Raw genomic sequence first — 57,671 nt, forward strand, 5'->3', positions numbered from 1 at the left:
AGGTCTTATCGAGCTTAGTACGTAGCCTGGATGATCACTTGGTGAGGTATTTCCGAACCTAGTGAGGCAGCCGGAGCTAGAGTCTGCACCGCTACTAATTTAGTAGAGTGGGCAGAGCGAAAAGCACAAAGCACCGTAGCACGGTTGCAAAGCATATGGCTCCGTGGTCAAGCGGTCAAGACATCGCCCTTTCACGGCGGTAACACGAGTTCGATTCTCGTCGGAGTCATTTAGGAGATTTAGCTCAGTTGGTTAGAGCAACCGGCTCATAACCGGTCGGTCCCGGGTTCAAGTCCCTGAATCTCCATTAGTTCATTAGAACTTAAACCAGTATATGGGGTCTTAGCTCAGCTGGGAGAGCATCTGCCTTACAAGCAGAGGGTCACAGGTTCGAGCCCTGTAGGCCCCATTCGCGATATGTTGTATATAGCATATCGCGTATTTTTTACCAGAACTTAATATGGTAAATGCCGGCGTGGCGGAATAGGCAGACGCCCGGGACTTAAAATCCCGTGGGTAGTGATACCCGTACCGGTTCGACCCCGGTCGCCGGCAGTAATGTGTGTGGCTGTAAGCTTAGAGATTATCTGAGTTTGCGGCCTCTTTCTTTATTTTATACATTTGGTACAAATCAGTACAATTTTGGTACAAGTCAGAAGATATCAGCATTTGAATGACTTGAATTGCATACAATGATATACATAAAACGTGTATATTTATTTAGCAGATGCTTAATGCATTCATGAGCTGATCTTCAATATTCTTAGGCTCTTCCACTGTTTCGTTGATATAATGCTCCGTCATAGCCCTATTTGAGTGTCCCAAAGTTTTCTGCAAATATGCAGTTTCTACACCGGCAGCCTTCAAGGTTGATGCAACAGTGAAACGTAATTTGTGGCTGGACTTGTAAGGAACACCTGCATCATTACAGTATTTCCTAAGACGTTCATTAAAGGTATCATTGTTGATGGTTCTACCATGGCACATAAAGAGATATTCCCCATCAGGGTTAATCTCGTGAGCTTTCTTAATGATTTCTACAGCCTCAGGGACAAGATAGATATCTCTTACAGAGTAGTGAGCATTACCTTTGGGAAGTTTTTCATTAATATGCCTGGGAGTCTTCTTTACCTTTAGATGTGTCATATCAACAGAAAACAATGATTCTTCTACAAGCTGATGTTTGATAGTCAGGATATTTCCGTTTACATCTTCATACCTGATTGCCCTAAGTTCACCAACTCTGAAAGTAGAATATAAGGCAAGCTGAATGGCTAGTGAGTAACCATCAGGCTCGACTGTTTTTAGATGATTTAGAAGCTTTTCACGCTCATCTAAGTGCAGAGCCTTATTATAATGATTGGGTTCCTTAAACTTAAGTTCAGATGTTCCTATAGATGGAATGAAGTTGAATGGGATATACTCATTTTCAGCTGCATAGATAAAAACTCCATTTAAGGCTGATTTACGATTCACAAAGGCCTTTCTGGTTATAAGTCCCTGACCGGTCCAACGCTCGTACATATACTTGATGTCCTTTTTCTTAATCTCTGCTATCTGCATATCAAAGATTGGCTCGTTCTTGAAGACATTTCTTAGCATAGACAGATCTTCCTGGATGGTTTTATTGGACTTTACACCATGGCTGATACGCATATCAACCCACTCCAGATATACTTCTTCGAAAGTATGAGAGAAGAAGTAGTCATAAAGTTTTTCTACAAGTTCTTCACGACTGTTAGCAACAAAAGTTGGATTGTTGCTTTTCCATCTGCCATCTGACAGTTTATAAAACAATTCCTCCTTTGCTCTGGGATGTGCTGTTCTGTAGATTTTTTCTACAAGTATCGTTTTCTTTTTTGAGATCATTTTACCTAATTCGCCGACCTCGCCTGAATCGAGACTATCAGATTTAGCAAGATTTTTCAATTGAGTGATTTTTCTTGATTCTTCTTTTTCAATGTCAGTGATATTACATGTGAGTTTTCTGGTGCTTATTTTTTTCATAGTTCCTCCAAATGAAAAAGGCACCTGATACGGAAATGTTCCGCACCAAGTGCCTTGTGAATGATTCTGTTTAGTTGTAATACCTGTTTGCAGGCAATAAAAAAGAGCAGTTGAACTGCCCGATAAGGTAAGCAAAGTAAACTGTAAACATCGCGTTTAAAACGAATTATTTTCTATAGCTCAAAATCTACTTTAAATATTTTGTGTTTATCCGTTTACACTGTTTACAATCTATTAGGTTTTAGTAAGAAATGGGATTTCTGACTCCATTCCTATAGGGATATCCCGGAATACTGGTTCATTAACACGCTTCCAGGCTCTCTGAGTGCCATACTCTTTGAATCTATGGGAAGATATCTTTTTGTAATCTGTCATTTTATGATCCATGATTTCTGATATGACATTGCACTCCCAGGCACTTGGATTTTCGTACCCTATATGCCCAAGAGCTTCTTTGAAGAGCATCTTCGTACATACATAGTCAGGAGAATGGTCATCCAGAAAGTTTCTTATAGAAGTTTCAATTGGATCCTCGGGAGAGTGTTTGTCTTGTACTGCAAGGAGCTCATCTTGTAAATCGTCGGGAAGTACGAGAGAATAATCACCTGCAAGGTAAATCTCCATAACTTCCGCCCAAAGTTGTTCGATATATGCTCGTGATGCCTTTTCATCATCAAGAATGTGACAGTCAGCATCTTCAGGATGGACCTCTACGGGAAGAAATCTTCTGTTACCGGATTTGTCCATTGGAAGAAATTGGATTTTGTTTGATGTTCCTGCAAAGACACACTGCCTGGGATGATCCATGGCAGTAGTTTCATAGGGGACTCTATAGATATCGCTTTGAGTGCTTAAGAATTTCTTGGTTTCTTCTACTGCTTTAGCACTGCTTACAGCAAGCATTTCAGGGATTTCATTTATCCAGTGACCTTGTAACCTTGCATAAATCTTGTCATCATCAAGTTTTTTAATGTCATCGGAAAAATAGCGGTCTTCCATGGCGAGTAATCTGAGGAATGTTGATTTACCAGCTCCTTGGCCGCCAACAAGGACAGGCATATACTCAAACTTGTGTCCCGGATCAAATATTCTTACTATAGCGCCAAGCATGAATACTTTTAGTATTTCAGTGTTAAGTCTGCTCTTTGCTGCACCAAGAAAATGATGAAGTGCATCTGGTAATCTGCTTATACCATCCCATTTGAGTGATAAAAGCTTTTCTTTTATCGGATTGTAGCTGTTGTCGTAAGCTGCGATATTTATGGCGGTTGCAATGTCACCATCCTTCTTGAGACCATATTCTGATTCAAGATAAAGGATTATATGGCGTAGATCATTATCGCAATAAGTTATGCTATATCTTTTCCAAGGGAAGTCACCGCATATATCAAGCTTATCGCTAAACTCGTTATACTTGATCTTCCCTGCAAAAAGAGGATCATGATTTAAGACAAGTAGGCAGTTATTCTTGCTTTGCAGTATTTTTCCCTTCTCGTCTCTTGTAAATAGTTCAGAAAGCGGTGGTTCTTTAAGGGAAATCTCTTCGGTTACTGAAGATGGTTGGAGTTCTCCTAGCAGTATTTGTAATTTCTCCATTTGTTCTTTAGTTAAGTTCTGAAAGTCTTGCTTTGACATATTCAATTTCTCCTTTGTAATTAGTTAAAAATGTGAGTTGCTCATCTCTGAATCCGAAGGTTAGTTCTTCAATCATCCAATCAGTTTTGCTAAGGTTCATTAGGGCTTCTTCAAAAAGAGGATTGCAGGTATCAAGCCCATCAATTGATGCTGGAGCATAATCTCTTTTGAAAGCCATTAACTTTTCTTTGTATTGGTGCAAAGAAAAAAGAACATCGAGGACATAAGTGTCGAATGTTCTTATCAGCTGATATTCATTGTTTCTTTGGATAATGATATTGTCTGTGTTTACAGGAGTAGATCTTTTGTTAATACTTGGGTTGTTTAGATTCGTAGTGCTGATGTTAAAATCCATTGCGATCTTCTTAGCAGCATCAAGTGGTGACAATCCAAACAGCTTACACACAAAATCAATTACATCCCCGGTTGCTCCACAACCAAAGCAGTAATATCGGATATCAACTTTCATGCTTGGAGTTTTGTCATTGTGGAACAGGCAATTACATAGCCCGCTCCGATTGATTTTGATTCCATAAAAAGAAGCTGCGTCTATAACAGACACAGCCCCCTTGACTGACTTAAAGATATTCATTTTGTTATAACCTCCTTATCGTTCCATGTCGTGGGAACGCTTTTTGCCAGGAGTACGTTCCTGTACTTTCTGATGTTCCTTGACCTGGACTTCTTCAAGAGACGCCTCAGTGATGCATCTGATCTTATAGGCTTTTGAAGCTATTGCTTCGAGATCCTTGCATGTGAGCTTCATGGTATCGAGCTCAGTGCTAAGCTGTTTCTGCTCCTCACGCAATCTTTTCCAGTCATGTTCTGCATCGCCCCAAAACTCAGCAATCTTTCTTTTGGAGAGATGATACTGATTGATCTCTTTGGAGTGCTCAGACTTGAACTTGTCTTTGCTGGCGTTGAAAAATTTTTTGTTAAGTTCTTCATAGATGGGAAGAGTCTTCTGATACATTTCAAGATAGTGGAAGGCCTCATTGATATCGTTAACTCGTGATGATTTAGCTTTGATATCTTTTTCTAGGCTGTTGACCTTTGAATAGGAGTTTTTTACAAAAGCTTCCAATTCTTCAAAAGAACTGATGTGGTGCTGTTCAAGAAAAAGAATTACATTAGAACGTTCCTTGATGTTTGCAATCTTTGCTTTTTTACTCCAGGCATTGTGATAACGTTTGTCATAATAATCATTGAGTAGTCTGTCGAGACCGGGAGCATAGACTTTTTTCTCTTTGCATTCCTTCAGAAATGCAGAAAGCCAATCAAAGACATTACAAAACTTGTCAGCAAGCTTAATAAGAAGTTTGTTAAGCTGTTTGATCTGTCTGTTGTGATCTCCTATTTCTGTTCGGACACCTTTAGCTTCCATTGCCCTTACATGAGGTCCTTCATGAATGGTGGGGAGGATATCAAGACCAAGCTCTGCAAAGGAGCGATGATCAATCCTGCAATCGAGACCTTTCTTTTCAAAGGCCTCATTGAAGATGTCTGCATAATTCTTTCTCCATTCATTCAATGTTTCAGGAGAACCCCAGTCTGTGGTTGGAACAGCATTAAACTTCTGCTTGCCTTTATCATCAAGAACAGGATTGTTGTACTCATCAAAGATATATTCACGACGCTGCTTCTGTCCCCAGGTGCCATCCTTGTTGAGTGGTCTAATCGGAATAAGCATGTGAACGTGTGGATTAGGAACGTTGTCATTTCTTGACGGGTTATGAATTGCGTAATCCACAATCATTCCTCTGGACAGGAAGTTCTCTTTGATAAAACGCTTAGCGATCTCTTCATTTTCTTCATAGGACAGTTCATTCTGAAGAGCAAAATTGAAACTGTAGCAGAGCTGTGCCTTGGGATGCTTTTCTACTTCTTCAACTTCATTCCAAAGAGTTTCTCTGTCCTTTAGTCTTTCCGGAGCATACGCTGGAAGGAGAACCTCTGAGTAGAGGACTCCTTCCTTGTAGGTGTAATCATGAGTCTTGCCATAATACTTGTCATAGAGCTTTTCACCGGAAATATAAGAAGCAGAGGCAACACTGCTCTGCCCTTTGCCTCTGCTAACCTGGGTGACATTAAAATGATAAAGTGCCATATTAGGTTTCTTCCTCCTTTGCTTTTCTTAGGCATCCCTGAATGTGTGCATTGATTCCGGGAAAAGAAAAAAGAGCATCACAAAATTTCATGAACTGCTCTTTGTTAAGATCCGCTGTTTCCGGAATCAGATATTCAATGTGAGCGCCTTTGAAACATATACGGCTGTTTCTGGCGGTACGTGCTTTTTTCTTGTCGGTTTCGATTTCATTTTCTACCTGAGTCACTCGGTGTTCTGACTGAGTTAATTTGACTTCAGCCTTTTCTTTCTGCGTAGTGATTTTGATTTTCTCATTTCTGAGTTTCTCAAGCTTTGGATTGGGATGAAGCTGTGCTAATAAACTTGGTTTGTCTGCCATAATAATTTACCTCTCTTTCTTTTGGCGATTTTTTGGGGTCACGTACTTCGGCTCCTCAAATTTGAGGAGCAGCTTTGTTGATAGTTACTTATGCCTTCTCTTCTTGATTACCTGCAATCCCGGAGCGGTAGCGAACGCAATTTGGCGAAGCCGGGTAGACTTTTGCAGAGCAAAACGCACATACCTCTGAAAGAGGTATAGAAGTGCGCCTTTGCATAAAGCAAGGGAAAAACGGATTGAAGCTTCTTTTCTTTTTATGCTTCTGAGGGATAATACGGAGAAAAGTTTAAAAATAGGCAAATTGTAAAAATCCTGCACACATTACCTGGAATGTGATTCAATTTTGTGGTTTTGATTTCAAATCTGAAATTCAGATGGATAAGATAGCTGTGGTGATTACGCTAAAAATGATGGGGAGCCTATTCACAGAATAGTGATTTTTTCCAAAGAGGTAATATGGTAGAATAAGTGCATTGGTGTTGTATGGAGGGAGCAATATGTCAGAGCACTTACCAGGGAATCTGTGTGAAAGACTCAGAGAGCTTCGTGAAGCAAGACATCTTGATCAATATGAGATTGCTGATGTGATTCATGTAAGCAGGAGTACTTATAGCAGAATTGAAAATGGAACAGCTGCATTAAACTGTGATGCACTGATCGAGCTTGCAAAATTCTATGACGTTCCTTCAGATTATATCCTTGGAATCATGGACAGTGATGATAAGACATACTATGAACTTAAGGAGTTGGGAATATCCGTGGATGCAGCAAAGAATCTTTATTCCGGTAAGGTGGATCCCAGAGTGATTAATGAGCTGCTTGTGAATGAAAAGTTTATCTCCGCTGTTTCCATGATGTCCATCTACTTTTCCGGAGTCATGTCAGAGGCAACGAGGGTCAACAATAATGTAAAGGACTTCACTTATTCGCTTTTAGGTGAACTTGTCAGAAGTGGCGATCTTCCTGCGGACAAAGAAATGGCAGAGCTTCGTGATGGGATACGCCTGTCAAAAGAACCTGCAACACAATATGAGATTGACCGCATAAGAAATGCTGTAATTGCTGCTATAAAAGAAATAAGGGAAAAGATTGACGGCGAGGCTGTTGATATTCGAAAAGAAAGAGACATCCTCGACAAGCAGATCGCTGACAAGGTAAAACTTGAAGTAAAGAAGGTTGATTGGGGAAGGAAACTTCCGGAAAAACAGCGTCAGAAGAAAATCGTTGAAGCAATCAAAATGGGAATGTCATTAGATCCCAATATGACTCCTGAAATGATAGAGGAATATACTCCTGCAATTGAGCAGATAATAATGACATATGCAAAATATGGAAAGTAAGACGCATGGGCTCCGACAGGATAAAAGAAACAGGGAGTTGTGCAAAAAGATAAAACAGAATAATCTGGATGCAGAGACAAGACTTCTTATTGAAAACGAAGGCCTCGTAAGAAAGCTGACAAGTACTTCTGAAATGGTTCAGGCAATGGAGGATGCTAAGTACGGCGGAATTGAGCTTGATGATATCCTTCAGGAAGGCAGAATCGCAATGCTGCGTGCAGCCAAGAACTATGATGAAGATGCAGGTGCAGAGTTTTCATCTTATGCCTATGCGGCAATGAAGAATGCCATGACTGATCTTTGCAGGAAAGGTTTGTCAGCTTTTGAAAAGAGAATGATAGACAGCGGCCTTACAAGGGTATTCCTTGATGACAAGCCTCTTGATAAGGATGATGTTAAAATCTCTGACAGGAACAGCCTTGAGTGGCATGATCCGACAGGAAACCTTGCTGTACTTCATGTAATGCTTGAGAAAATGCGCAACAGGATAAAAGATCTTCCTGCCAGACAGAGAAGACTTATCATGTATCGCTATGGGCTGAGTGTACTGGAATGCAAAACCATAAGTGAAACCGCTGCGTTTTTTAACCTCACTGAGAAATATGCCGAGGAGATTGAAAAAAAGACATTGAAGACGCTTAGAGATGGCATGAATGATGGAAAAATACTTTGAACATCAAATCCTTCAAAGTGCCAATTTGGTACCTGAAAAGATTTGATGTTGCATTAGAAATAAAATGATATACTATATCGGTATTCCAATCTGAAATACCGGTAAAATGGATTATAATTCAAGATTCCAAATTGGAATCTTGAATTGAAAGGATAAATATGAGTAAAGAAGAAATAGGAATCTTTAAACAGATTGATAAAGAAGAAATAAAAAGACAGATATACGAAATAAGAGGCAAAAAGGTGATGTTTGATAAAGACATCGCAGACTATTTTGAAGTAACCACTGGTAATTTGAACAAGGCTATGAAAAGAAATATTAAAAGATTTCCAGATAGTTTTTGTTTTCAGTTGTCTAAGGAAGAGTATTCAAGGTTCCAAAATGGAAGTTTGAAACAGGGACAAAATATTAAGTATCCTCCATATGTATATACGGAGCAAGGGGTTGCGATGCTTACATCGGCACTTCATACCGACAGAGCAATTGATGCAAGCATACAAATAATGGAAGCTTTTGTTGAAATGTCTCATTACATAAGACAGAATGAGCAGCTGCTCCCTTATCAGGAACTCCAAAGATTAGAGAATAACCAGTATCATATGGCAGAGCGTATACAGAATATCGAAGATAACATGGTTACGAAATCTGATCTTTCAGATTTTATGAAGCTTTTTGATGATGGGTTACAGAATGAAGAAATCCTAATTCTTGATGGTGAGCCATTTAAAGCTGATATTGCGTATCAGAAGATATACGGTAAGGCAAAAAAGAGTGTTATCATCGTTGATGATTATGTGGGACCTAAGACATTAAGACATCTTGCTGCTACAAAAACAAAAGTTACAGTCACAGTAATCAGTGATAATAAGGGTGGTAATGCCCTGAAGCTCTCGGACTACAATGACTTTTTGACAGAATATCCTGGAAGAACTATCAACTTCTTGAAATCTCTGAACCGAGCTCATGATAGATATATTGTTATTGATAATGGCTCAAAGGATATGAAGCTCTATCACTGTGGAGCATCTAGTAAGGACGCTGGAAAACGCATAACTACCATTACAAGAATTATCGAGATGAGCACGTATAAAGCTACTATTTCACAGTTGTTGTCAAATCCTGCGTTGGTTCTGAAATAATAGTATATTAGTGGCTTGTACTGATAAAAATATAGTCAGGAGCAGAAATGCATAGAACAGAAAATGTTGAACTGACAGTGCTTTGTCTTATTACAGATGGGGCAAAGTGCTGCTTCAAAATAGATTTGGGAAGTGACTATGATTTAACTTGCAAGGATAAATTGCCAATAGCTTTTACAATAAGATAAATCAAGAAAATCATGAGAATATAATGTTGCGTGCATGGGATTTAACTTGCAGTAACTTGCAGATTCTTTGAAATATGACTTTTCGGTGCCATGAGTACGCCATAATTACTTAGTTTGTAGGGCATATTTAGGAACTAATTAACTTGCGCCACGAGGAGAAGCTTTTTATGAGAAGTTTTGATTTGTAAAAAGCTGTGAGATTAACGATAAACCCAACATGGTTTTGGGAGGTGAGAAGATGTCTGAAATAATGACAAAGAGAGCTTTGGAACAGGCACTTAAGAGCGTATTAAAGACCAAAAATCTAAAAAAGGTGACAATCCAAGACATCGCTGATGAATGTGGAATTAACAGAAATACCTTTTATTATCACTTTAAGGACATATATGATCTGGTTGAGTGGATATGTATTGAGGATGGTAAAAAGGCTCTTTCGCAATACAGACAGTATGATAACTGGGAAAATGGAACTATCGGATTGCTTAATATGATGCTGGAAAACAAGGCATTCGTGGAAAATGTATATAGAAACGTGGGACGTGAGCGCATTGAATCGTTTCTTTTTCCACAGATAAAGCAGGTTATAGCTTCTATTGTCTACGAGGAGGCGGAAGGAATCAGTGTTACTGATGAAGAAAAGGAGTTTGCTGCTGAAATGTATCAGTATATATTTGTCGGTGTTATATTGCGCTGGATTCATGAAGGGATGAAGGACAATCCTGACGAACTGGTAGGAAAGCTTGCTGTGGCACTTAACGGAAGTATGAAACTCTGCCTTAAGAATATTGCAAATGCACATTAAACAAACTGAGGAATTTGCCCAGTTTTTGAACAGTTATGCGGCGATGGTGAATATTTCATCATCGCCATCTTTTTGTCTATTGTTAACCCTTTTTTTCCGGATTAAGATTTGCGTAAGCAGGTAAATAAAAATATCAAGCAGCGTAAATGTATTATTTAAGTGATGATCATGAGCCTTTGATGCCTAATACCGACAGATTATGATTGACAAAGAATTTATAAAAAAAGCGGTGCGAGCGTTTCCTCTTATTACATGTCTGATATTTACAATCATAGCAGTTTGGAAGAGAGATGAATTGAGTGTTCTGAATATTTGTCGACTTGTCACTGAAAATGCGGCATTATCAGCCTTTATTCTGCTTCTGTTATATGCGTTAAAGAGTCTAAGTGTTGCGTTCCCTATTGCTGCACTTGAAGTAGTGACCGGTATAGTGTTTCCGTTACCGATCGCACTGTTACTCAATTTCATTGGGATAGTTATTGTTCTGACAATTCCGTATTATATAGGGAGGTTTTCAGGGCATGATCTGGCAGATCAGATCATCGTACGAAATAAATGGCTTGGACGGATAAACGAATATCAATCTAAGAACGCCTTTTTTGTTTCTTTTCTATTGAGGGTTGTAGCGATACTTCCTGGCGATATTGTAAGCATGTATCTGGGGGCCTCGGGAATACGGTTTCCTCAATTTCTGGCAGGATGTTTTTTGGGAGCACTCCCGAGAATGATAGCATTCACAATAGCAGGAGCCAGCATTATGAATCCAAATTCTCCCGTATTCATTATCTCTGCTGTGTTATCTGTTTTGCTTGCAGTGATCTCATTTGTGATTCATTATCATGTGAACAGACCGCAATAGAGAGTCAGAGAGGGGATTAAGTGGGTATGGTGACAAATACAGAAGCAAAAACATATGTAAGTTTAGTTGCAAAGATAGTTCGTATCATAACCATTCCACCGTTCATGATTTTAGTACTCCTTATCGTACTTTACTTTTCGGAAAAAGAGTCATTTGCTGGTAGATACGATATGATCATCGCAGTTATTGGGCTTGTGTTAATACCACTTGCTGCATATCCGGTTCACAGAATTATTCCTGTATTATTTAACGGAGGGAGAAAGAAGCAGCGAAAGCTTGCCTTCATATTCAGTCTTGTGGGATATGTAATATGTTTTGCTTATGCGCTCTCTCACGGAACAGTCAGAATAAAGCAGATATTTTTTACATATTTCATAACTGTAGTCATGCTCACCATATTTAACAGATTGCTGGGGATAAGAGCTAGCGGTCATGCAGCCAGTTCCATAGCTCCCTGTTTTTTTGCTTTTTCTTTTGGGTATGTATTTGTCGGAATTATTTTTGCAATTCTTCTTTGCATAAGCGTGTGGGCATCCCTGCACATGAAACGACACAAGCCTGTGGATATAGTGATGGGAGTGGTGTCCTTTTTAATTTCATATGCTTTGGCGCTTGTTAATACAAGGCTTTTGATATGATATTTGAAAATATGAAAAGCACATTAGGTGAATAAAAATATCAAACAGGAAAGAGAGGTTCTCAAATGTATTATTCAAGTGGTAACTATGAGGCTTTTGCAAGACCAAGAAAGCCAATAAATGTTGAAGAAAAATCTGCGTACATTATCGGATCAGGACTTGCTGCCCTATCTGCTGCTTGCTTTCTTGTGAGGGATGGGCAGATGGATGGCAAACATATCCATATTTTAGAAAAGGATCCTGTTGCCGGCGGAGCATGTGATGGTATGTATATCAATGATATTGGATATGTGATGCGTGGTGGAAGGGAAATGGATAATCACTTTGAGTGCATGTGGGATCTGTTCAGATCAATTCCCTCGATAGAAACAGAAGGAGCCAGTGTGCTTGATGAATATTACTGGCTAAACAAAGATGATCCTAACTATTCCCTTTGCAGAGCTACGGAGAACAGAGGAAAGGATGCTCATACTGATAAGAAATTTGGACTATCAGACAAGGGAGCTTCACAGCTCATGAAGTTGTATCTGACTCCTGATGAGGATCTGTACAATAAGAAGATAACGGATGTTTTTGATGACGAAGTACTTGACTCAAATTTCTGGATGTACTGGAGAACCATGTTTGCTTTTGAAAACTGGCATAGTGCATTGGAAATGAAGCTGTATATGCACAGATTTGTTCATCATATAGGAGGGCTTCCTGATTTCACAGCACTTCGTTTTACAAGATACAACCAATATGAATCAATGATCCTTCCCATGGTGAGGTATCTGGAAAGCTTTGATGTACAGTTTCATTTTGGAACAAAGGTAAACAATGTAATCTTTGAGAAAAACGGCGAGAAGAAAACAGCCACGCAGATAGAGATAACTGTGAATGGTAAGAACGATGTGATAGGACTGACTGAAAACGACCTTGTATTTATAACAAATGGAGGGTGTGTTGAGAACTCAACAATTGGAAGCCAGAATGAGCCTGCAAAGTTCAACAAAGAAATAAAGCCTGGTGGTGGCTGGGACATGTGGAAAAAGATTGCGGCCCAGGATGCTTCATTTGGCAAACCTGATAAATTCTGCCACGAACCTGAACTGACAAACTGGATGAGTGCAACAGTAACAACTCTGGACGATAAGGTTATTCCTTACATAAAGAAAATATGTAAAAGAGATCCTTTCTCAGGCGGAGTTGTAACAGGCGGAATAGTGACCTGCAGAGACTCTTCATGGCTTCTTAGCTGGACTATCAACAGGCAGCCACAGTTCAGAAACCAGCCTAAGGATCAGTGCCTTGTCTGGGTATACAGTCTGTTTACAGACAGACCTGGTGATTATGTGAAAAAGCCAATGAGAAGCTGCACAGGTAAAGAGATATGCATGGAGTGGTTGTATCATCTTGGAGTTCCTGAGAACGAAATCAAGGAACTTGCGGAGAAGAGCTGTAATACAGTGCCTGTAATGATGCCCTATGTAACGGCATTCTTTATGCCAAGACAGGCTGGAGACAGACCTGATGTCGTTCCGAAGGGAGCCGTCAACTTCGCATTTCTGGGACAGTTTGCAGAGACAAAGAGAGATACGATTTTTACTACGGAATACTCCATAAGAACAGGAATGGAGGCAGTATATACGCTTCTTGATATAGAAAGAGCTGTTCCGGAAGTATGGGGAAGCACATATGACATCAGAGACCTGCTTAAGGCTACCGTAGCACTAAGAGACGGAAAAGCTATAAATGATGGCAGTCTTGGACCTGTCGCTGACGTGGCAATAGCAGCAGTGTTGTCAAAGATTCATGGGACAGAAATTGAAAAACTTCTAAGACGCTATGGCGTGACAGACCCTTCAAAGCAGCAAAATCCGGTTATAAAGAGCATAGATAAAGCAAAAGAGAATAAGTCAAAGGTCGGAGCCATAGCAGGAGGGGCAGCAGCTCTTGTGATTACAGGGAAAATCATTAAAAGAATCAAGGGTAGATAATACTGAAAGTTTTAATAGAAAGGAAAAAATAAAATGGGTATCGTTATAAAGCATTCTGCAGAGAGACTTGCGTTTGAAGGAGCATTTGATGCAGCTGTACATAGGCTGGACAGAGATCCCAATGAGGGATATCTGAAGATTATTGACCTTATTCAAAGGGTTCTTGGAGATGCATGGCCGGATTATGCATATGACAATCTAAGAGAAGCATTCTCGGGGGATGGAAAATGGAAGCTGTTTTTTGACAACCTACTCCAAACTGCTGACAGGGAGTATCTCAGAGGATTGTTTATGGCATTTGGTTTTGAAGGAGCTTTTTGCGGATTTCACAGGACCAAAGAAGTGGGGAAAAAGCTTGGAGTACATGTTCCATGGGTAATCCTTTTTGATCCTACCAGTGCTTGCAATCTTCACTGCACCGGATGTTGGGCGGCTGAATATGAAAAACAGTGTAATCTGTCCTTTGAGGATATGGACAGACTGGTCAGCGAAGGCAAAGAGCTTGGGATTCATGCATACGTGATGACCGGTGGGGAGCCTCTTGTGAGGAAAAATGATATTGTACGCCTTGCAGAAAAGCACGATGATTGTGGATTCATGATCTTTACAAATGGAACCCTGGTTGATCAGAAGTTCTGTGAAGATATAAAGAGAGTTAAGAACATAGTGCTTTCACTCAGCATCGAGGGGGATGAGAAGGCAACGGATTCCAGACGTGGTGAGGGGACATTCAGGAAGATAATGAACGCTATGGATCTTCTGAGGAGCAACGGACTTGTATACGGAACATCTATCTGCTATACAGCATACAATTGCATGGCAGTTACTTCAGACCAGTTCTACGACTTCCTGATTGATAAAGGGGTGGCTTTCTCATGGTATTTCCATTACATGCCTGTCGGAATGGATGCTTCAGAAGAACTGATCCCTTCTCCCGAGCAGAGAGCTTATATGTATCGCAGAATACGGGAAATCAGGGCATTTAAAGGCGGCAAGCCAATTTTTTGCATGGATTTCCAAAATGATGGAGAGTTTGTTGGAGGATGCATCGCAGGAGGTAAGTACTATTGCCATGTTAATCCAAATGGTGATGTTGAACCTTGTGTATTTATCCATTATTCCGGAGCGAATATACACGACATGACTTTAGTAGAATGTCTTAAGCAGCCACTTTTCAGGGCATATCAAAAGGGACAGCCTTTTAATGACAATCCTCTAAGACCTTGTCCGATGCTGGAAAATCCTGAGAAATTAAGGGCAATCATAGAAGAAACAGGAGCAAAGAGCACTGATATGATCAGCCCTGAGAGCTGTGAACATCTATGCGCAAAATGTGACAGATATGCAGAACACTGGACCCCTGTTGCAGAGAAGCTTGCTGGAACTAATAAAAGGAAGAGTAGTGAAAAGACTGCTTGAGATAACGGTGTGCGGATGAAGAAAGAGAAATATAAGGGACTGCTGCAGCGCATCAATACCAAACTTGGAATATTAAAGTGTGTCATATACGCACTTTTGTTGATAGCACAGGTTTGGTACATAGTCTTAACTGTGCTTAGACTCCAAACGAGATCTCCCTGGGTTCTTACAATAACTCCCTATGTTGCTGTAGCAGTCTCCTTATATATATACTCCAGGCAATCAAATTCTTCGTTCAGGATAATGTGGATACTTCTTATAAGCGCATTCCCAATTCTGGGAGTGTGTTTATATCTGCTGGCAGGAAGGCAATCCGCAACTAAAAGAATAGGTGAAAGGTTTAATGAGTCAGAGGAAAAGAATTTAGAGTATCTTCCCGAGGACAGAGCTGCTTTGGAAAAGTTTCAGGCGGAAAATAAAGACCATTATGGCCAGGCATATTATCTTTCACATTATGCAAGAGCTCCACTGTATGATGATTCCCGAGTGATATACATTAATGATGCGCTTTTGGGTTATAAACAGCAGGTTGAAGATGCTGGGAATGCAAAACGCTTTATATTTCTTGAATATCTCCAGATAGAAAACGATGAATGCTTTGCAGAACTTAAGTCAGTACTGATACAAAAAGCTTCTGAGGGTGTATGCATAAGAATTATTTATGATGATATTGGCAGCATAGCCTTTTTAAATAAGCGTTTTATGCTGGATATGAAGAAATATGGAATAGAATGCAGGGTATTTAATCCGCTTGCGCCAGTATTCAAAGTTTTTATGAATAACAGGGATCATAGAAAAATAATGGTGGTGGATGGCAATATAGGATATTCCGGAGGATACAATATCACAAGAGAATACTTTCATTTAACGGAGCCTTTTGGGCATTGGAAAGATACAGCTGTGAGAATAACAGGTGAAGCAGTGGATTCGCTCACAGCATTCTTTTTATCGATGTGGGATACCATTGGAGCGGAAGAGGTTAATCCCTCATGGTTCTTTCTGCCGGTACATTCAAAAGACAGCTCGATTCAAAATATGTACATACAGCCTTATGCTGATGATCCGCTGGATGATGAGAGGGTTGGATTCGAAGTCTACATGAATATTCTTCGTGGAGCTAAAGAATATGTTTATTTTAGTACGCCATATTTGGTTATTACAGATGAATTTAAGGAAGAACTTGTTTCAGCTAAAAAAAGAGGCGTCGATGTAAGAATTATAATTCCCGGGATACCTGATAAAAGGCTCATATATCATGTGACCAGGTCCTATGCCAGAGAACTTGTTTTGGCAGGAGTATCGGTCTACAGGTACAATATTGGCTTTAACCACGCAAAGATGTGTTTGTGTGATGATTTTGTAACAGTAGTTTCATCAGTCAATCTGGACTACAGGAGTCTTTACCATCATTTTGAAAATGGAACGGTTATTTATGATGGTATGTTTGCAAAAACAGTTTCAGATGACTTCGATGATATGTTTTCTGCTTCAAGTAATATCACAAAGGATGATTTAAGAAAAACAGGTCTTATGGAGAGCGCATTAGAGGCATTTTGGAGGCTGTTTGCTCCTCTTTTATAAAACAGAACGGAGGAAATACAATGGATTACAGGAAGATAGTAGTTGCAGGAGGCGGAGTGCTTGGAAGTCAGATCGCATTTCAGGCAGCATATTGTGGTTTTGATGTCACCATATGGCTTAGAAGCGAGGATAGTATGGGTCGCACCACTCCCAAGCTTACAAAGCTGTATGAGACATATTGCAATACAATAGAAGCCATGGCAACTGATGATGGAAAACTTGCTGAAAATTGGGCGCGTGGAATTTCTGAACATGAAAGCTTCAGTAAAAGCGTGTGCATGAGCAGAGCCCAGGATGCATATCAAAATATAAAAATGACTATAAATATGGAAAGTGCGGTTGATGACGCGGACCTGGTTATCGAATCAATGGCAGAGAACCTTGATGATAAGATATCGTTTTATAAAAAGATGGCACCACTACTGCCTGAAAAAACAGTAATTGTAACAAATTCATCTACTCTACTGCCATCAAAACTTGCGCCTTACACAAAGAGACCGGATAGATTTCTTGCAATGCATTTTGCAAATTCTATTTGGAAGAATAATATGGTTGAGGTAATGACGCATGATGGAACAGACAAGAAGTACTTCTATGACATTATTGAGTTTGCTACAGAGATCAATATGATCCCATTACCTGTTAGAAAAGAAAAATCAGGGTATCTGTTAAACTCTATGCTCGTGCCGCTTTTATTTTCCGGGATGGATCTGTATGTAAATGAAATCTCTGATTCCAGGAGCATAGACAGAGCTTGGACGCTTGGTACAGGAGCACCGAAGGGACCGTTTCAGATTCTTGATATTGTTGGACTAAATACTGTTTACAACATTGTACATGAGTATGAGAAAACACCTTCATTCCTGGCTCCCTATAACTTCAAAGGCATGGCGAGAATGCTTAAAACCTATATAGAAGATGGTAAGCTTGGAGTTTCAACCGGAGAAGGATTTTATAAATATGATTGATTAAGAAATGCAAATTAAAGTATTTTTCAGAGTTGAGCGTGAATAATATACATCACTTACACAGCCTCTTTGATTTTGTGAAAGTGGTACAAAAGTGGTACAAATAAAAAGCAGGGTCGGCGAAGCCCCTTTCTCTGCGGCTTTGTGAGACCACTAAAAGTTCGATCCCGGTCGCCGGCAGTAAGAGAGAAGCAGTGATGCTTCTCTTTTTTGCGTTCATTTATTTTGCTGAGTCAGTTTATTAAAGTATTCTAATAACCTTTTTTCTAAGGATTTATCCTTCTGGAGAGAGTTTACAAATGAAAAGAGTTCTGGGTCTTCAGATGAAGAAATCGTTATTGTACTTGGATTTGGATCATCTGTTAAGCCATAAAGATAGTCAGAAGTAGTGTTGAACGTTGACGCTATGAAACATACTGTTTGGAATGATGGCTCCCTTTGCCCATTTTCATAACGACCGTAACCCATAGCGGACATATTGAGTCTGCGAGCTGCTTCTGCTTTATTTAATCCTAACTCTTCACGTGTTTTGATTAGTCTTTCTGCTTTGAAATTCATATTCACCTCATTTTTGATATTGACAGATAACCAATGGTTATGTACTATATAGTAACCGATGGTTATATTATAACCAAATTAGTACATAAATCAAGGAGGAATGAAAATGGGATGTTGGGTGATTGGAGCCGGTGAATTAGAAATTATTCCTGAGCCAGATGAGACATTGATTAAGGAGTATATAAAGTTTTCAAATAGGATCAATCCATACGCAAAAATGGATGAAAACTTTCCGAATCCTTGGTTTTTTAATGAGGATAACCGGTTAGAGTCGATAGCTGGTAAATTTGCGGAACCTTCTGTCTGGTATGACTACATAAAGAACTTTTTTGAGACGCTAGGTTATAAAGTAAACTTTGGCGTAACGTAGGCGAAAATCCACAGGCTTGCCTGTGGGATGAAGCCTTTTTCTTTTTTGACAATCACGTAGAATGATTAAATAATCTATGTATTAAAATAAAGGAGAGCACAAATGGATAATTCGAAATGCGTAGAGTATGTGAATTCTCATGTAGATGATATTGCTGAATATGTAAATGAGTGCTTTGAGCGATCAAAAGAATTCATAAAAGGAAAGTTGATTCGTCGGATAAGAGATGAATTGTCACCCACTCCAGTTCACTATGAGATAAAATATGTCTACGAACCTTATGATTATTCTGGAATACTTGTAGAAGATGGATACATTTCGCTCGACCAGACTGTAGGAGAATTTCTTGAAAACGAATATAGCGGAAACAAGGAAGCTACTTATGAAAGCGGTCGCGGTTGGAATTATCTTACATACGACGACGAAATAAGTAATGATACATTAGATATAGCATCGGACATAATGTTTTCTGCAATACGCAGACATATTGAAAATCATTTTGGCGAAAGTCTTTCTGATGATGAACTCACAGATATTCGAGATTCCTGCAATGATTTCGGTGATATATATGTGGATTGCAAAGCCCATGATTTTTTTTGTAGTATGGGTGCTGCTGAGTTTGTTGGTATTGAGGATATGCAACTTAAAGACATTATTAAGAAAGGGAGAAATTCTAATGGCACGACCTAAAAGCAGAAATTTACCGCTAATGTGGTCGTTGGACTGCTTGGTAATGAAAGTCCTGATTCAAACAGATTTACACTTGTAACTCCAAAGTCTGAAAATGATGTACGATTACAATCTACGCTTGCCAATCAGAACCCCACGGGCTTGCCCGTGGGTATAGTCAGAAATTGATTGGTGAAAAGCAAATAGTGGGCGAATGTGATCCAGGAGTAAATTTCTGGGAATTGCATGATATTCAGTACAAGAAGTATAAAAAGTGGAAAGCGAGAATTCAGGATTATGATTTGGAAGCATAAAAAATGTGCAATGAAATTTCTATGAATTGTCACTCGATATTATTGACTTAAGGTTTTGGTTACAATACTATAATCTTAACAGCGGACACTTGAGGTTCGCTTGAACGTTGAAATCAAAGAGGGTTCTGGAACGCTTTCTTTGATGGAGTTCTAGGTGGGTTCGATAAAAAACCACAAACCAGATAGGATTATCCGAAAGAAAATTATCTAAGAGACCTTGTAGTCAAATACAAGGTCTTTTATTTTTTGGAGATGCAATGGGAGTACTAGAATCTTTAAGCTCATATGATAAACTGCTAAATACCGAATATATAATAAAAATTGGCAGAAGAGGAAAGGCTATCGATCTTTGCCTGGTGTTTGATAAGGTCGATTGGTTTCACACGATGGGATTGCATTATCTTAAGGATCTTGAATTCTTAAACGTACATGGGTCTCAAACAGAATCATTATATGATGAAATCATCGCAGGAACTTATGGGAATGTTGATTTTGAAAAATCAAGGTATTATACAAATGAAATGGAATTAAGGGTAGAACTTTTCGGACAGCTTGCAGACATAATAGAAAAGCTGGATAACCAAGAGTATAGCTTTTATGGCTTTAGTAGAAAGAAGTGCTCGTGGACAAGCATCAATGCAGATTATCTGATTAACAATCATGAGAGATTTGAAAATCTTATGCTATATAAGAAAAGCGATAATCTAGCAGGAATAATATTTATCAGTGAAATGTCTATCTTTTCTTCTAAGGCAAGTATGAATGACTACACAACTGGACAGACACAGTATATTGTTCTTAAGGTTGAAAGACGCGACAAGGTTACAGGTACTGTGACGCCTGTATTTAAACATAGAAACTATAAAGAATAGTATCGTTTATGCATTTTAGATGTATAACAAAAAGAGGTTGCAGTTTTATGAGTATTGACCTTGCCCTAAGGGCATGCTTTATCCTTATAAATGAAAACTGATATGCAAAGGAGAGGCTATGAACAGAAAAGATATTTTGGGGAATGAAATTAAGACTGAGTGCGTAGGATGCGCAATTGTGCGTGGTGAGGTGAAACTTCCCGGGGGAATTATTTATGATGGGGAGTCGATTATTCTTGCTGCAGATCCTGAGATTCCAATTCCCGGTTTTCTAATAATTACAAGTAAAAGACATATTCAGTCTTTTGCGGAATTAACTGCAGGCGAGAGAACTGAGATAGGAAATACAATAGCAATTGCAGAAAGAGCTATAAAGGACCTGAAAATTGCTGAAACTGTTACACTGGTGCAGGAAGAACGCTCCCGGCACTTTCATATATGGATTTTTCCTAATCAGGAGTGGATGCTTGACAAATTCGGATATGGTTTGCAGTATATGCGTGATATTAATGCTATTGCCAAAGATAATGCTTCTGATGCGGATATTGAAAACGTGATAAGGACTGCCAAAGAAATCAAGAATTACATAGAAAGTGAAAACAAACATGACTAAAATCATTCCAATAAAAGAGCTAAAAATAAAAGAAGCTGCAGCAAGAGAGATTCCTAAGGATGTTGAAGAAGGAGTACAAGCCTATTGGAATGAACTTATAGCCAAGTATTCGGGGATGTTTAATGGGGCCTTATATTCTGTAATTAATATGGAAAATGATGACGGCATAGTCACAATAACTTGTGAGCCCTCTGATTATGCACATTACAAATACAGTGAGATCAAGGATCCTGGAGAGTACGCATGTAGAATTATGTATGCGGGCTGCATATTAGTCTCATCTGACAAAAAGCTTTTTGTTTCACTAAATGGCGTAGGTTCAGAGTTTGTGGGAAAAATCCAAGGAATAGGAGGTGTTATAGACCCTTCTGACAGGATTATAGGTGGCTCCTATCGTGAGGATGGCAGTACTGAGAATAATAAACTATCACCATTAGTAACAGCACTTCGAGAGCTTGAAGAAGAGGTAGGAAAAGAAATCAGGGATAGTGTTTCTGAAATAGGCAAATCATATCTTGTCACTAATGATAATAAGTATGGCTTTCCTTTTGTATTTTATTCAGATCTTGATTCAGAAAATATCCTATATGCCTTTGATTCTTTTAAGAAGGAGACAGGCAGCAATGAGGTTGATAGGCTGATATATTTTGGAAAAGATGATATGGGTGAACTTGAGAAATATGAATCCGGACAAGATATTGGTGTAGTAGATCTTTTGAAAATCATTATGGGGGAATTGTAAAAAAAGTAACTGAATATTACTTGTCTTTATCTCTATATAATAGACAAATAAAGCCAAATAATGATTTTGCTATGCATATTTGGAACTTATTTTATATGCTGCAAAAGTGGTACAAACTTGGTACAAAAGAAAGGCAAGGCCGGCGAAGCCCCTTTCTCTGCGGTTTTCCAAGACTACTAAAAGTTCGACCCCGGTCGCCGGCAGTAAGAGAGAAGCAGTGATGCTTCTCTTTTTTGCGTTCATTTATTTTGCTGAGTCAGTTTATTAAAGTATTCTAATAACCTTTTTTCTAAGGATTTATCCTTCTGGAGAGAGTTTACAAATGAAAAGAGTTCTGGGTCTTCAGATGAAGAAATCGTTATTGTACTTGGATTTGGATCATCTGTTAAGCCATAAAGATAGTCAGAAGTAGTGTTGAACGTTGACGCTATGAAACATACTGTTTGGAATGATGGCTCCCTTTGCCCATTTTCATAACGCCCGTAACCCATTGCAGACATGTTGAGTTTTCTTGCTGCTTCAGCTTTGTTCATACCTAATTGTTCACGAATTTGGATTATTCTTTCAGCTTTGAATTTCATATGGACCTCATTTCACTATTGACAAGTAACCAATGGTTATGTATCATACAATAACCGATGGTTATATTATAACCTAAATTATTCATTTATCAAGGAGGAATAAAAATGGGATGTTGTATGATTGGGGCAGGTGAACTAGAGATAATTCCTGCGCCAGATGAGACATTGATCAAGGAGTACATAAAGTTTTCAAATAGGGTCAATCCGTATGAAAAAATGGATGAAAACTTTCCAAATCCGTGGTTTTTTAATGAGGATAATCGATTAGAGTCGATAGCTGGTAAATTTGCGGAACCTTCTGTCTGGTATGACTACATAAAGAACTTTTTTGAGGCGCTAGGTTATAAACTGGTTGGTGAAAAGCAAATTGTGGGCGAATGTGACCCTGAAGTAAATTTCTGGGAATTGAATGATATTCAGTACAAGAAATACAAAAAGTGGAAAGAGAGGATTCAGGATTATGAATTGCGAGCATAAAAATGTGCAATGAAATTTCTATGAATTATCTCTTTATTTTTTTGGAGATACAATGGGAGTATTAGAATCTTTAACACGCCGTGAGTAGATAGCGGTTCTCTTTTTTGATATAGTATTTGATAAGGGAGCATGCAGTCAGAATAATGAAATCCACTATATGGTTGATAAGTGGATGAATAAATTATGGGATAGGAAGGATAAAATTTTGGTTGGAAAGTACGATATAAAAATCTATGACAACAAAGTACATTACCACCTTATCGTGAAAAGAAATATAACGATAATACAGGGGAACAGTGCAACTGGTAAGACAACTTTGATAGATATGCTGCTTGACTATAGTCAATTGGGGAAGAATTCAGGAGTAACAGTAGTTTGTGAGAGAAAATGTGTGGCATTTAGATTTCAAAATGATATGCAATTGCAGATTTTACAGACTATGCATGGATACATTATCTTTTTAGATGAGAATAACAGTTTTATCAAGACACATGAATTCGCAAGAATAGTGAACGAATCAGATAATTATTTTGTAATCATATGTCGAGATGCTCTTCCCCAATTGCCTTATAGCATAGAAGAAATATACGGAATGCGGATCAATAAAGAGTCGCAGAAATATATTGAACCTAAGAAGACATACAACGAGTTATACAATATTTACAATCTTCACGATAGTAAAGAGATAAAGCCGGATACGGTTATCACAGAAGATTCCAATTCAGGGAATGAGTGTTTTTCACATGTTTTTGAGTGCGAGTGCAGATCCGCTGAGGGAAAGAGCAAAATTACAGCTATGATTTCAGAGTATAAGAATTCAGGAAAAGATTTGCTTGTGATTGTTGATGGGGCAGCTTTTGGTTCCGAAATGCAGTTGTTTAGCAGAAAAGCTGCTAACTGCAATAATAAGTGTGTTTTATATGCGCCGGAATCATTTGAGTATTTATTACTGAATTCAGGAATAGTTGAGGTGGACGAGAATGTTCTTGAGAATACATATGATTATGCTGACAGTAGATATTATCCAAGCTGGGAGAGGTTTTATACAGCCTACCTGATTGAAAGAACAAAGGATACTGTTCTTCATTATAACAAAGCAAGGATTAATGAAGCATATTTGACTGAGGGTAACTTAGAAAAAATTAGGGCGCAGTTACCGGAACAAATTGAGGTGTAAGAGAATGCTAAATATTATTTATGGAGAAATAGAAAAAGATAATTATATTTTTGATCCTGATACTTTTTTTAATCATCAAAGTGAAGATGCATGGCTTGAGGATGAGTTTACAAAGGAAATGGTAAAAGATGTTGATCAATCAGAAATAATTGGGCCGCATCTTGTTCAAAGCCCTTTTTTAGGAGCTATTCCGCCAGAAAAACTTTCTGGTGGTGTGAAGACACTTATCCTTATCGCAAATGATAATGAGCATATATATAATGCTTCTGCTTGTGGGGATAATTGTGCCAAATGGCTTTTAAAAATAGGCGAGAACAAGGATGTAACAATTAGACTGGGGTACCTTATGAATTTTGGAAAAGGTCCTTTTCAAATTCATGTTGTTAACACAAATAAAATAGTCAATAATCTTGAAGAGCTTGATGATGAGGTCATAGATAATGGACTTCTTCAGCAAGTGACAAAGTGAGTCGAGTAATTCAATTAGCTTTAAACTCGGAAAAAGTTTATGAATACTTGACTGAGGAGAAAACTATATAAGTACCAACGTTATAATTAAATGGAATATAGATCAGAATAATGACAGATAATAAATATGCACATAGGAAAAAATGTTTAGCTTGGCTTCCGACGGTTAAATGCTATTATATGTTTACAGGTGAGTCCTACCTTTAAGTGGAAACTATAACAGATAGTCCTCGCTGATAGCGTGGCTATAAAAAGCTATGTGTCTCAAAGCACATGGCTTTTTTTTGGAGTCATTATGGAACAATTAAAGCTTTACTATATAGACATGAAATATGTTAGAGATCTTCACAATGCTGATGATCGTGTAGATTCCGTTTCGCCTCAGATAGGGAAAACGCAATTATGAGGTTCTCTTTTATTGCCATCTTGTAATATAGAAGAGTGTACATACTTGTTAGTATGGGAGAAGGAGAAGACTTAATCATGGTTATACATCCGATAAAACCTGTTTATGATAAAAATTCAAAAATTCTTATTCTTGGGAGTTTTCCGTCTGTAAAATCCAGAGAAGAAGGGTTCTTCTACGGACATAAGCAGAATAGATTCTGGAAGGTGATTTCGGGAATATTTGAAGAGGAAGAGCCGGAGTCAATAGAGGAAAAGAAATCTCTTTTGATAAGAAATAAGATAGCGTTGTGGGATGTGATACAATCCTGTGATATTGTTGGATCCTCGGATTCCAGTATCAGTAATGTGGTGCCAAATGATTTAAGCATTATTTTAAGTACAGCAGATATTAAGGCAATATATGTTAACGGCAAAACAGCACACAAATATTATAAAAAGTACACAGAGCCTGTAATTAAGAGGTCTGCAATATGTCTTCCATCAACCAGCCCTGCAAATGCAGCATGGAGTATGGAAAAGCTTCTGAGTGCTTGGAAAATTATAAAAAGGCATTGACCTTGCCCTTGGGGCAGCCCTTACCATTAAGTAAGCACAGGATGATATACGTACGAATCAGGTGTATTACTTAGTTCACAAAATTGTATTTACCAAAAAGGAGGGCAGTATGAAAGAAAAAATGACATCCGGAGAAATTGCAAAGCAGGCAGGAGTATCAACAAAGGCGCTTCGTGTTTATGACGAAAAAGGGCTTCTTAAGCCTATTGGGCTTTCTGAGGGGAATTACAAACTCTATGATAAGAGTTCGCTAATTATTCTAGAAAAGATCATAGCTCTTAAGCACATTGGCTTTAGTCTGGAAGAGATTAAGAATAGTCTTGAAAATGATGATCAGAGTTCTATAAGAGAAATCCTTGAAAAACAGCTTGAAATGATGAATCAGAAAATATATGAACTTCAAAAGTCTGCAAAGTGCATAAAGTCAGCGCTTGCAAGGTTTGATGAGAATCCTGATTGGGATGACATTGCTGACATCATCAAAAAGATGGAAATGAGTCAGGGTGCTGATGAGCGCAGATGGTATGCGGAGGAGCATGCTGCAGACGGAATTGAGTGGTACGAAAAGATTTTTAATTCTTTATCCTTTAAGGAAACTGATACTGTTCTTGACCTGGGGTGTAGTTATGGCCTTCTGTGGAGAAAGAACTGGGAGCGCATTCCCAAGAATTTTATCGTAGAAGGTGTAGACATCCACGGAAACTGGGCTGATGATCTATATAGGTATCTTGAAGACAACCGCAAGACACTTCCTGAAGGCTCTGATATTCAGGTGATTTTCAGTAATCTAGAAAAAGATGAAACTTGGGAAAAGATAAGAGAGAAGAAGTATTCAAAGATTATAGCGCATTATCTTTTATCTTACCTACATGATGATGCATATTTTATCAAGAATGTGGCACAGGTGCTTGCACCTGGTGGAATGTTTTCCGTTAATCACTATGGTGAAGCGGTTAAGGAATATGATTTTTGGGAAAAGTGTTTAACTGAAGCGAGACTTGATATTTCTTTTGCCCATAAAAAGAGAGATGAGAGAAGACAGGCAGACGTAGAGTTTGAAGCGCTTTTATCAGAGAGTTTTGACAGAGTAGAAAAGATAGCGCTTCCGGGGCCGCTTGTATTTGATAATGCAGGTGCTCTTTTTGACAGAGTGCTGAAAAAGTATCCAGAAGGCGGAAAATACCTTGAGGATAACAGAGAGAAAATTGAGAAATATTTTGATAGTGCCTTGCTTGGTGACGGACCTGTTACTGTGGATATGGACAGTGTGTTCTATCATTGTTTTATCTGAGTTTGCAGCTTTTTTATATTAAATCAAAAACGGTACAGATGTAAAAATAATCGTCTTTATGCATGTGATGCTGGTGTCATAACAATAATAATGAAATGTGTTATAGGTTGTAATAAGTGGCTCATAAAATGTGTGAAAAAGGATTGAATGGACTGACTTTTGTGTAAAAAAGACAACTAATATTGACCTTGCCCTAAGGGCATGCTTTATCCTTATAGGTAAAAAAAATATGCAAAGGGGAAGCTATGAACAGAAAAGATATATTAGGGAATGAAATTAAGTCTGAGTGCGTAGGATGCGCAATTGTGCGTGGCGAGGTGAAACTTCCTGGGGGGATAATTTATGATGGGAAGTCGATTATTCTTGCCGCAGATCCTGAGATTCCAATTCCCGGTTTTCTAATAATTACAAGTAAAAGACACATTCAGTCTTTTGCGGAATTAACTGTAGACGAGAGAGCTGAGATAGGAAATGCAATAGCAATTGCAGAAAGAGCTATAAAGGATCTGAAAATTGCCGAAACTGTTACATTGGTTCAGGAAGAACGTTCCAAGCACTTTCATATATGGATTTTTCCTAATCAGGAGTGGATGCTGGAAAAATTTGGATATGGTTTGCAGTATCTGCGTGATATCAATGCATTTGCCAAAGATAATGCTTCTGATGCGGATATTGAGAACGTGATAAGGACTGCCGAAGAAATCAAGAAATACATAGAAAGCGAAGACAAATATGACTAAAATCATTCCAATAAAAGAGCTAAAAATAAAAGAAACTGCAGCAAGAGAGCTTCCTAAGGATATTGAAGAAAGAGTACAAGTTTACTGGAATGAACTTATAGCAAAGTATCCGGGGATGTTTAATGGGGCGTTATATTCTGTAATCAATATGGAAAATGATGACGGCATAGTCACGATAACCTGTGAGCCTTCTGATTATGCTCATTACAAATACAGTGAGATCAAGAATCTTGGAGAGTATGCATGTAGAAGTATGTATGCAGGTTGCATATTAGTTTCATCTGACAAAAAGCTATTTGTTTCGTTAAATGGCGTAGGTTCAGAGTTTGTAGGAAAGATTCAGGGAATAGGTGGAGTTATGGACCCTTCTGACAGATTTATTGGTGGTGCCATACGCGAGGATGGCAGTACAGATAATAACAAATTATCACCTTTAGTGACAGCATTTCGAGAGCTTGAAGAAGAGGTTGGAAAGGAAATCAGGGATAGCGTTACTGATATAGGCAAATCGTATCTTGTTAATAATGACAATAAGTATGGCTTTCCATTTGTTTTTTATTCAAACCTTGATTCAAAAACAATTCAACATGCCTTTGATTCCTTTAAGAAGGAGACAGGCAGTAATGAGGTCGATAGACTGATTTCTTTTGGAAAAGATGATATGGCTCAACTTGAGAAATATGAATCCGGACAAGATATTGGTGTAGTGGATCTTTTGAAAATCATTATGGGTGAATTGTAAAGATGGAACGGAATACTACTAAAAGTTCGACCCCGGTCGCCAGCAGTAAACATTAGAGAATCGCATTAGTTTGCGGTTCTCTTTTTATGTTATGATTAAATAAAAGTCAGGAAAGGCAGGGATAAATGAAGAAAAGGAAAGATTTGGTGTCTTACATATTTATCATTATTGGCGCTGTAATGGCAAGTTTCTCGGTTGCCCTTATACTGCTTCCCAATGATGCTATTGATTATGGAACTGCCGGTGTGGCAATCATAATAAGCAAACTGACAGGTTTTCAATTACCAATCTGTGTGCTTGTTGTATTTATCCCTTTTATTATTGCCGGCTACATATTTTTGGGGAAGAGATTCACAATTAAAGCTGCAATTGGATCTATTGTATATACTGTGGGGCTTGATTTTTTTGAGAACGTGCCATTTGAACTAAATACAGAGCATTTTTTAGCTGTAGCATTTGGAGGAGCTATTTTAGGAGCGGGATTATCACTTATTCTTCGCAGTGGAGGCTGCATAGACGGATCGGAAATCCTTGCAAATATTGTAGTAAAGAAGTTGTCTGACGTGACAGGAAGAAACTACAGTATGACGCCGGTATTACTTGTTTTTAATGCATTGGTATACCTTACAGTTTTTGTGGTGATAGATATGACGGCAGCTCTTTTAAGCCTTCTGGTTTATGTTGTGGCAACGGTTGTAATAGATCACTATACAGATCACTTTGAAGCCATCAAGCAGGTTACGATCATCACGCAGGATCCGGACGGGATTATTAAAGATATAAAGGACAGACTTAATAAGACCTGTACGATCATGGATACCAGAGGTGCTATTGCAGGAGCGAATAATACTCTGATCTGCTACATCAGTTATTTTGAGCTTCCTATAATGAAGGAGATTATTTCAAGCCATTCAGGGAGTTTTAGCACTGTATCTACCATAGATGAAATATTGAGATAAATGGACACAAACCCCGTCCCCTAGGACCATCTCTTTATTCTTCTGAAGCTATGGGCTCTAATTCTTTATCATTTAGTTCTTTTTCATGCAATGCCTGAATATCGTCAATTGCAGAGAGCATAGGTTTTACGTTCTGATGGAGAATGACTCTCTGAACGTAGTTATGAGTGATCTGCATAACTGTGCCGCTTAGTGAAAGGACACCGATAAGGTTAGGTATTGCCATCATTCCGTTGAATGTATCTGAAAGATCCCAGGCAAGTGTCAGATCCATAGTTGCGCCAACTACGATGAATACTACGAAAATGATGTGGTAGAACTTTATATTTTTTCTTCCGAAAAGATATTCAAATGCTTTGCTTCCGTACTGGCTCCAGCCAAGAGTAGTAGAGAAGGCAAAGAGCAAAATTGCGATTGCGATAAAGGCGTATCCGAACTTACCAAAAACTGTTGAAAACGCTTCAGCAACAAGAGCAGTTGATACCTGACTTGAAGTTACAACGCCAGTCTCAAGGTCCACAAGACCACTTGAAAGAACTGCAAAAGCTGTGATGGAGCATACGATTATAGTATCTGCAAATACCTCGAAAATTCCCCACATTCCCTGAACTACAGGCTCACGAACGTTTGAGCTTGAGTGAACGATTACTGATGAGCCAAGTCCGGCTTCGTTAGAGAATACTCCTCTTTTCATTCCCCACTGAACAGCCATTGCTACGCCGCTACCTACAATACCGCCGCCTACAGAGCGAAGGCCAAAGGCACTTTTGATGATTGATGTAAATACTGCGCCAAGCTGGTCAATGTGCATGATGCAGACTATGATGGCGCCGACCATATATATGATAGCCATGAAAGGAACAAGTTTTTCTGTGACAGAGGCGATTCTCTTAAGACCGCCCACGATAACAAGGCTTGCAAGGATCATAAGTAAGATTCCGGTAACAATGCTTGGGATACCAAAGGCAGTGGTCATATTGACTGCGATTGAATTGATCTGACCCATGTTGCCGATGCCAAATGAAGCAAGGATACAGAAGATACTAAAAAGAACTGCCAGGACAGAGCCTGCAACATTGCAACCGGGCTTAGAACCCAGGCCATCACGAAGATAATACATAGCACCGCCGCACCACTCATTTCTTTCGTTTCTTCTGCGGTAGTAAATACCAAGTACATTTTCTGAGAAGTTAGTCATCATTCCGAAAAATGCCACGATCCACATCCAAAAAATAGCACCCGGGCCACCTGCTGCGATGGCAGCAGCGACACCGGCGATATTACCTGTTCCAATTGTAGCTGCCAGTGCTGTACACAGGCTCTGGAACTGAGATATCTGAGTGTCATTCTCTTTCGTATGTGCAGTGACATGCGAGTCTTTAAATATTCCACCGATCGTGTTCGAAACCCAATGTTTAAAGTGGGATATTTGGAAAAATTTAGTGAGACATGTCATGAGAATTCCTGTTCCTACTAAAAGAACAAGCATTGGAAGTCCCCAAACAAATCCGTTTACAGCATTATTGACGTTTTCAACAGTTGATAAAAATTTCTCCATACGGCTCTCCATCTTATTAGAAAAGTTTTTTTTACTTTATCACATTAAAATCAGAAAGGGAAGCAAAATGTATAATTGTATACAAAAATATCTCATCATTACATGCTACCGATAAAAAGAAAACGTGTTTATAATAAATGTAGCTAATATGCATATTACTAGAAGTGGGGGATTATGGACAATGGAGGAAGGCATCTTTAGGGGAAGAAAGATACAGTTTTCGCAGGACTATCTAAATCTGAAGCAGAGTAAGCAGATTCAGGCGCTTGCGTGCATCGGGATCATGATCCATCATGTCACGCAGCAGATAACTTCGTATGGAAATAATCCTAAAGGACCGATCACTGTATTTAGTTACATAGGATTTATGTTTACAGCACTGTTCTTTTTCTTTTCCGGATATGGGCTTTTGTACAGCTATCGCTGGAAAAAGGATTATTTTGATGGTTTCCTTAAGAAAAGGCTGCCTTCAGTGCTGATACCTTTTTGGATCACCAATATCCTCATTATCATAGTACAAAAGTTTTTGGGGACAGATAATAGTGACTTTTTGTCGACCGTAAAAGACATAGTGGGTGTGACGCTTGTAAACAGCAACGGCTGGTTTGTAATAGAGATTGTCATACTTTATCTGCTGTTTTATGTGATCTTTTCAGTCCTTAAGAACAAAGACCTGGCAGCAGCTCTTTTGTGCATCACGACTGTGCTTCTTATGGTATACAGCCTATTTCAGGGCCATGACCCCTACACCAATAAGGTCCACTGGTTCAGAGGAGAGTGGTGGTACAATTCGACAATCTGTTTTTGCTACGGAGTTTTGTATGCAAATTATAAAGAAAAGATAGAAAGATCATTCAGGTCTTTTTATTACATATGGACTTTAATTGCAGGCCTTTTAACGCTCCTTATGATATGTGCAAGTATCTATACGCTAAATAACTATGGCTATTATCGTGAACTTGTACATGATGGGCTAAGGAGCGCCTCAATCACACTTTCTGTGCAATCTGTTTCGTGCATCGTCTTTACTACTTTTGTGCTTCTTCTCAATATGAGATTTCCGCTAAAAAGCAGAATACTTGAGTATCTTGGGAGCATTTTGCTTCCGCTGTTTCTGGTACATGGGTATGTGGTGAATACTCTTTCGCATGATATAAGGGTGAGTGACCTGTTAAGATATGTGATCATAATTGGCGTAAGTATAGGCCTTGCGGCTGTCATCGCGCCGATATCCGGTTTTGCTGTTAAGCTCGTAAAAGAGCTTTTGAATAATTCTTTTGGAACAAATTTAAAAAAGGTAGCGATCATTTTAGCTCTTATGTGCGGCTTGGCAGTAATAGCAATCCCCGTAATCCATTCAGTTGTTATTTCAAAAGAATTCAGTGAAGAATGCGCTGTTTTTAAGGATGCGCAGGTGGGCGACGTAGTAAAGTTTGGGCATTATAATACCAGGATTAACAATCCTGGGAAAGAGAGGCTGACCTGGGAAGTTGTAAAAAGGCAGGACGACAGGCTGTGCCTTATGTGCGAGTATGGAATCGCAGGAAGCTACTACAATCAGCATCATCAGGAGATAACATGGGAAGACTCAGATATTAGAAAGCTTATAAATTCAAAAGAGTTCACGGGGAGCTTTAGTGGTAAGGAAGCGGATATCATCCTTCAAAATGATGGGGATATGCTGACTTTGTTAACTCCGGAGGAAGCAGAAGATTTTTTTGAAAATGATGAGGCAAGGCAAATTGCAATAACAGATGTTGCGGCCAGAAATGGAGTGAACATCAACACTCCCAGCAAGGTCAACAACTGGGATATGAAGGGATACAGATCCTCCTGGTGGTGGCTTAGAGGTGAAAATACAACGCCATGTATAACTGCGCCTATCGTAACGGTTGACGGAACAATCGTTATGGATGAAAAAGTAGTAAATAAGCCAGGTGGAGCAATAAGACCTGTTGTTTGGATTTTATTGCGTTAAACCGGTGGCGTATTTTGAGGCGTTAGTGTATAATCTTTTTTATGCTTTTTTTTAAAGAAGTTATTGTAGATAGGAGAGTAGTATTTTGAAACAGGAACACAGAGGATCTTTTTCCGGAAAAATAGGTTTTGTATTGTCTGCGGCAGGCGCGTCAGTAGGCTTGGGAAATATTTGGAGATTCCCTTATCTTTGCGCTAAGTATGGCGGAGGAATCTTCCTTATTGTGTATATTCTTTTGGCGCTTACATTTGGATATACCATGATAATTGCTGAGACAGCTATTGGAAGATATACCAAGAAAAGTCCGGTTGGAGCATTTAACAGTATCAGTAACAATAAATGGATGGGACTTGGCGGATGGATCAATGCCATTATCCCAATCCTGATCGTTCCCTACTATTCAGTAATTGGCGGTTGGGTATGCAAATATCTTTATGAATACATCACAAATGATGTTAACGTGATAGCGGGTGATACCTTTTTTACCGATTTTATAACTGATGGTATTGCGTCAGAGATTTGGTTTATAGTTTTCGCAGCTCTTGTCATGATAGTAATATTCATGGGAGTTGAGGGCGGAATAGAGCGTGTATCCAAAATGGTGATGCCTGTTCTTGTGGTACTTGCAGTTATTATCTGTGTTTACTCAGTAACAAGGCCGGGTGCTTTGGAGGGTGTAAAGTATCTCTTTGTCCCTAATTTCCAGCAATTTTCCATTATGACTATAGTTACAGCTATGGGTCAGATGTTTTATTCCTTATCAATAGCGATGGGAATCCTTATTACTTTCGGTTCATATGTAAAAAAGGAAGTCAGCATTGAAACTTCAACTAAGCAGGTTGAGTTCTTTGACACCATAATAGCTATTCTTGCCAGCCTTATGATCATTCCTGCAGTATTCTCTTTTTATCACGGAGATGAGAGCATGCTCAAGGCAGGACCATCACTTATGTTCATAACTATGCCACAAATCTTTGCGAGCATGGGTCTTGGTAAGATCATCGGAATCCTTTTCTTTGCACTTGTCCTGTTTGCGGCAGTTACAAGTGCCATTGCACTTACAGAAAGCGCAGTTTCCACATTTGCCGATGAGTTTAAGTGGAGCAGAAAAAAGGGAAGCATAATAATGATTGTCATCATGCTTTTACTTGGAAGCCTTTCATCCCTTGGAAATGGGCCTCTTAGCTCTGTGACAATAATTGGAATGCAGTTCCTTGATTTCTTTGATTTCCTTACAAACTCAGTTATGATGCCTATTGCAGCCTTTGCTACATGCGTTCTTATAACCAGGTTCATGGGAATTGAGAAGCTCGAAGCGGAAGTTGAGCAGGATGGACATCCATTCAAAAGAAAAGGAATCTTCTCTTTTATGATCAGATTCCTTTGCCCTGTATTTGTAGTTATTATTCTGGTAAGTGCGATACTTAATGTTTTTGGTATTATCAGTATGTGATAAAAAGAAAATGCGGCATAGATTGATGATCTGTGCCGCAATTTTTATATACCAAATTATCAGTTTGTCTTTTTGTCATACATGTTGATGATAAGCTTGCAGATGCCAACAGTGACGGCATTTGGATGTCTCATACATGTATAGAGCAGTTTGTTTGACTTTGAGGTGATATCTATTTTTGTAGATGTCACTTTTTCTTTTATATCAGGTCGTAAAAAGAGATTCTTTACTCTTTTAAGTGTATCTTTTTCAGGACAGCGCAATTCGTTTTTTAGAATAACAAACAGCATTATAATAAACTCTCTGTCCATCTGTTTGTCGTAGCCTTTGATATTTTTATCCGCAAAAATATCCCTAAAGGTTTTATCGGTAAGCTCCAGGTTCTGAAGGAGCTTTGAGTTGTAGGAATGAGCAATGGAGCTGCCTACAAGTCTGTAGTGATAATTGTAAGCGTCCTTTAGGATAACAAGTCTTTTGCAGTCCAAAAGGCAAGGAAGAGTAATGTTTACGTCTTCACTCATTGTAATGTCGTGATTGCAGTACTTGAGGTTATCAAGCAAAAGCTTTCTGGAAATGAGCTTCATGCATCTGGACATAGTAACGGGGCGGACTTCATCCCCAAGGATATGTGAGTGGAGAGCCTCAAGCTCTTTTCCCATGTAAACGCCGGGGGCAAGAGACTGTGTCTCTTTTCTGCGCTCGCCGGCCTTTTCAACTATGTAGTTGCTTGCGATGATCTCTGAATCGGCAAAAGCAGGGGCTACGTGAGCCACAAGCTCTTTTGCCAGATCAAATTCAACCCAGTCATCACTGTCCACAAAAGTGAGATAGTCCGATGTGGCAGCTTTGGCCCCTGCTATCCATGCGGACATGAGTCCACCGTTCTCTTTGTGGATGACTCTGATGCGCTTGTCAAAAGAAGCATAGTCATCGCACATCTGAGGGCTTATGCCGTCAGTTGAACCATCATCAATAAGAATGATCTCAAGGTCTTCATAGGTCTGGCCCATAACTGAGGTCATGCAATCATCAAGATATTTAGAGGTGTTATACACCGGAATAATAAAACTTATCTTAGCCATTTATCTTTAAACTCCAATAAAATTCTTTTCTTATATTAACACAGGGCTTGTCTTTTAACCACAAATCAATTCAGATATGATAGCATACTTCGGCATTTTAAGGTAAAATATTCATATAAAAATCTCTCTTTGGAGGTATTGAGTATGGGCAAGGTATTTCATGTTGATAAGCAGATTGCAAACAAAAATGTTGAGGATTCCATCACTGAATGGACTAAGGTGGTTAAGTACGATGATATCAATGCCGAGGACAGACTCTTTGGCGGAAAACTTATGAGTTGGATCGATGAGGTTGCAGGAACTGTGGCTGTCAGACATTCAGGAAACCCAATAGCTACTGCAGCAATCGATAATATGCAGTTCAAGCAGGGGGCAGTTCTGGGTGATGTTCTTGTAATGATAGGCAAGATCACATATGTTGGCAAAACTTCAATGGAAGTAAGGGTAGATACCTATGTTGAGGATGTTAAGACGGGAATGCGCCATGTGCTCAACAGAGCATATCTTACTGAGGTGTGCATCGATGACGACGGAACACCATGCCTTGTTCCTTACGGACTTAATATAAAGACTGAAAATGAAAAGGCTGAGTGGGAGGGTGCCATCAAGAGGCGCGAATTCCGCAAACAGCGCAGAATGGAAGGCTTCTAAATTCTAATAAAAAATTTATAAAGACGTTGAAATTAACAATAGGGAGTGTTAAACTTTTGTCATATGGTGAAGTTTAACACTTTCTTTACTTTATAGACAAATGGAGGTTTATTAAAATGAGTAAGAGCTTTGACGACATTCTTGCTAAACTTAAGACAGCAAGCACCAAGAAAATGTCTGTTGCAGTTGCGCAGGACACACACGTTCTTGAGGCTGTCAAGATTGCAAAAGAGAGAGGAATCGTAGATTCTATCCTTGTTGGTGATAAGGAGCTGATCGAGGAGAAGGCAAAAGAGGTTGGAATGAACCTCTCAGACTACGAAATCATTGATGTTAAGGATACTATTGAAGCAGCTCGCACAGCAGTTTCGCTCGTATCATCAGGCAAGGCAGATATATACATGAAGGGTGCTCTTGAGTCAAAAGACTTCCTTAAGAGCGTTCTTGATAAGGAGGTTGGTCTTCGTACAGGTCGTCCTCTTTCACATGTTTGCGTATTCGAGATTCCGGGCATTGATCGTCTTTTATTCCTTACAGACGTTGCTTTCATGCCATATCCAACACTTGAAGATAAGAAAGTTATTATTGAATATACAGTAGATGTTGCAAGAGCTTGCGGCGTTGAGTGCCCTAAGGTTGCTCCACTTGCAGCAGTTGAAGTTGTTAACCCTAAGATGCCTGTTACTGTTGAGGCAGCAGAGCTCACAAGACTTAATGAAGAGGGCGAGATCAAGAACTGTATCGTTGACGGACCTCTTTCAATGGATCTTGCTATTGATCCGGAGGCAGCCAAGCATAAGGCAGGAGCCCTTGACAGAAAGATTGTTGGCGATGCCGATATTCTTCTTTTCCCTGACATTCATGCCGGTAACCTTACATACAAGACTATCGTAAGACTTGCAACAGTTAAGAACGGTAACATTCTCACAGGTACTAAGGCTCCCGTAATCCTTACATCCAGATCTGATTCTGTTGAAGTAAAGGTTAATTCAATTGCACTTGCAGCAGTAGTAGCTGAAGACAAAAAGAAAGGAATCTTATAATTATGATAAAAAGCTTAATTATTAATCCGGGTTCTACTTCTACAAAGGTTGGTATTTTTGAAGATGAGACTCTTGTAAAAGAGGAAACATTAAGACACAGCACTGAGGAGATCAATCAGTTCGCAAGCATAATCGATCAGAAGGATTTCCGTAAGAACATCATTCTCGATTTCCTCAAAAAAGAGAGTATTGATATTAAGTCTTTTAACGTAATAGTTGGAAGAGGCGGTCTCTTAAGACCTATCCCTGGTGGTACATATGAGTGCACAGATGCTCTTTTAGAGGATCTTAAAAAGGGCGTTCAGGGCCAGCATGCTTCTAACCTTGGAGGTATCCTTGCAAGAGAGATCGGTGATGAGATCGGTGTTCCTTCTTACATCGTTGACCCTGTTGTAGTTGATGAGATGGAGCCTGTAGCACGTATCTCAGGTGTTCCTGAAATCGAGCGTGTATCTATCGATCATCCTCTTAACCAGAAGGCTGTTGCCAGAAGATATGCAAAAGAGATCGGCCAAAAATATGACGAGATCAGCGTAATTGTTGTACACATGGGTGGTGGTACATCAACAGGTGTTCACAAGAACGGCAAGATGGTAGATGTTTACGCAGCACTTAATGGTGACGGCGCATTTTCACCTGAGAGAGCAAACGGCATTCCTGCAAAGGCTCTTGTAGATATGTGCTTCTCAGGTAAGTACACATACGATGAGATGAAAAAGAAGATCGTCGGAGGCGGCGGACTCAATGCATATCTTGGAACTAACGATATGAGAGAAGTTAACAAGATGTGTGAAGAGGGCAACGAGAAGGCAATTCTTGTCCGCGATGCATTTATTTACCAAATCTGCAAGAACATCGGTGCTTGCGCAACAGTATTAAAGGGTAAAGTTGATCAGATCATTCTTACAGGTGGTATTGCTTATGGTCAGGTGATCACAGATGCCATCAAAGAGAGAGTTGACTGGATCTGCCCTGTAACTGTATATCCTGGTGAGGACGAGCTTCTTGCTCTTGCACAGGGTGCTATCCGCGTCATGAACGGTGAGGAGCAGGCAAAAGAATATTGATGATCTTTTAATGGGTGTCGGTCATTTTGACCGACACCTTTTTGCTGCAATTAGATATTTACTAAGGTGACAAGCGTATTGAAAAGCTATCATTAATCTGCTACAATGTACAACGGACTTTTGCTAAAATATTGGGTTATTATGCCCTTTTTTATGAGGAATAAAACATGAGTATTATTGATAAGATTATTGGTACACATAGCGAAAGAGAACTTAAGAGAATCCGCAGCACTGTTGATTCAATTGAGGCTATGAGACCAAAAATGCAGGCTCTTTCTGATGAGGAGCTCAGAGGCAAAACAGATGAGTTCAAGAAGAGACTGGCTAATGGGGAAACACTTGATGATATTATGCCTGAGGCATATGCGACAGTTCGTGAGGCAGGTAAGCGTGTCCTTGGAATGGAACACTTCAGAGTACAGCTCATTGGTGGAGTTATCCTTCATCAGGGTAGAATCGCTGAGATGAGAACCGGTGAAGGTAAGACACTTGTAGCTACACTTCCTTCTTACCTTGACGCTCTTGAGGGCAAAGGTGTTCATGTAGTAACAGTTAATGATTACCTTGCAAAGCGTGACGCTGAGTGGATGGGTAAGATCCATGAGTTCCTTGGCCTTACCGTTGGTGTTGTTTTGAACAGCATGACTTCTGAAGAGAGAAGAGCTGCCTATAACTGTGATATCACGTATGTTACAAACAACGAACTTGGATTTGATTACCTTCGTGATAACATGGCAATCTACAAGGAGCAGTGTGTTCTCCGTGGACTTAACTATGCCATCATCGATGAGATAGACTCTATCCTTATTGATGAAGCAAGAACACCTCTTATTATTTCCGGTCAGTCCGATAAATCAACAAAGCTTTATGAAGCATGTGACATCCTTGCCAAGCAGATGACACGTGGTGAGGATATGGAAGACCTCACTAAGATGGATGCCATCATGGGTGTTGAGAGAGAAGAGACCGGTGACTTTATCGTCAATGAAAAAGACAAGATCGTAAACCTTACAGCACAGGGTGTTGCCAAGGTTGAGAGATTCTTTAGAATAGAGAACCTTGCTGATCCTGAGAACCTTGAGATCCAGCACAATATCATCCTTGCTCTTCGTGCAAACAACCTTATGCAGAGAGATCACGACTACATCGTTAAGGATGACGAAGTCCTTATCGTTGATGAGTTTACAGGCCGTGTAATGCCGGGAAGACGTTATTCAGATGGTCTTCATCAGGCAATCGAGGCAAAAGAGCATGTTAAGGTTAAGAGAGAGTCCAAGACTCTTGCTACTATCACCTTCCAGAACTTCTTTAACAAGTTCGAGAAAAAGTGTGGTATGACAGGTACTGCCCTTACAGAGGAAAGAGAATTCCGTGATATCTACGGAATGGACGTTATCGAGATTCCTACAAACGAGCCTGTTATCCGTAAGGATCTTCAGGATGCAGTTTATAAGACTAAAAAAGAGAAGTTGAACGCTATCTGCGATGCAGTAGAGGAAGCTCATGCAAAGGGACAGCCTGTACTGGTTGGTACTATCACTATTGAGTCTTCTGAGGAAATAAGTAAGCTCCTTAGAAAGCGTGGTATTCAGCATCAGGTACTTAATGCCAAGTTCCATGAAATGGAAGCTGAGATCGTAGCAGAGGCTGGTAAGCACGGTGCTGTTACAATCGCTACTAACATGGCAGGCCGTGGTACAGATATTAAGCTTGATGAAGAGGCAAGGGCAGCAGGCGGACTTAAGATCATTGGTACAGAGAGACACGAGAGCAGACGTATCGACAATCAGCTCCGTGGTCGTGCCGGACGTCAGGGTGATCCTGGTGAATCCAAGTTCTACCTTTCACTTGAGGATAACCTTATGAGGCTCTTTGGTTCAGAGAGACTTATAGCAATGTTCAATGCTCTTAAGATTCCTGATGGACAGGAAATTGAGCACTCATCTCTTTCAAAGGCTATTGAATCAGCTCAGAAGAAGATTGAGTCCAACAACTATGCTATCAGAAAGAACCTTCTCGAGTATGACCAGGTTAACAATGAGCAGAGAGAGATCATCTATGCAGAGCGTAAGAAAGTTCTTGATGGAGCTTCCATGAGGGATTCAATCTACAAGATGATCACTGATATTGTAGAAAATGCAGTAGAGACAGTTGTAGGTGAGGAGAATGATCCTGATAACTGGAACCTTGCAGAGCTCAATGAGCTTTTGCTTCCAACTGTTCCGCTTAAGAAGATCACAAGAGGACGTATCGAGACTCTTACAAAGGCAGGACTCCTTCAGCAGTTAAAAGAGGAAGCAGTTAAACTTTACGAGACAAAAGAGGCAGAGTTCCCTGAACCTGAAACAATCCGTGAGATTGAGCGTGTAATCCTTCTGAAAGTAATTGACAGAAAGTGGATGGATCATATCGATGATATGGATCAGCTCCGTCAGGGAATCGGTCTTCAGGCATATGGCCAGAGAGATCCTAAGCTTGAGTACAAGCTTGCAGGCTACGAGATGTTTGATGATATGACCAGAAACATCAAGGAAGATACAGTGAGACTTCTTTTCCATGTTCACATTGAGGAGAAGGTTGAGCGTGAGCAGGTAGCCAAGGTTACAGGAACAAATAAGGATGATTCAGTTGCAAAGACTCCTGTTAAGAGAGTTGAAGCTAAGGTTTATCCAAATGATCCATGTCCATGCGGAAGTGGTAAAAAGTTTAAGAATTGTCATGGAAGAGTTTAAGTAATTAGAAAGGTAAGTATATGGTAGTTTTAGATCAGATGAAGGTTGAGATCCAGAACCTGCAGGATACTTTAAAAGAAGTTACTGCTTCTCTTGACCTTGAGTCTAAGAAAAAGATAATTGAAGAGCTTAGTCGTGAGATGGAAGAGCCTGGTTTCTGGGATGACGCAGAAAAGGCCAACAAGAAGACAAAAGATCTTAAGAATATGCAGGATCTTGTTGAAAACATCGAAAAACTTAACAATCAGTACGGCGATATCATTGATCTTATCGATATGCAGAATGCAGAAGGCGTAGATGACGATGATATGGCTGCTGAGATCAGATCAGAGCTTGATGAGTTTGAGGAGACTCTAGAGAATATCCGTATCAGCAATCTTCTCAACCAGCCTTATGATAAATATGATGTAATCCTTCGACTCAACGCAGGAGCAGGCGGAACAGAGGCTTGTGACTGGGCAAGCATGCTCTATCGTATGTACACTAGATGGGCAGAGAGAAAGGGTTTCACAACAGAAGTTCTCGATCTTCTCGATGGTGATGAAGCCGGAATCAAGTCAGTTACATTCCAGATTTCAGGAACAAATGCTTATGGACTTTTAAAGTCAGAGCACGGTGTTCACAGACTTGTTCGTATCAGTCCGTTCAATGCACAGGCTAAGCGTCAGACATCATTCGTATCATGCGATGTTATGCCTGATATTGAAGAGGATTTAGATGTAGAGATCAATCCTGATGATCTTAGAATTGATACATATCGTTCAAGTGGTGCCGGTGGACAGCACATCAACAAGACATCATCAGCTGTACGTATCACACATATTCCTACAGGCGTTGTAGTTGCCTGCCAGAATGAGCGTTCACAGTTCCAGAATAAAGATAAGGCTATGCAGATGTTGAAAGCTAAACTGTTCATCATGAAACAGGAAGAGCAGGCTGCAAAGCTTGACGGAATCCGTGGTGAAGTAAAGGATAATGCATGGGGAAGCCAGATCAGATCCTATGTCCTTCAGCCATACACAATGGTAAATGATACAAGAACAGGATTTAAGGCATCTAACGCTGACGGCGTTCTTGATGGTGATCTTGATCCATTTATCAATGCATATCTTAAGTGGCTTGCAACAGGTGGAAAGCCGGTTGGAGATACTTCAGAAGAATAATTACAGGGGATGCGACTTTTATGCCGCATCCTTTTTTTGATGTTTTTTATTCAAAAAATAACTTTCGAAATTTCTGTATTCCTAGTACAATATTGTATTAGGGGAGTTGTACGTATGAAAATTATTGAAAATGCCAAGGCTTTATGGAACTTATTTAAAGATTATCGTTCTATGAATGATGATGATCTGGATGATTTTTACCAGTCAAAATGTGATTATTATCAGAATTATGTGGCTATCAGTTTAGTGGTTGGCGCATTTGTTTCTATTACATATATTTTCTCGGATTATTTGCTCAACGGCACTTATCTTCCGACACTTATTCCCAGATTTTCAATACTTGTAGCGCTGGCACTTTTTTTGGTGCTAATTAATTTTGTGCGCGACAGCAAGCTCATCACCTTTTTGGATTTTGCTCTTGCCCATTGCATAGTGCTGGCGACCATGTGGGCCATCTATCATCTTGAGATCAAGGTTCATGCCAGTGAAGGCTTTATTATCATGAACGTGGTATTTTTGACCGTTGGATTCGTTTCAAGGCCAAGATATACCTTCCTTTCCAGTGTGATCTTTATTCTTGAGATCCTTATCACCAACACTTTTAACCATTATCCAAACCTTGATATTATCCTTGCACTGCAGATCCCGGTTGGTCTTGCGGTTGTATGTTCACACATTCTTTTGACATTGTACTACCTTGATCATTACAGGGTTCGCCAGAAGCTTGAACTTGCGATGGTTACAGATCCGCTCACTCAGGTTTATAACAGACACCTTTTGGAAAAAATTGTAACAAAGAATGCTCTTATTGATGCTCAGGAGCCTATTGCAATAGCAATGCTTGATATAGATTACTTTAAGCAGGTTAATGATGAGCATGGCCACTATACAGGGGACCTTACACTTTTGTATATAGGTAAAAAGCTTTCAACTGAAACTCACGGTGATGATTATGTTATCAGATTTGGCGGTGAGGAATTTATTATTATCTTCAAGAACTGCGATGTGAATAATGCCTGCGCAAGAATGGAACAGTTCAGGCGCGATATAGAGGCTGCTACAGATACACCTGTTCCAGTTACAGTATCTGTGGGCGTTTCCAAGTACACGGGTGATTTCGCGAAGAGTATACAGAACGTTGATTCAGCTTTGTACAAGGCTAAAAATACAGGAAGAAACAAGGTAGTGGTTGTTTAATATGGGGAGCATAAAGGATATTCGAGATAATGTAGCCAGGGTCTTAGTTGGTAAGGACGAGACAGTTCTTTTGACAGTGGTTGCTATGGTGGCCGGTGGACATGTTCTATTAGAGGATGTTCCCGGAACCGGCAAGACAATGCTTGCTAAGGCACTGGCCAGATCAGTAGATGGAAGTTTTAAAAGGATTCAGTTTACACCGGACCTTCTCCCGTCTGATATTACAGGACTTAATGTTTATCAGATGTCTAAGGGAGAGTTTGTTTTTAACAAGGGCCCGGTTTTTTGCAACATTCTTTTAGCGGATGAGATAAACAGAGCAACTCCCAGAACTCAGGCAGGACTTCTTGAATGCATGGAGGAGAGGCAGGTAACTATTGACGGGCAGACCAGGACTCTTGAGAGGCCCTTTTTTGTTATTGCAACTCAGAACCCTGTTGAGACCAGCGGAACTTTTCCTCTTCCTGAGGCACAGCTGGACAGATTTCTTATGAAGCTGTCTGTAGGATTTCCTGACAGAGCTGAAGAGATAAAGATATTAGAGCGCTTTGACGGAAGTGGAAGTAGTGAAGCTTTGGAAAAGATCAGCCCTGTAGCAGGTCCAAAAGAGATAGAAGAAATGCATGATGAGGCTATGAAGGTCAAAGTGCATCCTCAGATAAAAGAGTACATTGCGGACATTATAGTTGCCACCAGAAACAGAAGGGATGTGTCTTCCGGTGTCAGCACAAGAGGAAGTCTTGCGCTTCTTAACTGCGCCAAGGTTTTGGCCTATGCTGAGGGCAGGGACTATGTTGTTCCTGAGGATATCAAGAGGCTTGCAGTGCCTGTTTTGGCTCATAGACTTATTCTTTCTTCCGGCTATGGGGTAAATGCTGATGCAAGTGGAATAATTCAGAGCATTCTTGATGAGATCTCTGTGCCGACTGAGGATTTCTGATGCCTATTATACTTATACCGATAGTTATTTTTGCTTTATATCGTTTTGAAAAATGGCTCTTTGGCAACTTTTGGGACAAAGGGCTTATGGCCAGGCTTGATTTTGTGGAAGAAGCGGTAAATGAGGGAGATAAGGCTCATTTGCAGGAGGTTATCACGAACAGGAACTTTTTGCCTCTTCACATTTTGCAGGTCAGCTTCCAGACTGATAAGGGTCTTGAGTTTTCCGATGGGACCAATTCCTCTGTCTCTGACAGGGTCAATGTGACGGATGTGTTCAGTCTTGGACTATATGAAAAGATAACAAGAAGGCTGGAGCTTGATTGCCGAAAAAGAGGGTATTACAGCATTTTGAAGACTTCTCTTAAGGCGTCAGATCTTTTTAGCCCCGATATCAGATACAACACCTTTGAACAGCACACAAATCTCTATGTCTATCCGGCGCCGCTTTCTGTCAGTAAGACAGAAGTGCCATTCAGGCAGCTTATGGGGGATGTGCTTTCAAAGCGTTTTTTGTATGAAGATAATTTTACTTTTCGCGGGATCAGGGATTATTCCAGGACTGATCCACAGAACATGGTGAACTGGAAGGCAACTGCCAAGACTGGGGATCTGAAGGTGAATCTGCATGATCACACATCTTCCCAGGAAGTAAAGTTTATTTTAAATGTGGATGAGCCGGGGATTTTGTTTGAAAGGGAGCTTTTGGAGGACTGCATAAGGCTTACCATGTCCCTGGCAGGGAGATTTATTTCAGAAAATGTGCCGGTATCTCTTTTGACTAATGGAAGAGACAAGGTTACAGGGGAAAATATATCCCTATTGGCGGGAGCATCATCACTTCATATGGTCAGCGTCAAAAGAGCTCTTGCAAGGATCGACCTTGAAAAGACAACTCCCAATTCTATGGCTGAAATTGTGGAAAGAGAAGTGGCAAACGTTGATATAGAAAATACAACCTTTTGCTATATTTCTACCACCAGAGGCGATGATTCTCTAAAGGCAGCAGGTCTTTTGGCCAAAAAGGCAGGGAAACTCTTGTGGCTGTGTCCACTCACCAAGGATATGAAACAGGAGCGCCCTGCAGATTCTAAGATTGATTTCGAAGTGGTCATACATGAATAAGAGGATAGAAATATTAAGGATAATAAACAACATAGTCATAGCCCTGAGCCTGAATATTCTGGGGATAATGTCCCTTGGGCTGGGACTAAAAAAGGAAGTGGTCATAGTGTTTTTGGGCATCACTTTTCTTTTGGTGCTGATAACAACTGCTCTTGAGAGAGTAAGAGAAAATCTTGTTTTTTACCCTGAGATTTCTGAGGCTTTTTTCTTTATTGCTCTGTATATCTTTTGCAGGATCGCAAAGATTCAGGAAGGCGTGATAGTAGTTCTTGCAGGCGAGGCTGTATGGGGAATTCTGGCGGTTTTGTATTACAACGCCAGGCAGATACTGGATGCAATGGTTCCCTTTAAAGACGGAGCAAGCGTTCCCATAGATATGGTAAAAAAGAATAATGGCAGGATGGTCAGCTTGTCAGTGGCAGCGGTGGCTCTTTCAATGTTTATCTGTACTTTGCTTGATTACGGAAAAGAGATAGCAGCCGCGGCAAAATACCTGATTATCAGCTTTCTCAGGTGGTTTTTTGGATTTTTTAAGTTTAAAGAGCCTGAAGAATATGTGCCTCTACAGGAGAAGCAGGAATTTGGGAAACTTCAGAGTCTTTTGCCTGAAGATTATGAGGATGATTCTATTTGGCACAGCATCTGGGAAATTCTGTACTGGGTTTTGGCGGCAGTTGTTCTTATTGCTACGATAGTTCTTTTGATAAGGGGAATAGGCAGACTCTACAGGACGCTTAAAAACTCAAGGAACGTTCTTAAAGATAAGCTTATGCGTGATAAAATTGAGTATTTAAGCCCTTTTGATAAAAAAGAAAGCGGAAAATCCGGCAACGGAAGCGGATCTTTTTTGCAGATGAGGCTCAGCAACGAGGGGAGAGTAAGGCTCCTATTTAAGAAGTATATAAAAAATGGAAGCGGCTATGCTGATGTCAGGGAAAGCCAGACGCCAAGAGAACTTGAAACGACTTCAAATGGAAGGGCGTCTGCGGCCTTTAGTATCTATGAAAAGGCAAGATACAGTGAACATCAGATAACCGCTGAAGATTTGAAAAATATTAAAAAGGCTGTAAAGGGGCAGGACTTTTAAAATATGGAGGTGACATCCGTGATGCTGTTGTCAGTCACCTTAAAGGACCAGATTGAGTGGCCCTTAAGTCTGTGCTCTGTAAGAAAATAGGTATCGTCTACATTCGAGATGTAGTAAGGAGTACCGCCTCCAATGAAGTACTCTGAGTAGATATCTTCATATTTTCCCTGGCTCAGGTCAGACAGGGAAGCTGTCTTTATTATAGTTGCGTAATCCTGCGAACCTGTTGTGTCTGTTGAAACAGAAATATAATAGTAATCCTGGATCTTTGTAATCTGCACCATTCCTGCGACTTCTGCGGGGACGGTGTATTTTTCTTTTATCTCAAGTGTATCGAGGTCGCACATTATGATGTTGGAAGCTTCGGCGGAATCTGTATCGGAAACTCCTGAAACAAAGTATATGTAGCCATCAATTATAGAGAATGAGCGGACGTAGATCCCGTCAAGGTCGTTGATTTTCTTTATATCTGTGAGATACATCCTTGTGGAATCGGATGTATGTCTGAAGCAGTAAAGCTCCCCGGTCGTAGAACTCCATACATAAAAAGTATCAGTAATCTCATTGTAAATAGTGTAATGCGGCCTGTTTCCTATATCATAAAAGGTCTGTGTATGGACAAATTTGTCATTAACTTTTTCATAGACCAGAACTCTGTTATTCTCTGTGTCATCGATCATGTAGACGGAGCCGTCGCTTGCAATTGTGTGAGGCTGTGTGGCATCCCCGGACATGATGTACCACTCATCGAGTGGAGCATTCAGATCGTCTGAGTAAATGACTCTGTTGTGGTAGCAGTCAACTATGAACCAGGTATCATCCTGCCTGGTAATGTAAGTTGGCACGCTGAGCTCGGTGTCGTAGTTTTGTACAACATCTATGCCTGCTATGGCATCTTCTATGTCGACCTCGTCCTCTGCCTCTGCAAGCTCCTGACCTACAGAAGTAAGGTTTGATTCCGCAATATATGTAGTTCCATCAAAAGGTGATGAAGGAGTCAGAGTAGTTGAAGCAAAAGAGGCCTGGCTGGAGGTTTCTGTAGGCACTGAAACAGAGTCTGCACCTGCAATCTGGCATCCTGTGAGCATTGAAATGGCCAAGATAAGGCCTGTTGTTTTATATAAAAATGTCTTTTTCATTAAAATATGTCCCTTTTCAAAACTCCTTTTAGTTTACATTATGTTTGTTTCAAGGTAAAGGATATTGAAAAATATACTATAAAACGTTACGATTATTATAATAATATCGCATATCCAGGGGGTATAGTATGGTTACGATCAGTCTCTGTATGATAGTTAAAAATGAAGAAAATTGCCTTGAGAAGTGCCTTGGCAGCCTAAAAGGCCTTGTTGACGAGATGATTGTGGTTGATACCGGATCTACAGACAGGACAAAAGAAATTGCGAATGCTTTCGGTGCTAAAGTTTACGACTTTAAGTGGACCGGAGATTTTAGTGAGGCCAGAAATTTCTCTTTTTCCAAGGCAACTTGTGACTACATATATTCAGCGGATGCCGATGAGGAGTTGGATGAGGCAAACAGAGAGAGGTTCCTTCAGATGAAAAGAGATTTGGAAGAACTTGATATTGACATCGTACAGATGTACTATTGTAACCAGTTGTCTTTTAGGACGGTTTATAACTTTGATAGAGAATTAAGACCAAAGCTCTTTAAGAGAGTCAGGAATTTTATTTGGGAAGATCCTATTCATGAACAGGTGGTTTTGGATCCTGTTATTGTTAATTCTGAGATTGAGATCATACACAATCCCGGTGAGAATCACTCTGCCAGAGATTTAAATGCATTCAGAAAGGCCATCGCAGATGGGAAATTCCTGTCAAGGCGGCTTTATGGGATGTATGCAAGAGAGCTGATGATGGCCGGAACTGATGATGACTTTTTGAAAGCAAAAAGGTTTTTTGAAGAATCACTAAAGGATACCCACAGAAGTCTTGATGAGATAAAAGAGGGAAGCTGCATTCTGTCGCATATTGCTGTGATAGAAGGAGATGTGTCAGCTCTTTTGAAGTACACCTTAAAAGACGCAATAACTGAAATGTCCAGTGAGGTTTGCTACGAACTTGGTGATTTTTACTATAGCCAAAAGGACTATGATGAGGCTATAGTGTGGTATTATAATGCAGCATACGAGTGCGAGAGCATTCTGGATGTTCAAAAATCAAAAGAGCTTCCAAGGCTTGCAATTGCCAAATGCTACAGAGCCCTTGGCAACAGTGAACTTGCAGAAGATTATGAAAAGGAAGCTTTACAAGTACAAAAGGAAGAGTAATGTTAGAGTTTTACAAAGGAAAAAGGGTGCTTGTCACCGGGCATACGGGCTTTAAGGGAAGCTGGCTGACCAAGATTCTGGTCATGGCCGGAGCTAAAGTCTATGGCTATGCATTATCTCCTGAGGGAGATGAGAATTTATTTGAGATTTCCAAAGTGGGTGATGATATCTGCTCATGTATTGGAGATATCAGAGATTTTGACAAACTAAAGAGTTTCTTTGACGAGGCAAAACCGGAGATAGTTTTTCATCTGGCTGCCCAGCCCATTGTCAGAGATTCTTATGTGAGACCGCGCTATACCTATGAAACAAATGTCATGGGCACGGTAAATATCTGCGAGTGCGTAAGACAGTCGGACACTGTCAGATCTTTTTTGAATGTTACAACTGATAAGGTTTATCAGAACAATGAGTGGGAATGGGGATACAGAGAGGATGAGAAGCTCGACGGCTTCGACCCTTATTCCAACAGCAAGTCCTGTTCAGAGCTTGTCACTCATTCATACATCAATTCTTTTTTTGGAGAACTGGGAATTGCTACATCCACAGCCAGAGCCGGAAATGTTATAGGTGGCGGCGATTTTGCAAAGGACAGGATCGTTCCTGACTGCGTAAGGGCTGCCAGAAGCGGGCAAAAGATAACACTTAGAAACCCTGATTCTACAAGGCCATATCAGCATGTACTTGAGGCTTTGTCAGCATATCTTTTGATTGCTCAGAAGCAGTATGAAGATGGTGGTTATGCGGGCTATTATAATGTAGGCCCCAACGAGTCTGATGCTGTTACCACCCTTAAGATTGCCAGATTATTTAAGGAAAAATATGGGCAGCCTGATATAGAGATTAAATCTGATAATGGACCTCACGAGGCCAATTATCTTAAGCTCGACTGCTCAAAAATAAAGAGCAGACTGGGCTGGGCGCCAAAGTGGGATATTGAAATGGCTGTTGAAAAGACGGCTGAGTGGACCCGTGGGTACCTTGAGGGACACGCAATAGAAGTTATGGAAAAAGAAATAAAGGAGTATTTTGATTAATGATAGACAATGAAGCACAAAAGGCTGCAAGAAAGCAAATCTTGGATCTTGTGGCAGATTACTATGATAAATTTTTGAAGGTAGATAATACAGGCTTTGAGGAAGGTGACAGAATTCCCTATTCAGGAAGAGTCTTCGATGAGAAGGAAGTTAAAAACCTTGTGGATTCATCCCTTGATTTCTGGCTTACAGCAGGAAGATATACAGATGAATTTGAGGAGAGATTTGGAAAGCTCCTTGGAGTAAAGGGCGTAAGTCTTGTAAACAGCGGATCTTCTGCTAACCTTATTGCATTTATGGCTCTTACAGCTCCTGAACTTGGAGACAGAAGAGTGAAAAAAGGCGACGAAGTAATAACAGTTGCCTGCGGATTCCCTACAACTATCGCACCTATCATCCAGTATGGCGCAGTTCCTGTATTTGTTGACGTTACAATTCCTCAGTACAACATTGATGTGAACAGACTCGAAGAGGCCCTAAGCGAAAAGACAAAGGCAGTTATGATTGCCCACACTTTGGGTAATCCTTTCGACTTAAAGCATGTAAGAGAGTTCTGCGACAGGCATAATTTATGGCTTATTGAGGATAACTGTGATGCTCTCGGCTCAGAATATGAGATCGACGGTGAAACAAGATTTACAGGAACCTGGGGAGATATCGGAACATCAAGCTTTTACCCGCCACACCATATCACTATGGGAGAAGGCGGATGCGTTTATACCAACAACGGACTTTTGCACAGAATGGTAAGAAGCTTTAGAGACTGGGGAAGAGACTGCGTATGTCCTCCCGGAAAAGACAATTTCTGCGGCCACAGATTTGACGGCAAGTTTGGAGACCTTCCTGTTGGATACGACCACAAATACGTATACAGCCATCTTGGATATAATCTCAAGGCAACAGATATGCAGGCAGCAGTTGGATGCGCTCAGCTTGATAAGCTTATTCCTTTTGCAAATGCCCGCAGAAATAACTGGGAGATGATTAAAAAAGAGCTTGAGAGCGTAAGCGATGTTCTTATTCTTCCTGAGGCAGCAGAGAACTCCAATCCTTCATGGTTTGGCTTTATCATGTGCGTAAAAGAGGGTAGCGGCGTTTCAAGAAATGATATAACAAAGGCTCTTGAAGCAAACAATATCCAGACAAGACTTCTTTTCTCTGGAAATATCTTGAGACATCCTTGCTTTGCTGAGTACAAAGAGGGCAGAGACTACAGAGTTGTAGGTTCTCTTGAAGTTACAGATAGAGTTATGAACAATGCATTCTGGGTAGGTGTTTACCCGGGAATGAATGAAAAGAAGATTAAATTTATGGCTAGTGTTATCAGAAAGGCCCTTGGAAGGGAATGATGAAGACAGCAATCGTAACAGGCGCATTTGGATTTGCAGGTGCCAATCTTGTAGAGCAGCTTTTGGAAAATGACTATGTTGTCTATGCCATTGGCAGAGACGGCTCTGCACACAATGACAGATTTAAAAACGCTGATAATCTGAAAAGCCGATTCATCAATATGGAGGACTACGACAAGATTGGGGCTCTTGTTGATGAAGAGGATGTTAAAGATAAAGAGGTCATCTTTTTTCACCTGTCTTGGGGCGGTGGAAGGGATGACTTTGATGCCCAGCTAAAAAATATAGATGGTAGTCTAAAAGCTATGGACAGCGCTATTTCTTTTGCCGAAAGAGGGGCTAAGGTGGCCTTTGTGGGCATCGGATCCCAGGCGGAGTATGGCGTTAAACCTGATTCAAAAGTGCTTGATGAAAATGCGCTTTTAGAGCCGTTTTCCGCTTATGGAGCTGCAAAGGCAGCAGCTTACCATCTTCTAAAGAATAAAGCGAAAAAAGCCGAAATACATTTTGTGTGGGGCAGAATATTCAGCCTCATAGGAAAGTATGAGCCAGCTGGCAGAATGCTGCCGGATCTGGTGATGAAACTAAAAAGAGGCGAAGATGTATTCTTAAGTTCCTGCAGACAGTATTGGGACTATCTGGATGCAAAAGATGCAGCCAGGGCCATTATGCTTCTTGGCGAAAAGGGAAGAGATGGCGAAGTTTACAATATTGCAAGCGGCGATTATAAGGAGCTGAAAGCCTTTGTAAAAGAGGCAGCAGATCATCTTGGGGCAGATGAAAAGCTTTTGCACTTTGGAAATGATCCAATGCCCTATGTTTCTTTTAAACCATCGGTGAAAAAGCTTATGGAAGATACCGGATTTAGAGCTGAGACTTCATTTTTGGATTCTATCGATAACTATGATCAAACTGTAAGGTGAGACATGTACGAAAGACTGCAGGAACTGATTTCAAGCGGAGATTACAAGGAGGCCCTCTATGAGTTTCAGGAGGAGTTTCTTCATATTGACCGGCAGACTGATGAGGATGCGGCCAGACTTTGCCTTCTTGAGGCCTCTCTTTGGGAGGCGCTTGAGGACAGCTTTGAAGAATTTGATGCCATAGCGAGGGGAATAAAGTACGATCCCCAAAACTATGAGCTCTTTTACATGTTGGGACTTTTTTATAAGGACGTAAACATTAATAAAGCATATCTTTGTGTGCAGCAGGCACTTCTTTATTGTGAGGTGCCCGAGGATGCTGCGACTATCAGAGATATGCTTTTTGAATTGGAAAAAGATGGTTCTCTCAGGGTAAAAAAGCTAAGTATAATGGTGCTTTCTTACAATGACCCCGAGCTTTTGAAAAAGTGCATTGAGAGTATTGAGAATACCTGTTTTCTCGAGGATACAGAGGTTGTGGTCGTGGATAATAATTCCACTGATGAAATGGTAAAAGAGTATCTGAGAGCAAAAAGAGATTCCGCTTCATATGACTTTAAGCTTATTGAGAATAAAGAGAATATGGGCTTTCCTTTGGGCTGTAACTTGGGCGCCAAAAACTGTGATAAAGACAGGGATATTTTCTTTTTAAATAATGATGCTGTGCTTATGCCAAACGCTGTGTTCTTCCTTCGGATGGGACTTTATGAGAACAGAAATGTCGGAGCGGTGTCGGCTTTGTCAAACAGCGCATCACTTCAGGAGATAGAGCCAAAGCAGTTCGAAAAATATGCAGGAAAAGAGCTTGGACAGCTGTGGCACAAAAAGCTTTCTCTTGAGGAGAGCCTTAGGATCTTTAAAAGCTATTCAAAGGATATGAGTATACCAAAGCATGATCCTTATATCAGGCGTTTTAGACTTACAGGCTTTGCACTTATGGTTTCGAAAGAAGCCCTTGATGTGGTGGCACCTGGAAGGGATGTGTTTGACGGGCTTTTTTCTCCCGGGTATTTTGAGGATGACGATCTTGGAATAAGGCTGGCAAGAGCAGGATTTATGCAGCTTGTCTGCGATAACAGCTTTATCTATCACCATGGAGGAGGTGGCTTTGAGGGCCATAGCGACGCCATGGAAAATGGAAGGCAGAAGTTTATAGATAAGTGGGGATTTGATGTCTGGGGCTACAGCCTTCACTGGGATGAAGCCTGCAGGGCGATAGAGGAATTATACAATGAGCGGAAAGAACCACTGAGAGTAATTGATTTTACCTGCGGATTTGGGGCTACTGCATCGTTTTTAAAACATGAAATTCCTGATATATATGTGGCGGGTGTTTGCAGGGCGCCTTTTGCAGCAAACATCGCAAGAAATATGGCCGATTCGGTTGCCTGGGGGGATCTAAATCTCTGCAGACTGCCCTGGAAGAATCATTCTTTTGACGTGGCTTTAATAGACAGGACTGACGTTTGCAAGGTGAGGGCTTCACAATTTATCAAACAAAATGGTATCATTATAGATGAGGATTTTTTCAAAGGAGACGAAGAGTAGTCAATGCGTTGTCATAATTGCAAGCAGATCTTAGATGATAAAATAAGTTCAAAACTAAATTTTTGTCCCCTTTGCGGGACTCGCCTCTTTGACGAAAACAAAACATTTTTTATCACTATTTACAGTGTGGGGCAAAGAGAAAAAGTTGCCGGGGAGATGCTCATCTTTGTGGATGAGAGAATTCTCTATGAGGCTACGCCCGGAAATGGTGTCTTTTTTAATATCAACGGAGGTTTTCATACTATCAAGTTCAGAAGCGGTGTGAGGACGAAGGTGATACAGATTCTTATAGATTCTGACTTTGAGATCAGGGCTTATTTCAATTCTCTCACAGGCCTTATTGAGACAAATGTGAATCCTTTGGAGGGAACAGGAGCTGGCCATACTCCCGGTGAGATAGCGGCTGAACAGTTTACCGAGCCTAAAATGATTTCAGATATTGGAGAAAAGGGATTCCAGATGATCCTCGGTGAGGAAGAGCCTGACTATGATGTAGAAGCCACAAGTGGGCTTATGGTGGGAAAACTTAAGATCTATGGCGACAGGATGGAGTTTTCTCCTGACAGGATCAATAAAACTGATGTGACTGACTTCATAAAAATCGTTGCAGTCAGGCGTAAAATGGGCGCTATAGACGTGCAATGTGAGGGAAATGTTCATAAAATTTATAGTATTCCGAAAGATACCTACAATGAGATTATGGTATATTTAACCAATAGAATTCAGGAAATAAGGGAATAATTCGGAATTCAGGTATAGACACAAAACAAAATAACATACACAACATGATGATAAACAGCACTTCGGTGCTGTTTGTTTTTTCGTCAATTGTTCTGATAATTCCTTCGGTTAACGAATGGGCGTCAATATGCTGTTAACGTAAAAAAGTTATCATTGTAACAATGAATTGTGAAAAAAGTGTGAACACTTTCGCAAATTCTTGTTATCATATGCATTTTCGTTAAAATGCCAAAAAACCCTTGTCAAACTTGATGAAAATTTATTGGAAAATTCCCCTAAAAAGTGAATGACGAAAAAACGTTAATGTGGTAGACTTTACTTTGCCAAAAGAATGATTATTCACAAGATAAAAAATAAATAGGAGGTATGACATGACAAAGGCAGAAATTTTAAAAAGAGAAATCTTACAGCAGTATAAGAGTGTCAGACAGTTCGCGATAGATATGTCTATTCCATATAGCACACTTGTTACAGCACTTGATAGGGGGATCGAGGGTATGGCTTACGGAACAGTTATAAAGATGTGCGATCGTCTTAACTTGAATCCAGTTGATTTTTCAACACTGGAGCAGGGAACTGATCTTGGCAAGAAGATTGTTGAGAACCGCGTTATGCAGCAGTATGTTAAGCTTAACAAGGCTGGACGTAAGAAGATCCTTGATATGATGGGTGACTTCTCACAGCTTGATAAGTACCAGGCTGACTAATTTCCAAAGTGAAGAAGCAGAGATAGGTAAGTGCTTTATTCACTCTGCTATCTTTCACAGTGATATATTTCAAAATTAAAAATAGCTATGTGACATAAGTCGCATAGCTATTTTTTTTCTGTTATAATGTAGCAGATATAATCATAAATTGAGATAGGAGAAGTATTATGAAATACGATTATCTGGTGGTTGGAGCAGGTCTTTTTGGTGCAGTATTTGCTCATGAAATGGCCGTTAAGGGCAAGAGTGTCCTTGTTATAGACAAAAGGTCACAGGTGGCCGGAAATATATATACAGAGAATAAGATGGGAATAAATGTGCATAAGTACGGTGCGCACATTTTTCACACTTCAGATAAAGAGGTATGGGACTATGTTAACAGGTTTGCTGAGTTCAATAACTATATCAATTGTCCTGTAGCTTCTTATAAGGATGAGCTTTACAATCTTCCTTTCAATATGAATACCTTCAGCAAGATGTGGGGCATCAAGACTCCCGCTGAGGCTAAGGCTATCATCGACAAGCAGGCCGGTGAAGAAATAGAGAGAATGAACAAGGAGAAGGGCACAACTGAGTTTGTCGCTGACAACCTTGAGGAGCAGGCTCTTTCTCTTGCCGGAAGAGATATCTATGAGAAACTCGTTAAGGGCTATACTGAGAAGCAGTGGGGAAGAGACTGCAAGGACCTTCCTGCCTTCATCATCAAGAGACTTCCTATGAGATATATCTATGACAATAACTACTTCAATGACAGATATCAGGGTATCCCTATGGGTGGTTACACTGCACTTGTTGAGAAGCTTCTTTTGATCGGAAAAGAGGGAGAAATGCCATTTGTCTCAGGCTCTATAACTGTTAAGACAGATACTGATTATTATGACTTTGTAAAGATGGAGGGTAATCTTCCTGCGCAGCCATTTGAATCAGTAAACGGCGACAGTTTCGAGAAGATTCTTTTCACCGGTATGATCGACGAGTTCTTTGGTTACAAGCTTGGAACTCTTGAGTACAGATCACTTAGATTTGAGACTGAGGAGCTTCCTGATGTTGATAACTACCAGGGCAATGCTGTTGTTAACTACACAGAAAGAGATATTCCTTATACAAGGATCATCGAGCACAAGCACTTCGAGTACGGCACAGGCAAAGGAACTATCATAACAAGAGAGTATCCTGCGAACTGGAAGCATGGCGATGAGCCATATTATCCAATGAATGATGAAAAGAATAATAAGCTCTTTTCACAGTACACAGAACTTGCCGGCGAGTACAGGAACATCCTCTTTGGTGGAAGACTTGGCCAGTACAAGTACTACAACATGGATCAGGTTATAAGGGCGGCTCTTGATATGGTCGCAGAGCAGTGATCATATTACAAAAATTTATGCTTTTTTAATTTTTATTTCGAATATGTTTATTGACTTATTTGCACTTTTAGGTAAATATATAAGTAACTAAAGGTGGCTAGATGTGCCCTCGTGCGATAGATGCCAATGGAATGGCAGAGTTAAGGACTCGTACGTTATCAAGGAAGAAAGGAGGGGCTACATATGGCAGGCGTTTCTTTAAATGGCGTTTACAACCATTTCATACAAGATTACGTTTCTAAAGATGTTACACAGGCTGATGCGCATCGCAAGGATGAGCTTCGGGATGTGTATAAATCTATTGCAAAAATCAATAAACAATCCCCTCTGTATCTTTTAACGGACGATGATCTAACCCGCAACGATGCGATTGAGATAAAAGAAAAAGCAAGGCTTCTCCAGGGGAATATTTTTAGCCTCAGTAATCAGGAAGATAAGTCTTCACTTAATCATACTTCTGCATTTACGTCAGACGATGAAAAGGTGGATGCTTCTTATATTGGCAAAACTCCGGACGACGATGTTGGCAGCGCAGGTTTTGATATTGAAGTTTCGCAGCTTGCTACAGGTCAGACCAATACTGGTAAATTTATAGTAAAGGATTCTTCGTCAGTTCTTTTACCTGATAATTACGCATTTGATGTCAGGATTGATAAGCAGGAATACGAGTTCCAGTTCAGCGTTTATCAGTCTGATAAGAATATAGATGTTCTTCAGAAGCTTGAAAAGCTCATTAACAGGGCGGGAATAGGACTCGAAGCTGAGGTTGTAGAAGGTAGTGATAACAGAGCGGCGCTTCAGATAGGAGGCACCCACACCGGTATCAGGACCGGTGAGATAAGTCAGTTTGAAGTTTATGAGTCCTCCGGCGAACTTGCGACAGGCTCTGTTGCAGCTCTTGGACTTGATCAGATATCTTCACCTGCAGCAAACGCGCACTTTACCTTAAATGGTGAAGACAGAATGGCTATATCCAATCACTTTACGGTTGGCGGTAAGTTTGATATTCAGATAAAGGATGTTACTACATCGCCTGTAAGTGTAGGGGTTAAAAGAGATAACGAGGCGCTGGTAAAGCATATTTCGTCTCTTGTTGATAATTACAATAAGTTCGTGCTCGAAGCATCAGGTAAGCAGGATGCGAAGTTTAAGAGCGACAAGCTAAAGAGTGAGGCGGTAAGCATTGCAAGGCAGTATATGTCAGGCATAGAGGATATGGGAATTAAGCTTGAGGGTGAAGGAACCATCTCTATAGATGACGAGATGCTGCATCAGGCGGTGGCAGGACTTCAGAATGACGAAATGCTAAAGCCGATCAGAAACTTTACAGACGCACTTATAAATAAGGCAAAAGATATAGCGGTTGACCCTATGAAATATGTTGACAGGCCGGTTGTTAATTACA

General features: G+C 40.1%; 54 protein-coding genes and 4 tRNA genes (1 of these 58 running past the window's edge). 48 read left to right on the forward strand and 10 right to left on the reverse strand.

Annotated elements, in window-relative coordinates:
• Positions 1-157: 157 nt before the first annotated feature.
• The 4 genes from E7303_RS09310 to E7303_RS09325 all read left to right on the forward strand — a co-directional run bounded on the left by E7303_RS09310 (position 158) and on the right by E7303_RS09325 (position 555).
• Positions 158-229: transfer RNA gene (locus tag E7303_RS09310), tRNA-Glu, on the forward strand.
• A gap of 4 nt (positions 230-233) precedes the next feature.
• A tRNA-Ile gene (locus tag E7303_RS09315) sits at positions 234-307 on the forward strand.
• Between the two features lie 29 nt (positions 308-336).
• Positions 337-409, forward strand: a tRNA-Val gene (locus E7303_RS09320).
• A gap of 60 nt (positions 410-469) precedes the next feature.
• A tRNA-Leu gene (locus tag E7303_RS09325) sits at positions 470-555 on the forward strand.
• 165 nt (positions 556-720) lie between these two features.
• Here E7303_RS09325 and E7303_RS09330 read toward each other — a convergent pair.
• The 5 genes from E7303_RS09330 to E7303_RS09350 all read right to left on the reverse strand — a co-directional run bounded on the left by E7303_RS09330 (position 721) and on the right by E7303_RS09350 (position 6,107).
• Positions 721-2,007 (reverse strand): tyrosine-type recombinase/integrase, encoded by a 1,287-nt coding sequence (locus E7303_RS09330; protein ID WP_292144974.1) that lies wholly within the window; start codon positions 2,005-2,007, stop codon positions 721-723.
• Positions 2,008-2,241: 234 nt separating this feature from the next.
• Entirely contained in the window at positions 2,242-3,642 is a 1,401-nt protein-coding gene (locus E7303_RS09335) for a virulence-associated E family protein (protein ID WP_292144975.1), read from the reverse strand.
• Entirely contained in the window at positions 3,611-4,234 is a 624-nt protein-coding gene (locus E7303_RS09340; protein ID WP_292144976.1) for a CHC2 zinc finger domain-containing protein, read from the reverse strand. The genes E7303_RS09335 and E7303_RS09340 overlap by 32 nt, the downstream gene beginning before the upstream one ends.
• Before the next feature lie 15 nt (positions 4,235-4,249).
• Positions 4,250-5,749 (reverse strand): MobQ family relaxase, encoded by a 1,500-nt coding sequence (mobQ, locus tag E7303_RS09345; RefSeq protein ID WP_292144978.1) that lies wholly within the window; start codon positions 5,747-5,749, stop codon positions 4,250-4,252.
• A 1-nt stretch (position 5,750) separates the two neighbouring features.
• Entirely contained in the window at positions 5,751-6,107 is a 357-nt protein-coding gene (locus E7303_RS09350; protein WP_292144979.1) for a DUF3847 domain-containing protein, read from the reverse strand.
• Between the two features lie 497 nt (positions 6,108-6,604).
• Here E7303_RS09350 and E7303_RS09355 point away from each other — a divergent pair, with 497 nt between their 5' ends.
• The 11 genes from E7303_RS09355 (at position 6,605) to E7303_RS09405 (ending at position 17,693) form a co-directional block, all read left to right on the forward strand.
• The gene (locus E7303_RS09355; protein WP_051192437.1) at positions 6,605-7,447 is read left to right on the forward strand and encodes a helix-turn-helix domain-containing protein; all 843 of its coding nucleotides are present in this window, start codon (positions 6,605-6,607) and stop codon (positions 7,445-7,447) included.
• The gene (locus E7303_RS09360; RefSeq protein WP_026522719.1) at positions 7,437-8,120 is read left to right on the forward strand and encodes a sigma-70 family RNA polymerase sigma factor; all 684 of its coding nucleotides are present in this window, start codon (positions 7,437-7,439) and stop codon (positions 8,118-8,120) included. Before E7303_RS09355 ends, E7303_RS09360 begins: the two co-directional genes overlap by 11 nt.
• Before the next feature lie 158 nt (positions 8,121-8,278).
• Positions 8,279-9,259: an ORF6N domain-containing protein gene (locus tag E7303_RS09365; protein WP_074753748.1), complete on the forward strand. Its 981-nt coding sequence runs from the start codon at positions 8,279-8,281 to the stop codon at positions 9,257-9,259.
• 47 nt (positions 9,260-9,306) lie between these two features.
• Positions 9,307-9,447, forward strand: a complete 141-nt coding sequence (locus tag E7303_RS09370) for a hypothetical protein (RefSeq protein WP_292144980.1) — start codon at positions 9,307-9,309, stop codon at positions 9,445-9,447.
• 238 nt (positions 9,448-9,685) lie between these two features.
• A complete protein-coding gene (locus E7303_RS09375) occupies positions 9,686-10,249 on the forward strand; it encodes a TetR/AcrR family transcriptional regulator (RefSeq protein ID WP_026522717.1) in 564 nt (187 codons plus the stop codon).
• A gap of 199 nt (positions 10,250-10,448) precedes the next feature.
• Complete coding sequence (locus E7303_RS09380; protein WP_026522716.1) at positions 10,449-11,108, forward strand: TVP38/TMEM64 family protein; 660 nt, start codon at positions 10,449-10,451, stop codon at positions 11,106-11,108.
• 26 nt (positions 11,109-11,134) lie between these two features.
• Positions 11,135-11,746, forward strand: a complete 612-nt coding sequence (locus tag E7303_RS09385) for a hypothetical protein (RefSeq protein ID WP_292144981.1) — start codon at positions 11,135-11,137, stop codon at positions 11,744-11,746.
• A 65-nt stretch (positions 11,747-11,811) separates the two neighbouring features.
• Positions 11,812-13,725, forward strand: coding sequence for an oleate hydratase (locus tag E7303_RS09390; protein ID WP_026522714.1), 1,914 nt, complete (start codon positions 11,812-11,814; stop codon positions 13,723-13,725).
• Positions 13,726-13,758: 33 nt separating this feature from the next.
• Positions 13,759-15,144, forward strand: a complete 1,386-nt coding sequence (locus E7303_RS09395; protein WP_035776253.1) for a radical SAM protein — start codon at positions 13,759-13,761, stop codon at positions 15,142-15,144.
• Between the two features lie 15 nt (positions 15,145-15,159).
• Positions 15,160-16,725: a cardiolipin synthase gene (cls, locus tag E7303_RS09400; RefSeq protein ID WP_051192435.1), complete on the forward strand. Its 1,566-nt coding sequence runs from the start codon at positions 15,160-15,162 to the stop codon at positions 16,723-16,725.
• 20 nt (positions 16,726-16,745) lie between these two features.
• The gene (locus E7303_RS09405; protein ID WP_292144982.1) at positions 16,746-17,693 is read left to right on the forward strand and encodes a 3-hydroxyacyl-CoA dehydrogenase; all 948 of its coding nucleotides are present in this window, start codon (positions 16,746-16,748) and stop codon (positions 17,691-17,693) included.
• 216 nt (positions 17,694-17,909) lie between these two features.
• Here the strand turns inward: E7303_RS09405 and E7303_RS09410 are convergent, their stop codons facing one another.
• Positions 17,910-18,251 (reverse strand): helix-turn-helix domain-containing protein, encoded by a 342-nt coding sequence (locus tag E7303_RS09410; protein ID WP_292144983.1) that lies wholly within the window; start codon positions 18,249-18,251, stop codon positions 17,910-17,912.
• Positions 18,252-18,357: 106 nt separating this feature from the next.
• On the opposite strand from E7303_RS09410, the gene E7303_RS09415 reads away from it, so the two are divergent.
• The 5 genes from E7303_RS09415 to E7303_RS09435 all read left to right on the forward strand — a co-directional run bounded on the left by E7303_RS09415 (position 18,358) and on the right by E7303_RS09435 (position 21,831).
• Positions 18,358-18,621: a hypothetical protein gene (locus E7303_RS09415; RefSeq protein WP_292144984.1), complete on the forward strand. Its 264-nt coding sequence runs from the start codon at positions 18,358-18,360 to the stop codon at positions 18,619-18,621.
• A gap of 102 nt (positions 18,622-18,723) precedes the next feature.
• On the forward strand, positions 18,724-19,311 hold the full coding sequence (locus E7303_RS09420; RefSeq protein ID WP_292144985.1) for a hypothetical protein: 588 nt from the start codon (positions 18,724-18,726) through the stop codon (positions 19,309-19,311).
• 550 nt (positions 19,312-19,861) lie between these two features.
• Entirely contained in the window at positions 19,862-20,476 is a 615-nt protein-coding gene (locus E7303_RS09425; RefSeq protein ID WP_292144986.1) for a PBECR4 domain-containing protein, read from the forward strand.
• A 118-nt stretch (positions 20,477-20,594) separates the two neighbouring features.
• The gene (locus tag E7303_RS09430; RefSeq protein ID WP_292144987.1) at positions 20,595-21,089 is read left to right on the forward strand and encodes an HIT family protein; all 495 of its coding nucleotides are present in this window, start codon (positions 20,595-20,597) and stop codon (positions 21,087-21,089) included.
• On the forward strand, positions 21,082-21,831 hold the full coding sequence (locus E7303_RS09435; RefSeq protein ID WP_292144988.1) for an NUDIX domain-containing protein: 750 nt from the start codon (positions 21,082-21,084) through the stop codon (positions 21,829-21,831). The genes E7303_RS09430 and E7303_RS09435 overlap by 8 nt, the downstream gene beginning before the upstream one ends.
• 239 nt (positions 21,832-22,070) lie before the next feature.
• Here E7303_RS09435 and E7303_RS09440 read toward each other — a convergent pair whose 3' ends face one another.
• Complete coding sequence (locus tag E7303_RS09440; protein WP_029233826.1) at positions 22,071-22,412, reverse strand: helix-turn-helix domain-containing protein; 342 nt, start codon at positions 22,410-22,412, stop codon at positions 22,071-22,073.
• A 105-nt stretch (positions 22,413-22,517) separates the two neighbouring features.
• Here E7303_RS09440 and E7303_RS09445 point away from each other — a divergent pair, with 105 nt between their 5' ends.
• The 8 genes from E7303_RS09445 to E7303_RS09480 all read left to right on the forward strand — a co-directional run bounded on the left by E7303_RS09445 (position 22,518) and on the right by E7303_RS09480 (position 29,229).
• The gene (locus tag E7303_RS09445; RefSeq protein ID WP_292144989.1) at positions 22,518-22,889 is read left to right on the forward strand and encodes a hypothetical protein; all 372 of its coding nucleotides are present in this window, start codon (positions 22,518-22,520) and stop codon (positions 22,887-22,889) included.
• Between the two features lie 205 nt (positions 22,890-23,094).
• Positions 23,095-24,066 carry a translation initiation factor 2 gene (locus E7303_RS09450; protein ID WP_292144990.1) on the forward strand — a complete coding sequence of 324 codons (972 nt, stop codon included), beginning with the start codon at positions 23,095-23,097 and terminating at the stop codon, positions 24,064-24,066.
• A gap of 4 nt (positions 24,067-24,070) precedes the next feature.
• A complete protein-coding gene (locus E7303_RS09455) occupies positions 24,071-24,535 on the forward strand; it encodes a DUF4869 domain-containing protein (protein WP_292144991.1) in 465 nt (154 codons plus the stop codon).
• Positions 24,536-24,993: 458 nt separating this feature from the next.
• Complete coding sequence (locus tag E7303_RS09460) at positions 24,994-25,497, forward strand: DNA-deoxyinosine glycosylase (RefSeq protein ID WP_292144992.1); 504 nt, start codon at positions 24,994-24,996, stop codon at positions 25,495-25,497.
• 109 nt (positions 25,498-25,606) lie between these two features.
• Complete coding sequence (locus E7303_RS09465; protein ID WP_292144994.1) at positions 25,607-26,788, forward strand: MerR family transcriptional regulator; 1,182 nt, start codon at positions 25,607-25,609, stop codon at positions 26,786-26,788.
• 245 nt (positions 26,789-27,033) lie between these two features.
• Positions 27,034-27,528, forward strand: a complete 495-nt coding sequence (locus E7303_RS09470) for an HIT family protein (protein WP_292144995.1) — start codon at positions 27,034-27,036, stop codon at positions 27,526-27,528.
• On the forward strand, positions 27,521-28,270 hold the full coding sequence (locus tag E7303_RS09475; protein WP_292144996.1) for a hypothetical protein: 750 nt from the start codon (positions 27,521-27,523) through the stop codon (positions 28,268-28,270). Before E7303_RS09470 ends, E7303_RS09475 begins: the two co-directional genes overlap by 8 nt.
• Positions 28,271-28,395: 125 nt before the next feature.
• Positions 28,396-29,229: a YitT family protein gene (locus E7303_RS09480; RefSeq protein WP_292144998.1), complete on the forward strand. Its 834-nt coding sequence runs from the start codon at positions 28,396-28,398 to the stop codon at positions 29,227-29,229.
• Between the two features lie 34 nt (positions 29,230-29,263).
• On the opposite strand, the gene E7303_RS09485 is transcribed toward E7303_RS09480, so the two are convergent.
• Positions 29,264-30,787, reverse strand: a complete 1,524-nt coding sequence (locus E7303_RS09485) for an alanine/glycine:cation symporter family protein (RefSeq protein WP_292144999.1) — start codon at positions 30,785-30,787, stop codon at positions 29,264-29,266.
• A gap of 181 nt (positions 30,788-30,968) precedes the next feature.
• Here E7303_RS09485 and E7303_RS09490 point away from each other — a divergent pair, with 181 nt between their 5' ends.
• Both E7303_RS09490 and E7303_RS09495 read left to right on the forward strand, forming a co-directional pair.
• Positions 30,969-32,765 (forward strand): acyltransferase family protein, encoded by a 1,797-nt coding sequence (locus tag E7303_RS09490; protein ID WP_292145001.1) that lies wholly within the window; start codon positions 30,969-30,971, stop codon positions 32,763-32,765.
• A gap of 82 nt (positions 32,766-32,847) precedes the next feature.
• Entirely contained in the window at positions 32,848-34,218 is a 1,371-nt protein-coding gene (locus tag E7303_RS09495; protein ID WP_292145027.1) for a sodium-dependent transporter, read from the forward strand.
• A 59-nt stretch (positions 34,219-34,277) separates the two neighbouring features.
• Here E7303_RS09495 and E7303_RS09500 read toward each other — a convergent pair whose 3' ends face one another.
• On the reverse strand, positions 34,278-35,300 hold the full coding sequence (locus E7303_RS09500) for a glycosyltransferase family 2 protein (protein WP_292145003.1): 1,023 nt from the start codon (positions 35,298-35,300) through the stop codon (positions 34,278-34,280).
• A gap of 144 nt (positions 35,301-35,444) precedes the next feature.
• Between E7303_RS09500 and E7303_RS09505 the strand changes: the two genes are divergently transcribed.
• The 9 genes from E7303_RS09505 to E7303_RS09545 all read left to right on the forward strand — a co-directional run bounded on the left by E7303_RS09505 (position 35,445) and on the right by E7303_RS09545 (position 46,304).
• Positions 35,445-35,951, forward strand: coding sequence for an acyl-CoA thioesterase (locus tag E7303_RS09505; protein WP_022774634.1), 507 nt, complete (start codon positions 35,445-35,447; stop codon positions 35,949-35,951).
• Positions 35,952-36,067: 116 nt separating this feature from the next.
• On the forward strand, positions 36,068-36,994 hold the full coding sequence (ptb, locus tag E7303_RS09510; protein WP_292145005.1) for a phosphate butyryltransferase: 927 nt from the start codon (positions 36,068-36,070) through the stop codon (positions 36,992-36,994).
• A 2-nt stretch (positions 36,995-36,996) separates the two neighbouring features.
• Complete coding sequence (gene buk, locus E7303_RS09515; protein WP_330601653.1) at positions 36,997-38,061, forward strand: butyrate kinase; 1,065 nt, start codon at positions 36,997-36,999, stop codon at positions 38,059-38,061.
• Between the two features lie 167 nt (positions 38,062-38,228).
• Complete coding sequence (gene secA, locus E7303_RS09520) at positions 38,229-40,793, forward strand: preprotein translocase subunit SecA (RefSeq protein WP_292145006.1); 2,565 nt, start codon at positions 38,229-38,231, stop codon at positions 40,791-40,793.
• Positions 40,794-40,813: 20 nt separating this feature from the next.
• On the forward strand, positions 40,814-41,956 hold the full coding sequence (gene prfB, locus E7303_RS09525; RefSeq protein WP_292145007.1) for a peptide chain release factor 2: 1,143 nt from the start codon (positions 40,814-40,816) through the stop codon (positions 41,954-41,956).
• Positions 41,957-42,070: 114 nt separating this feature from the next.
• Positions 42,071-43,153 (forward strand): GGDEF domain-containing protein, encoded by a 1,083-nt coding sequence (locus E7303_RS09530; protein WP_292145008.1) that lies wholly within the window; start codon positions 42,071-42,073, stop codon positions 43,151-43,153.
• 1 nt (position 43,154) lies between these two features.
• Positions 43,155-44,093 carry an AAA family ATPase gene (locus tag E7303_RS09535; protein ID WP_292145009.1) on the forward strand — a complete coding sequence of 313 codons (939 nt, stop codon included), beginning with the start codon at positions 43,155-43,157 and terminating at the stop codon, positions 44,091-44,093.
• Positions 44,093-45,217: a DUF58 domain-containing protein gene (locus tag E7303_RS09540; RefSeq protein ID WP_292145010.1), complete on the forward strand. Its 1,125-nt coding sequence runs from the start codon at positions 44,093-44,095 to the stop codon at positions 45,215-45,217. The genes E7303_RS09535 and E7303_RS09540 overlap by 1 nt, the downstream gene beginning before the upstream one ends.
• A complete protein-coding gene (locus tag E7303_RS09545; protein ID WP_292145011.1) occupies positions 45,210-46,304 on the forward strand; it encodes a DUF4129 domain-containing protein in 1,095 nt (364 codons plus the stop codon). Before E7303_RS09540 ends, E7303_RS09545 begins: the two co-directional genes overlap by 8 nt.
• On the opposite strand, the gene E7303_RS09550 is transcribed toward E7303_RS09545, so the two are convergent.
• Complete coding sequence (locus E7303_RS09550; RefSeq protein WP_292145012.1) at positions 46,301-47,443, reverse strand: hypothetical protein; 1,143 nt, start codon at positions 47,441-47,443, stop codon at positions 46,301-46,303. The two genes, E7303_RS09545 and E7303_RS09550, sit on opposite strands and share 4 nt — an antisense overlap.
• Before the next feature lie 128 nt (positions 47,444-47,571).
• Here E7303_RS09550 and E7303_RS09555 point away from each other — a divergent pair, with 128 nt between their 5' ends.
• The 9 genes from E7303_RS09555 to fliD all read left to right on the forward strand — a co-directional run.
• A complete protein-coding gene (locus E7303_RS09555) occupies positions 47,572-48,594 on the forward strand; it encodes a glycosyltransferase (protein WP_292145014.1) in 1,023 nt (340 codons plus the stop codon).
• Complete coding sequence (gene rfbG / locus E7303_RS09560) at positions 48,594-49,631, forward strand: CDP-glucose 4,6-dehydratase (RefSeq protein ID WP_292145015.1); 1,038 nt, start codon at positions 48,594-48,596, stop codon at positions 49,629-49,631. The genes E7303_RS09555 and rfbG overlap by 1 nt, the downstream gene beginning before the upstream one ends.
• Positions 49,631-50,980, forward strand: coding sequence for a lipopolysaccharide biosynthesis protein RfbH (gene rfbH / locus E7303_RS09565; protein ID WP_292145016.1), 1,350 nt, complete (start codon positions 49,631-49,633; stop codon positions 50,978-50,980). Before rfbG ends, rfbH begins: the two co-directional genes overlap by 1 nt.
• Positions 50,977-51,903, forward strand: coding sequence for an NAD-dependent epimerase/dehydratase family protein (locus E7303_RS09570; protein ID WP_292145018.1), 927 nt, complete (start codon positions 50,977-50,979; stop codon positions 51,901-51,903). The genes rfbH and E7303_RS09570 overlap by 4 nt, the downstream gene beginning before the upstream one ends.
• A 3-nt stretch (positions 51,904-51,906) precedes the next feature.
• Positions 51,907-53,451, forward strand: a complete 1,545-nt coding sequence (locus tag E7303_RS09575) for a glycosyltransferase (RefSeq protein ID WP_292145019.1) — start codon at positions 51,907-51,909, stop codon at positions 53,449-53,451.
• 168 nt (positions 53,452-53,619) lie between these two features.
• Complete coding sequence (locus tag E7303_RS09580) at positions 53,620-54,192, forward strand: hypothetical protein (RefSeq protein ID WP_292145021.1); 573 nt, start codon at positions 53,620-53,622, stop codon at positions 54,190-54,192.
• Positions 54,193-54,563: 371 nt separating this feature from the next.
• The gene (locus E7303_RS09585; protein WP_022774658.1) at positions 54,564-54,899 is read left to right on the forward strand and encodes a hypothetical protein; all 336 of its coding nucleotides are present in this window, start codon (positions 54,564-54,566) and stop codon (positions 54,897-54,899) included.
• A 167-nt stretch (positions 54,900-55,066) separates the two neighbouring features.
• Positions 55,067-56,266 carry a UDP-galactopyranose mutase gene (glf, locus tag E7303_RS09590; protein WP_292145022.1) on the forward strand — a complete coding sequence of 400 codons (1,200 nt, stop codon included), beginning with the start codon at positions 55,067-55,069 and terminating at the stop codon, positions 56,264-56,266.
• 183 nt (positions 56,267-56,449) lie between these two features.
• On the forward strand, positions 56,450-57,671 hold the 5' portion of the coding sequence (gene fliD, locus E7303_RS09595) for a flagellar filament capping protein FliD (RefSeq protein WP_292145023.1). It continues 83 nt past the right edge of the window; 1,222 of the gene's 1,305 nt are visible here — the first part of the coding sequence; it begins with the start codon at positions 56,450-56,452; the stop codon falls past the right edge of the window.

The organism is Butyrivibrio sp., from assembly GCF_015056685.1.
Lineage (GTDB): Bacteria > Bacillota > Clostridia > Lachnospirales > Lachnospiraceae > Butyrivibrio.

Excerpts from the sequence above, each read along its gene's own strand:
- E7303_RS09330 (WP_292144974.1), bottom strand. The coding sequence starts at position 2,007 with ATGAAAAAAATAAGCACCAGAAAACTCACATGTAATATCACTGACATT.
- E7303_RS09335 (WP_292144975.1), bottom strand. The coding sequence starts at position 3,642 with ATGTCAAAGCAAGACTTTCAGAACTTAACTAAAGAACAAATGGAGAAA.
- E7303_RS09340 (WP_292144976.1), bottom strand. The coding sequence starts at position 4,234 with ATGAATATCTTTAAGTCAGTCAAGGGGGCTGTGTCTGTTATAGACGCA.
- mobQ (WP_292144978.1), bottom strand. The coding sequence starts at position 5,749 with ATGGCACTTTATCATTTTAATGTCACCCAGGTTAGCAGAGGCAAAGGG.
- E7303_RS09350 (WP_292144979.1), bottom strand. The coding sequence starts at position 6,107 with ATGGCAGACAAACCAAGTTTATTAGCACAGCTTCATCCCAATCCAAAG.
- E7303_RS09355 (WP_051192437.1), top strand. The coding sequence starts at position 6,605 with ATGTCAGAGCACTTACCAGGGAATCTGTGTGAAAGACTCAGAGAGCTT.
- E7303_RS09360 (WP_026522719.1), top strand. The coding sequence starts at position 7,437 with ATGGAAAGTAAGACGCATGGGCTCCGACAGGATAAAAGAAACAGGGAG.
- E7303_RS09365 (WP_074753748.1), top strand. The coding sequence starts at position 8,279 with ATGAGTAAAGAAGAAATAGGAATCTTTAAACAGATTGATAAAGAAGAA.
- E7303_RS09370 (WP_292144980.1), top strand. The coding sequence starts at position 9,307 with ATGCATAGAACAGAAAATGTTGAACTGACAGTGCTTTGTCTTATTACA.
- E7303_RS09375 (WP_026522717.1), top strand. The coding sequence starts at position 9,686 with ATGTCTGAAATAATGACAAAGAGAGCTTTGGAACAGGCACTTAAGAGC.
- E7303_RS09380 (WP_026522716.1), top strand. The coding sequence starts at position 10,449 with ATGATTGACAAAGAATTTATAAAAAAAGCGGTGCGAGCGTTTCCTCTT.
- E7303_RS09385 (WP_292144981.1), top strand. The coding sequence starts at position 11,135 with ATGGTGACAAATACAGAAGCAAAAACATATGTAAGTTTAGTTGCAAAG.
- E7303_RS09390 (WP_026522714.1), top strand. The coding sequence starts at position 11,812 with ATGTATTATTCAAGTGGTAACTATGAGGCTTTTGCAAGACCAAGAAAG.
- E7303_RS09395 (WP_035776253.1), top strand. The coding sequence starts at position 13,759 with ATGGGTATCGTTATAAAGCATTCTGCAGAGAGACTTGCGTTTGAAGGA.
- cls (WP_051192435.1), top strand. The coding sequence starts at position 15,160 with ATGAAGAAAGAGAAATATAAGGGACTGCTGCAGCGCATCAATACCAAA.
- E7303_RS09405 (WP_292144982.1), top strand. The coding sequence starts at position 16,746 with ATGGATTACAGGAAGATAGTAGTTGCAGGAGGCGGAGTGCTTGGAAGT.
- E7303_RS09410 (WP_292144983.1), bottom strand. The coding sequence starts at position 18,251 with ATGAATTTCAAAGCAGAAAGACTAATCAAAACACGTGAAGAGTTAGGA.
- E7303_RS09415 (WP_292144984.1), top strand. The coding sequence starts at position 18,358 with ATGGGATGTTGGGTGATTGGAGCCGGTGAATTAGAAATTATTCCTGAG.
- E7303_RS09420 (WP_292144985.1), top strand. The coding sequence starts at position 18,724 with ATGGATAATTCGAAATGCGTAGAGTATGTGAATTCTCATGTAGATGAT.
- E7303_RS09425 (WP_292144986.1), top strand. The coding sequence starts at position 19,862 with ATGGGAGTACTAGAATCTTTAAGCTCATATGATAAACTGCTAAATACC.
- E7303_RS09430 (WP_292144987.1), top strand. The coding sequence starts at position 20,595 with ATGAACAGAAAAGATATTTTGGGGAATGAAATTAAGACTGAGTGCGTA.
- E7303_RS09435 (WP_292144988.1), top strand. The coding sequence starts at position 21,082 with ATGACTAAAATCATTCCAATAAAAGAGCTAAAAATAAAAGAAGCTGCA.
- E7303_RS09440 (WP_029233826.1), bottom strand. The coding sequence starts at position 22,412 with ATGAAATTCAAAGCTGAAAGAATAATCCAAATTCGTGAACAATTAGGT.
- E7303_RS09445 (WP_292144989.1), top strand. The coding sequence starts at position 22,518 with ATGGGATGTTGTATGATTGGGGCAGGTGAACTAGAGATAATTCCTGCG.
- E7303_RS09455 (WP_292144991.1), top strand. The coding sequence starts at position 24,071 with ATGCTAAATATTATTTATGGAGAAATAGAAAAAGATAATTATATTTTT.
- E7303_RS09460 (WP_292144992.1), top strand. The coding sequence starts at position 24,994 with ATGGGAGAAGGAGAAGACTTAATCATGGTTATACATCCGATAAAACCT.
- E7303_RS09465 (WP_292144994.1), top strand. The coding sequence starts at position 25,607 with ATGAAAGAAAAAATGACATCCGGAGAAATTGCAAAGCAGGCAGGAGTA.
- E7303_RS09470 (WP_292144995.1), top strand. The coding sequence starts at position 27,034 with ATGAACAGAAAAGATATATTAGGGAATGAAATTAAGTCTGAGTGCGTA.
- E7303_RS09475 (WP_292144996.1), top strand. The coding sequence starts at position 27,521 with ATGACTAAAATCATTCCAATAAAAGAGCTAAAAATAAAAGAAACTGCA.
- E7303_RS09480 (WP_292144998.1), top strand. The coding sequence starts at position 28,396 with ATGAAGAAAAGGAAAGATTTGGTGTCTTACATATTTATCATTATTGGC.
- E7303_RS09485 (WP_292144999.1), bottom strand. The coding sequence starts at position 30,787 with ATGGAGAAATTTTTATCAACTGTTGAAAACGTCAATAATGCTGTAAAC.
- E7303_RS09490 (WP_292145001.1), top strand. The coding sequence starts at position 30,969 with ATGGAGGAAGGCATCTTTAGGGGAAGAAAGATACAGTTTTCGCAGGAC.
- E7303_RS09500 (WP_292145003.1), bottom strand. The coding sequence starts at position 35,300 with ATGGCTAAGATAAGTTTTATTATTCCGGTGTATAACACCTCTAAATAT.
- E7303_RS09505 (WP_022774634.1), top strand. The coding sequence starts at position 35,445 with ATGGGCAAGGTATTTCATGTTGATAAGCAGATTGCAAACAAAAATGTT.
- ptb (WP_292145005.1), top strand. The coding sequence starts at position 36,068 with ATGAGTAAGAGCTTTGACGACATTCTTGCTAAACTTAAGACAGCAAGC.
- buk (WP_330601653.1), top strand. The coding sequence starts at position 36,997 with ATGATAAAAAGCTTAATTATTAATCCGGGTTCTACTTCTACAAAGGTT.
- secA (WP_292145006.1), top strand. The coding sequence starts at position 38,229 with ATGAGTATTATTGATAAGATTATTGGTACACATAGCGAAAGAGAACTT.
- prfB (WP_292145007.1), top strand. The coding sequence starts at position 40,814 with ATGGTAGTTTTAGATCAGATGAAGGTTGAGATCCAGAACCTGCAGGAT.
- E7303_RS09530 (WP_292145008.1), top strand. The coding sequence starts at position 42,071 with ATGAAAATTATTGAAAATGCCAAGGCTTTATGGAACTTATTTAAAGAT.
- E7303_RS09535 (WP_292145009.1), top strand. The coding sequence starts at position 43,155 with ATGGGGAGCATAAAGGATATTCGAGATAATGTAGCCAGGGTCTTAGTT.
- E7303_RS09540 (WP_292145010.1), top strand. The coding sequence starts at position 44,093 with ATGCCTATTATACTTATACCGATAGTTATTTTTGCTTTATATCGTTTT.
- E7303_RS09545 (WP_292145011.1), top strand. The coding sequence starts at position 45,210 with ATGAATAAGAGGATAGAAATATTAAGGATAATAAACAACATAGTCATA.
- E7303_RS09550 (WP_292145012.1), bottom strand. The coding sequence starts at position 47,443 with ATGAAAAAGACATTTTTATATAAAACAACAGGCCTTATCTTGGCCATT.
- E7303_RS09555 (WP_292145014.1), top strand. The coding sequence starts at position 47,572 with ATGGTTACGATCAGTCTCTGTATGATAGTTAAAAATGAAGAAAATTGC.
- rfbG (WP_292145015.1), top strand. The coding sequence starts at position 48,594 with ATGTTAGAGTTTTACAAAGGAAAAAGGGTGCTTGTCACCGGGCATACG.
- rfbH (WP_292145016.1), top strand. The coding sequence starts at position 49,631 with ATGATAGACAATGAAGCACAAAAGGCTGCAAGAAAGCAAATCTTGGAT.
- E7303_RS09570 (WP_292145018.1), top strand. The coding sequence starts at position 50,977 with ATGATGAAGACAGCAATCGTAACAGGCGCATTTGGATTTGCAGGTGCC.
- E7303_RS09575 (WP_292145019.1), top strand. The coding sequence starts at position 51,907 with ATGTACGAAAGACTGCAGGAACTGATTTCAAGCGGAGATTACAAGGAG.
- E7303_RS09585 (WP_022774658.1), top strand. The coding sequence starts at position 54,564 with ATGACAAAGGCAGAAATTTTAAAAAGAGAAATCTTACAGCAGTATAAG.
- glf (WP_292145022.1), top strand. The coding sequence starts at position 55,067 with ATGAAATACGATTATCTGGTGGTTGGAGCAGGTCTTTTTGGTGCAGTA.